Source organism: Streptomyces sp. NPDC029526 (assembly GCF_040637405.1).
Lineage (GTDB): Bacteria > Actinomycetota > Actinomycetes > Streptomycetales > Streptomycetaceae > Streptomyces.
Genome location: NZ_JBEZWE010000005.1, coordinates 115344 through 171837, shown reverse-complemented (window position 1 = coordinate 171837; position 56494 = coordinate 115344). Strand labels below are relative to the sequence as shown.

Below are 56494 nucleotides of genomic sequence, written 5' to 3'. Positions count from 1 at the left end.
GCAGCCCGCCCATGGCGTCACCGACGCGTACGACGCGGGGATGAAGGTGCGCCGGGACGTGCTGGGGGACGCGCACGTCGACCGCGTGCTGGCGCAGGCCGACGACTTCTCGGCCGACTTCCAGGAGTTCGTGACCCGCTACGCCTGGGGCGGTGTCTGGGACCGGCCCGGCCTGGACCGGCGCACCCGCAGCTGTGTCACGCTGACCGCCCTGGTCGCCGGCGGCCACCTGGAGGAGCTGGCCTCCCACACCCGGGCGGCCCTGCGCAACGGCCTGACTCCGGAGGAGATCAAGGAAGTCCTGCTCCAGGCGGCCGTGTACTGCGGCGTCCCGGCCGCGGGCAGCGCCTTCCGCGTGGCCCAGCAGGTCATCCGGGAGGAGACCACACCTCAGGAGTGAGCGAGGAGACCACACCGCAGGAATGAGCAGGGGGAGCAAGGAGCGAGCGGGAGGCACGGATCCGGGCCCGGCGGCCGGCGGTGCCCCGCACGGCGGCCCGGGGAGGAGCAGCCGCGTGGACGCGTCGCCCCGCCCGGTCGCAGGGAGCCCTCGCCCGCCCGGCGGCAGCACCCCCTACCCTCGGCCGGCACCGACCGGCACCGACCGCTCGCCCTGGCCCGTCCGCCCCTCGCCCCGGCCTGTCCTCCCGGCCGGGCTCGCCGCCGCGGGGGCAGGATGGAGACATGAAGCTCACCAAGATGTCGCACTCCTGCGTCCGCCTGGAACGGGACGGCCGTGCCCTGGTCATCGACCCCGGCGGGTTCACCGAGCCGGACGCCGCCGTCGGCGCGGAGGCCGTGCTGGTCACGCACGAGCACCCCGACCACTTCGACGAGGGACGGCTGCGGGCGGCCCTGGAGGCCGACCCGGCGACCGAGATCTGGACCCTGAGGGCGGTCGCCGAGCAGCTCACCGCGGCCTTCCCCGGGCGTGTGCACACCGTCGGGCACGGTGACACCTTCACGGCCGCCGGCTTCGACGTCGAGGTGCACGGCGAGCTGCACGCCGTGATCCACCCGGACATCCCGCGCATCACCAACGTCGGCTACCTCGTCGACGGCGGCGCGGTCTTCCACCCCGGCGACGCCCTGACCGTCCCCGGCCGCCCCGTGGAGACGCTGATGCTCCCGGTCATGGCCCCCTGGAACAAGATCGCCGAGGTCATCGACTACGTCCGGGAGGTGCGCCCCGAGCGCGCCTACGACATCCACGACGCCCTGCTCACCGACCTCGCCCGCCCGATCTACGACCGGCAGATCGGCGCCCTCGGAGGCACCGATCACCTGCGGCTGGAGCCCCGCGCGTCGGTCGAGCTGTGAGCGAGCGGCGGCGGATCCGGGTTGTCACAGGTGCCGGGTAGGTTGGGGGGCATGCGCATCGCGACCTGGAACGTGAACTCGATCACCGCCCGCCTGCCGAGGCTCCTGGCCTGGCTGGAGAGCAGCGGCACGGACGTGCTGTGCCTCCAGGAGGCCAAGGTCGCCGAGGAGCAGTTCCCCGTGGAGCCCCTGCGCGAGCTGGGGTACGAGGCGGCGGTGCACGCCACCGGCCGGTGGAACGGCGTGGCGGTGCTCTCCCGCGTCGGCCTCGAGGACGTCGTCAAGGGCCTCCCCGGCGACCCGGGGTACGAGGGCTCGGTGGAACCGCGGGCGATCTCCGCCACCTGCGGGCCGGTCCGCGTCTGGTCCGTGTACGTGCCCAACGGCCGCGAGGTGGAGCACCCGCACTACGCCTACAAGCTCCAGTGGCTGGAGGCGCTGCGGGCCGCCGTCGCGGGGGACGCGGCGGGCAGCCGCCCGTTCGCCGTGATGGGCGACTACAACGTGGCGCCGACCGACGACGACGTCTACGACCGGGCGGCGTTCGAGGGCTCCACCCACGTGACCCCCGCCGAGCGGGCCGCCCTCGCGTCCCTGCGCGGCGCCGGGCTGACCGACGTGGTGCCGCGCCCCCTGAAGTACGACCACCCGTTCACGTACTGGGACTACCGCCAGTTGTGCTTCCCGAAGAACCGGGGCATGCGCATCGACCTGGTCTACGGCAACGAGGCGTTCGCCAAGGCGGTCACCGACTCCTACGTGGACCGCGAGGAGCGCAAGGGCAAGGGCGCCTCCGACCACGCACCGGTCGTCGTCGACCTGGACGTCGCCGTGGACACCGCCCCGGACGCCTGAGCCGCGTCCCGCCCCCTGCCTCGGCTCCCGCCGCCCCGGCCCGCACACCCGCCGGGGCGGTCCCGTGGCCGCGCCTCGCCGGGCCCCGCCCGTCACGCCGGGAGGTCGCCCACCCCTCCCGAACCCGCGCGCCCTGTGGTGCACCACGCGGTGCGAGTGCCAGGCTGGAGGGATGAACATCCCCTTCCTGGGCAGCCGGCGCCGGAAGCCGGGGTTCCCCGACGCCGAGGGCCTCGCGGAACCCCTGGCCGAGTGCGAGCTGCTGCGCTCCCAGGCGTCCCGGTCCGGCGTCCGACTGGACGACTCCCCGGCCTCGTTGGAGGCGCTGGACCAACTGGTGCCGGGCTGGCGGGACGACGAGGACACCCTGAACTGGCTGGGCAACGACGCCGGTCTCTACCTCGGCACGGTGATCGTGCGGACCGTGGAGGGTGCCCGCTGGGAGATCCGCGGCGACGGGCAGCCCGTCGTACGGCTCGCCTCCGGCCGCGAGTTCGACGTCGTGGAGTCCGGGCACGCGTGGGCATCCAGCGGCGCCCCCGAACTGTCCCAGCTCTATGCCGAGGTCGCCGAGGCGTGACACCCTGACCGTCCAGTACCGCCCGGCCCGTTCGTCCGTGCCCCGCCCGTCCCGTCCGCCGCGCCCCGCCCGGACGCGGGCCGTCGGACGGAGGGCCGCCCGTCGCGGGACCGCCGGCGGCGAGGAGAGTGACGCGACCGCGCGGACGGCCGCCCGGCCCGCAGTGGAGGGCGGTGAAGCAAAGGGCGGTGAAGTAAAGGGCGATGAAGTAAAAGGCTGTGGAGCAAAGGGCGGTAAATACGGCTATTGGCAGGAAAGTGCGTGTCGCGCCCTCCGTGCGATCTTGCCTGGATACGTTGCGGCAGCACCACACGGCTGAGAACGAGTAGGGGCGGTATGGCCGTCGATCCGCTGATCGAACTGCAGAACGTCAACAAGTACTTCGGTGACCTGCATGTCCTGCAGGACATCGATCTCACCGTGGACCGGGGGGAGGTGGTCGTCGTCATCGGCCCCTCGGGCTCGGGGAAGTCGACCCTGTGCCGGGCGATCAACCGGCTGGAGACCATCCAGTCCGGCACCATCCGGCTCGACGGCCGGCCGCTGCCGGACGAGGGGAAGGAGCTGGCGCGGCTGCGGGCCGATGTCGGGATGGTCTTCCAGTCGTTCAACCTCTTCGCGCACCGCACGGTCCTGCAGAACGTCTCGCTGGGCCAGATCAAGGTCCGCGGCCGCAAGAAGGAGGAGGCGGACCGCCGTTCCCGTGAGCTGCTCGACCGGGTGGGCGTCGCCGACCAGGCCGACAAGTACCCGGCACAGCTCTCCGGCGGGCAGCAGCAGCGGGTGGCGATCGCGCGGGCGCTGGCGATGGAGCCGAAGGCGATGCTGTTCGACGAGCCGACCTCCGCCCTGGACCCGGAGATGATCACGGAGGTGCTGGAGGCCATGAAGGCCCTGGCCGCGGACGGCATGACGATGATCGTCGTCACCCACGAGATGGGCTTCGCCCGCTCGGCCGCCCACCGCGTCGTGTTCATGGCCGACGGCCGGATCGTCGAGGACCGCACGCCCGACGACTTCTTCGCCCGCCCGAGCAGCGACCGGGCTAAGGACTTCCTCTCCAAGATCCTCAAGCACTGAGCGGGGTGGCGCCGAGCCGTCCGCCCGGCCGGACCTCGACTACGATGGCTCCTCCGCCCCGGTGGAGGAGGGGACTTCGCACCGGGAGCGGGGACGTCGCCGCAGGGAGGGGCCCACCGCCCCCCGCCCGTGGGTGACGGCCACATCGGCCAGTCCCGTCCGGCCGCAGCCGGAGATCACTGCTCGCCCAGCGGCACCGACACGTACGACGGGTCGTGGGCCGGCGAGGAGAAGGTCAGCTGCGCGCCGGACGGGTTGTGCTCGATGTAGAGCGGATCGACCGTGTCGACGACCAGGGCGAGCCGGTGCCCGGCCGGTACGTCGTAGGCCGTCGCGAACAACTCCAGGTCGACACCGAACGCCTGACCGGGGGTGCGGCCGTGGAAGGTGTACGGCGCGCTGCTGACCAGCCGGCCGACCCCGAGCGGCCCGACGTCGTACAGGTAGGCGATGAAGGTGCCGCTGCCGGCCGTCGGGGTGAGGGTGGTGTGCAGCGTCGGCGTGCCGCGCACCTTCCGTGCCGTCGGATACCGCTCCGACTGCCACACGGCCGCCCAGCGGCGGGGCAGCAGCGGCACCCACGCCATCGGGGGCAGCCGGGCCACCTGGTCCAGGATGCTCGACAGGAAGACGATGCCGCCGTCCGCACCGGAGTTGACGTTCGTGCGGAGGGTGGTGGAGTCCGCCAGGTCGAACTTCCGGGTGGTGGCGGCCACCGACTTCCAGTCCGGGTAGGTCTCGTAGCCGCCGGAGGTACGGGACTTCAGCAGGACCGGCTGTTCCCGGCCCACCCCGTTGGGGACGCCGCGCAGGTGGTGGTCGAACCAGCGCCGGGTGTCGCGCCACACGTCGTTGGGCAGCCCGAGCAGGCCGGTCACCTCCGGGGTGGCGTGGTCGCCGGGGCGCAGCTGGAGGCGCTTGGGGCCGGACAGCTTCTCGTACAGGTCGGCGTACTGGTTGGGCGGGAACACGGTGTCGCCCCAGGCGCCCGCGAGCATGACGGCCACGCCGCTGTCGTTGAGCCGGTCGACGTACGTCGCGGGGGAGCGGACCTTCCCCCAGGCGATCATCTCCTGCTCCCGGGAGAGGTCGGAGGCGTAGAGGGCGTCGAAGACGCGGCGGACCTCGGGGCTCGGGCGGCCGGTCAGACGTCCTACGCCGTCCAGCACGGCGGCGGCCTGCACGTGCTGGGTCCGCTCGGAGTAGACCGACTCGATCAGGTCGGCCCAGCCGCTGAGTGCCGCCACGGCACGGACCCGCCGGTCGTGGGCGGCGGCCAGCAGGCTGATCCCGGCGCCGTAGGAGACGCCCGCCATGCCGACGCGGTCCCCGTCCGCCGGCGTGTGCGCGAGGGCCCAGTCGATCACCCGGGAGGCGTCGGCGGTGTCGGCCGGCCCGGCGACCTCGATCTGCCCGCCGGACTGCCAGAAGCCGCGCACGTTGTACGACACCACCACGTACCCGGAGTCGGCGAGCCTCCGCGCCTGGGCCAGGTACTCGGCCTGGGGGAAACCCCAGCTGGTGGGCAGCACGACGAGCGGGTACCGGCGGCCGGCCTCCGCGCGGGCCGGGGTGACGACGTTGGCCTTGAGGAGGGTGCCGCCGTCCCCGGTGATGTCGACGAAGCGGACCGGACCGGGCGCCGCGTGGGCCGCGGGTGCGGTGGTGAGGGCGCTCCCGGCGATCAGGGTCGCCGAGGCGGCGCCCAGGGCGGTGGTGCGCAGGGCCCTGCGAGGTCGTCGCACGGTCACTCCTCACTCGTGTCAGTGGAAAGTGACCAGACGGTAACCTCGGGCGCCGACCCGAGGTAACCCGTCGGTAAGTTACGTGCCAGTAAAGAATGTTGAGCGGCGGAGGGCTCAGGGCGCCCGGTGCGCCCCGCCGCGTTCGGCGGGCACCGGCAGCGGCGACTGCGCCGCCCGCGTCACGTCCCCGACGAGTTCGACCACGTCCGGCCCGTACGCCTGGGAGTTGACCACCTTCAGCAGCAGCACGAAGGAGCCGGTGCCGTGCTTGCGGGCCAGCCGCTCGTGGTGCCGGGCGAGATAGCGGGTGGCCGCCTGGTTGGTGATCGCCCGCTGGCCGCAGAACAGGAACACCGGCCGGGCCTCCCGCCGGTCCCCGGCCGTCAGCCGGGCCAGCAGCACGTACTCCGTGACCCCCGGCTCCATCCGGTAGCGCTCACCCCCGATCTGGAACGCGCCCCGGTCCGGGCCCGGTTCGGGATCCACGTTCACCCGCACCCCGGGCAGCATGGCCGCCATGTGGGCCACCATCCGGCGGTTCGTCCCCGGGCCGCCGACGCAGAACTCCGTGCGCTCGCCGAAACCCTGGTGCGCGGTGTCCTGGGTGACCACCTGCACGTTCGCCCCGCACTCCTTGACCAGCGCGGAGAGTTCGAGCAGGGAGAACACGTCGAAGCGGTGCACCGCCGGTTCCGCCGTCGCCGGGTCGCGGTTGACGACGAGCAGGGACTCGGCGTTCTCCGGCAGCCCGAAGAAGACCTGCTTGCGCCGGAGCCTGCGCCGGTACAGATACGTCCTGGCCGTCCAGCCCAGCGCGGCGCCGGCCACGGCGGCGATCACCACACCCAGCACCACGTTGCGTATGTCGTCCGTCATGGGCGCGCATGCTAGCGGTCCCCGGCGCACCGGTGTCCGTCACCCCGGGGCGGCCCGGTCCTGGCCTCACCGGTCCGGAGCCCGCCGCCGACGCCGGGGAGACCCGTCGGACGCCGGGGAGACCCGTCGGACATCCCTCGGCCTCCCGTCGGCCGTCCGGGGATCGCCCGGCGAGGCGTTCCTGACGGGAGCATGGCGAAGACGTAGGCTGCGCCAACGGTCCCTCACCGGAGGTGCGCATGCGTCGTCCCGTCGCACGGAAGCTGGCGGTCCTCGCGGTCTCGGCCGCCGTGGTCTCGGTGGGAGCGGGCACACCGCCCGCCGGCCCCCACCGCCCCGGCCCGCCGCCCGCCAAGGCCCCGGTGGCCGTCGGGCACGGCGGCGCCGTCTCCAGCGTCGACGCCGACGCCTCCGCCGCCGGGATCGAGGTCCTGCGCGAGGGCGGCAACGCCGTCGACGCGGCCGTCGCCACGGCAGCCGCCCTCGGCGTCACCGAGCCCTACTCGGCCGGCGTCGGCGGCGGGGGCTACTTCGTGTACTACGACGCCCGCACCCGCTCCGTGCACACCCTCGACGGCCGGGAGACCGCGCCGCTCACCGCGGGACGGGACCTGTTCCTGGAGGACGGCGAGCCGATCCCGTTCGCCGAGGCCGTCAGCAGCGGCCTCGCCGTCGGCACCCCGGGCACCCCCGCCACCTGGCAGCGGGCGCTCGACGCGTGGGGCCGCAAGGGGCTCGGGACAGTGCTGAAGCCCGCCGAGCGGCTGGCCCGCGACGGCTTCACCGTCGACGCCACCTTCCGCTCCCAGACCGCCGCCAACGAGACCCGCTTCCGCCACTTCCCGGACACCGCCGAGCTGTTCCTGCCCGGAGGCGAACTCCCCGTCGTGGGTTCCACGTTCACCAATCCCGACCTCGCCCGCACCTACGCCGAACTGCGGCGCGAGGGCGTCGACGCCCTCTACCGCGGCGCCATCGGCCGGGACGTCGTCGCCACCGTCACCAAGCCGCCCGTGGACCCCGCCTCCGGCTGGAACGCACGCCCCGGCGACCTGAACGCCCGGGACCTCGCCGCCTACCGCGTCCTGCACCGGCCGCCGACCCAGACCTCCTACCGCGGCCTCTCCGTGCAGTCCATGGCCCCGTCGTCCTCCGGCGGCACCACCGTCGGCGAGGCCCTGAACATCCTGGAGCGGACCGACCTGTCCCGGGCCGACGAGACCCGCTACCTGCACCGCCTGATCGAGGCGAGCCGGATCGCCTTCGCCGACCGGGGACGCTGGGTCGGCGACCCGGCCTTCGAGGACGTACCGACCCGGGAACTGCTCTCCCAGCGGTTCGCCGACAGCCGGGCCTGCCTCCTCCGCGACGACGCGGTCCTCACCAGCCCGCTCGCCCCCGGCGACCCGCGCGACCCCGAGCCCTGTGCCGCGCGCGGCACGCCCGCCCCCACGACGTACGAGGGCGAGAGCACCACCCACCTCACCACCGCCGACCGCTGGGGCAACGTCGTCGCCTACACCCTCACCATCGAGCAGACCGGCGGCAGCGGCATCACCGTGCCCGGACGCGGCTTCCTGCTCAACAACGAGCTGACCGACTTCTCCTTCGCCCCCGCGAACCCGGCCGTCCACGACCCCAACCTGCCCGGTCCCGGAAAGCGGCCCCGGTCCTCGATGGCCCCGACGATCGTGCTCGACCGCCACGACCGGCCCGTGGTGGCGCTGGGCTCACCCGGCGGCTCCACCATCATCACGACGGTGCTGCAGACCCTCACCGGCTTCCTCGACCGCGGCCTGCCGTTGGCCGACGCCATCGCCGCGCCCCGCGCCAGCCAGCGCAACACCGCGCGGACCGACCTCGAACCCGGCCTGTACGACGACCCCGTCCGGCAGCGGCTGGAGAGGATCGGGCACCCCTTCACCCGGAACCCCGAGATCGGCGCCGTCACGGCCGTCCAACGCCTGCCCGGAGGGGCGTGGCTCGCCGCCGCCGAACCCGAGCGGCGGGGCGGGGGCTCCGCGCGGGTGGTCCGCCCCGCCCGCTGAAACCCGGGCCCAGGACGGGCAAGGCAGGGGGCACGGCGGACCCGGCCGGCGCCGCCCGCCGCGAACGGACGGCGCCGGGCTCCCCGTCCGCCACCCCGGCGCCGGGTCCCCGGCGGCCCCGCTCAGAGTTCCGGGGGCGGCGTCTGCGCCACGCGGAACGCGAGGCGCCCGTCCTCCGTCGCGACGGTGACCCGGCCGCCCTCCCGGAGCGTGCCGTCCAGCAGCAGCCGGGACAGCTCGTTGTCGACCTCCCGCTGGATGGTGCGGCGCAGCGGCCGGGCCCCGTACTCCGGCTGGTAGCCGCGCCGGGCCAGCCAGTCCACGGCGTCCTCGGTGAACTCCACGCCGATGCCCTGCCCCTTGAGGCCGCGCCGCGTCCCCTCCAGCAGCAGGTCGGTGATCCGGCGCAGCTCCTCGGGGGTCAGCTGGCGGAAGACCACCACCTCGTCGATGCGGTTGAGGAACTCGGGGCGGAAGTGGTCCCGCAGCGGTCGCAGGATCTGTTCGCGCCGCGCCTCCTCGTCCGCCTCCGTGCCGCCGGTCGCGAACCCCAGGGTGGCGCCCCGACGGGTGATCACGTCCGAGCCGAGGTTGCTGGTCATCACGATGACGGTGTTGGTGAAGTCGACCGTCCTGCCCTGCGCGTCGGTCAGCCGGCCGTCGTCGAGCACCTGCAGCAGGATGTTGAAGACATCGGGGTGGGCCTTCTCCACCTCGTCGAGCAGCAGCAGCGAGTACGGGTGCCGCCGCACCACCTCGGTCAGCTGGCCGGCCTCCTCGTGGCCGACGTACCCGGGCGGGGCGCCGACCAGGCGGCTGACCGTGTGCCGCTCCTGGTACTCGCTCATGTCGAGCCGGACCATCCGGTCGTCGCTGCCGAACAGGGCCTCGGCGAGCGCGCGGGCCAGTTCCGTCTTGCCGACACCGGTCGGTCCGAGGAAGAGGAAGCTGCCGATCGGCCGGTCCGGGCTGGCGAGCCCGGCCCGGGAGCGCAGCACCGCGTCCGAGACGACCCGTACGGCCTCGTCCTGGCCGACGACCCGCTGGTGCAGGTTCTGCTCCAGGCCCAGCAGCCGGGACTTCTCCTCCTCGGTGAGCCGGCTGACCGGGATACCGGTCTGCCGGGACACCACCTCGGCGATCGCCTCGGTGTCCACCGCCAGGTCCTGTCCCTCGTCCACCTCGCTGCCGCCCCCGGCCTCCTCGATGCGGCGCCTCAGCTGCGCGATCCGGTCCCGCAGCTCGGTGGCCCGCTCGTACTGCTCGTCCGCGACCGCCTGGTCCTTGTCGTAGGTCAGCTGCTCGGCCTCGCGCTCCAGGGCCCGTACGTCGGTGCCCTTGGTCCGGGCCCGCAGCCGCACCCGGGCGCCGGCCTGGTCGATGAGGTCGATGGCCTTGTCGGGAAGGCGGCGGTCGCTGATGTAGCGGTCGGACAGTTCCACGGCCGACACCAGCGCCTCGTCGGTGTACCGCACCTGGTGGTGGGCCTCGTACCGGTCGCGCAGGCCGCGCAGGATCTCGATGGCGTCCGCGGGGGTGGGCTCCGGCACCAGGATCGGCTGGAAGCGCCGGGCGAGCGCGGCGTCCTTCTCGATCCTGCGGTACTCCTCCAGGGTGGTCGCGCCCACCACGTGCAGCTCGCCCCGGGCCAGGGCCGGCTTGAGGATGTTCCCGGCGTCCATCGACCCGCCCTCACCGCCGCCCCCGGCGCCGACGACGGTGTGCAGCTCGTCGATGAAGACGATCAGCCGGTCGGAGTGGCCGCGGATCTCGTCGACGATGGCCGTCATCCGTTCCTCGAAGTCGCCCCGGTAGCGGGTGCCGGCCACCACGGCCGTCAGGTCCAGGGCGACCACCCGCCGTCCGAGGAGCACGTCGGGCACGTCACCGTCGGCGATGCGCAGGGCGAGCCCCTCGACCACGGCCGTCTTGCCGACGCCCGCGTCCCCGATCAGCACGGGGTTGTTCTTGCCGCGCCGGGAGAGCACCTCGACGGTCTGCTCGATCTCCTCCTCCCGGCCGATCACCGGGTCGACGCGGCCCTCGCGGGCCAGCTCCGTCAGGTCGCGCCCGTACTTGTCCAGGGTCGGTGTGCCGGTGGCGGGACGCGGCCGCTCGGCGCGCGGCGCCGGGCCCTCCGGCGTCTCGGAGGGCGCCGGGGGCGGCGCGAAGTGGGCCGCGCTGAGGATGTGGCCCGCGGCCGAGTCGGGGTTCGCGGCCAGTGCGCTGAGCACGTGCTCCGGGCCGATGTAGCCCGCGCCGCCGGCCCGTGCCATCTCGTGCGCGTCCAGCAGCGCGCGCTTGACGGCCGGGGTCAGGGACAGGGAGGTCGGCGGGGGAGCGGAGTCGGGCGCGTGCTGGGCGGGGCCCGACCGCTCGTCGATCTGCGAGGCCAGCGCGTCGGGATCCGCGCCCGCCCTGCTCAGCAGGCCGCGGGTCGGCTCACTGGCGAGGGCGGCCCGCAGCAGGTGCTGCGTGTCCAGGTCCCGGCTGCCGTGCTCGGCGGCGTACTGGGCCGCGTCCCGCACGAGTTCCCGGGCCGGCCGGCTCAGCAGCCGCCCGATGTCTATCTGCCGGGGGCGCGGCCCGCCGAAGAAGCGTGCGAGGAATTCTCCGAAGGGGTCCGAGCCGTAGCCCTGCGGACCTGTGAACCCGCTGGTCATGGCGATCCGTTCCGGCGCCTCGCGGGGTCCCCCTCAGGCGGAGCCGGGACCGGAGGACCCCGGGGCGCGCTCACTGCTCGACGTACCGGTCCGGACGCGGGTGCCCGGCCGGGTTCCCGGTTACACACGTGCGGGTCGTGCGGGTCGTGCGGGTCGTGCGGGTCGTGCGTGTCACGCGTGTCCCTGGGGCACCCCGAGGGTGCCCACCCCGTCACCTTCGCACGATCGCCCGGGGGCGGCACCCCGGGCCGGACGGGGCGGTGCCCCAGGGGCGCGGGACGGTCCGGAAGGGTGCGGCGGAGGCCGCGAGCGGGCGTGCGGCGGAGGTCGTGGGCGGGCGTGCGGCGGAGGCCGCGGGCGGGCGCGCGGCGGAGGCCACGGGCGGGCGCGCGGCGGTCCGTCAGCGGGCGGTGAGGATCCGGGGGCCGTCCTCCGTGACGGCCACCGTGTGCTCCGCGTGCGCCGCGCGCGAGCCGTCGTCGGTGCGCAGCGTCCAGCCGTCGGGGTCGGCGTGGTACCCGTCGCTGCCGCCGCCGATGACCATCGGTTCGATGGCGAGGACCAGGCCGGCCCGCAGCCGCAGCCCCCGGCCCGGCGGCCCCTCGTTCGGCACCGACGGGTCCTCGTGCATGCGGCGGCCGATGCCGTGCCCGCCGAAGTCCTGCGGGATGCCGAGGCCCGCCTCCCGGCACACGGTGCCGATGGCGTGCGCGATGTCGCCGATGCGGTTGCCGACCACGGCGGCCCCGATGCCGGCCGCGAGCGCCCGCTCGGCGGTCTCGATCAGTCGCAGGTCCGCCGGGCGCGGGGTGCCCACCACGAAGCTGAGCGCCGAGTCGCCCGCCCAGCCGCCGAGCTGCGCGCCGAAGTCCACGGACACCAGGTCGCCGTCGCGCAGCCGGTGGCCGGTCGGGATCCCGTGCACGATCGCGTCGTTCACCGAGGTGCACAGGACGGCGGGGAACGGGGTCGGCGCGAACGACGGCCGGTAGCCGAGGAACGGGGAGGAGGCACCCGCCGCCCGCAGCGCGTCGTGCGCGACCTCGTTCAGCTCCAGCAGGGAGACACCGACGTCCGCGGTCTCGCGCACGGCGGTCAGCGCACCCGCGACGACCTGGCCGGTCCGATACATGGCATCGATCGATGCCGGGGTCTTGAGCTCGATCATTCCAATTACTATACCGGTATTAGAATGGGCGCCATGGTGCGCACTCCTCTGACTCCGGAAGAACGCAGGCGCGGCGAGCGGCTCGGCGGGCTGCTCCGCGAGGCGCGGGGCGACCGCAGCATGGCCGCGGTGGCGGCCGGCGCCGGCATCTCGCCGGAGACCCTCCGCAAGATCGAGACCGGACGGGCGCCCACCCCGGCGTTCTTCACGGTGGCCGCGCTGGCCGGGGAGCTGGGGCTGTCGCTGGACGACCTGCTGAGGCGGTGCCCGCCGGAAGTGCCGCTGGCCGCCTGACCCGCGGGCGCCGCCGAGCCGCCGCGCCGCCGCGCGGCCGCCTGTGTGTCTCCTCCCGTGTCGCGCCCGCCGGTCCGGAGCCTCGGGTTCCGCGCGGCCGGTGCTGTGCCGCCGGTCCTCGCGTCCGGCCGTGGGTGCTGTGTGCCCGCGAGCCGGGCCGCCCACAGCGGTGCCCCCGGCCCGCGCCGACCGGCCCGACTGCTGTTGCGGGTCGCCGCCCCAAGGTGTCCCGGACGCGAGCACGGGGGCGCCCTGCGCGAAGGGGACGCAGGTGTTCCGCACGGAACGGCACGTGAACGTCCCGCAGGGAACGGCACGTGAACGTCCCGCACGCAGGCTACGCGGACGTCCCGCACGCCCTCCGCGCCACCGGGGCCGCCGCCGGACCGGTGCTCCTGCGTTCCCGCGTTCCTCGCCGCCCGGCCGGTCCCGGCGTCCCCGTGCCCCCGCCCCGTCCCCACCCGCCCTCCGGCCCCCTTCTCCGGCTCACCCACCGGAGTGCGAAACGCCGGGGACACCCCGGTCCGTATGACGATGGTCTTGGCAAGGGCGTCCGAGAGGCTTACGTTCGTCCCTCTACGACCGTTTCTACGGGCGTAGAGGCGCTGACCCCGCGTCGAAGGAGCAGCTCATGGCCAACGTCGTACGCGCCGCCCTGGTCCAGGCGACCTGGACCGGCGACACCGAGTCCATGCTGGCGAAACACGAGGAGCACGCCCGGGAGGCGGCCCGGCGGGGCGCGCGGATCATCGGGTTCCAGGAGGTCTTCAACGCCCCCTACTTCTGCCAGGTCCAGGATCCGGAGCACTACCGCTGGGCGGAGCCGGTGCCCGACGGGCCGACCACCCGCCGCATGCGGGAGCTGGCCCGGGAGACCGGCATGGTGATCGTGGTGCCGGTGTTCGAGGTGGAGCAGTCGGGCTTCTACTACAACACCGCCGCCGTGATCGACGCCGACGGCACCGTCCTCGGCAAGTACCGCAAGCACCACATCCCGCAGGTCAAGGGCTTCTGGGAGAAGTTCTACTTCAAGCCCGGCAACCTCGGCTGGCCCGTCTTCGACACCGCCGTCGGCAAGGTCGGCGTCTACATCTGCTACGACCGGCACTTCCCCGAGGGCTGGCGTCAACTCGGACTCGGCGGAGCACAGTTGGTCTACAACCCCTCGGCCACGCACCGCGGGCTGTCGTCCCACCTGTGGCAGCTGGAGCAGCCGGCCGCCGCCGTCGCCAACGAGTACTTCGTCGCCGCCATCAACCGCGTCGGCCAGGAGGAGTACGGGGACAACGACTTCTACGGCACCTCCTACTTCGTCGACCCGCGCGGCCAGTTCGTCGGGGACGTCGCCAGCGACCGCGAGGAGGAACTCGTCGTCCGGGACCTGGACTTCGACCTCATCGAGGAGGTGCGGCAGCAGTGGGCCTTCTACCGCGACCGCCGCCCCGACGCCTATGAGGGGCTGGTGCTGCCGTGAACGACGACCTGCTGGGCCGCCACCGGGCGGTGCTCCCCGACTGGCTGGCCCTCTACTACGACGAGCCGCTGGAGATCACCCACGGCGAGGGACGCCACGTCTGGGACGCCCGCGGCAACCGCTACCTGGACTTCTTCGGCGGCATCCTCACCACCATGACCGCCCACGCCCTGCCCGAGGTGACCAAGGCGGTCGCCGACCAGGCCGGGCGGATCGTGCACTCCTCCACCCTCTACCTCAACCGGCCGATGGTGGAACTCGCCGAGCGCATCGCCAAGTTGAGCGGCATCCCGAACGCCCGGGTGTTCTTCACGACCTCCGGCACCGAGGCCAACGACGCCGCCCTGCTGCTGGCCACCACCTACCGGCGCAGCAACACGGTTCTCGCGATGCGCAACAGCTACCACGGCCGTTCCTTCAGCGCCGTCGGCATCACCGGCAACCGCGGCTGGTCCCCGACGTCGATGTCCCCGCTGCAGACCCTCTACGTCCACGGCGGCGTCCGCGGCCGGGGGCCGTTCGCGGCGCTCGACGACTACGACTTCGTCGCCGCCTGCGTCGACGACCTGAAGGACCTCCTCGGCCACACCCGCCCGCCCGCCGCACTGATCGCCGAACCGATCCAGGGCGTCGGTGGTTTCACCTCACCCCCCGACGGGCTGTACGCGGCGTTCCGCGAGGTGCTGGACCGGCACGGCATCCTGTGGATCTCCGACGAGGTGCAGACCGGCTGGGGCCGCACCGGGGAGCACTTCTGGGGCTGGCAGGCCCACGGCCGCAACGGACCGCCCGACATGCTGACCTTCGCCAAGGGCATCGGCAACGGCATGTCCATCGGCGGTGTCGTCGCCCGCGCCGAGATCATGAACTGCCTGGACGCCAACAGCATCTCGACGTTCGGCGGAACCCAGATCACCATGGCCGCCGGCCTCGCCAACCTGACCTACCACCTCGAACACGACCTCCAGGGCAACGCCCGTCGGGTCGGCGGACTGCTCATCGAACGGCTGCGGGCCGCCGCGGCCCACGTGCCGCACGTCCGGGAGGTGCGCGGACGCGGCCTGATGATCGGCATCGAGCTGACCCGGCCCGGCACCGACCACGCCGACCCGGAAGCCGCGTCCGCCGTGCTGGAGGCGGCCCGGGCGGGCGGACTGCTCATCGGCAAGGGGGGCGGTCACGACACGAGCTGCCTGCGCGTCGCCCCGCCGCTGTCCCTGAACGTGGCGGAGGCCGAGGAGGGCGCCGCGATCCTGGAGGACGCCCTGCGGAGCCTGCTGTGACCCCGCACGGCTCCGCGGCCCCGCCTCCCGCCCCGACGGCGCGGAGCCCGCTGTGACCCCGCACGGCTCCGCGTCCCCGCCCCCCGCCCCGACGGCGGCGCGACGCGACCACCGCGCCGACGCCCACCTTCCGCTCACCGTGCCCTGACCGTCCTCCCAGCCTCCTCGACCCGGCGGACGGGACCACCCGCCCGCGGGCCCGGGGGACCGCGCCGGGCCGCCCCCGGCGCACCGCACCGTCCGACCACGACCCAGCGGAGCGTGCACCCATGAGCCGTACCGTCATCCGGGATGGACTCGTCATCACCGCCTCCGACGAGATCCACGCCGACGTCCTGATCGAGGACGGCCGCATCGCCGCCCTCGCCGCCTCGGGCACCCCGGCCGCCGAGGCGTTCACCGCCGACCGGACCCTGGACGCCACCGGGAAGTACGTCCTCCCGGGCGGGGTCGACGCCCACACCCACATGGAACTGCCGTTCGGCGGCACCTTCGCCTCCGACACCTTCGAGACCGGTACCCGCGCCGCCGCTTGGGGCGGCACCACCACCGTCGTCGACTTCGCCGTGCAGAGCGTCGGCCGCCCCCTGCGCGAGGGACTCGATGCCTGGCACGCCAAGGCCGAGGGCACCTGCGCCGTCGACTACGGCTTCCACATGATCGTCTCCGACGTGACCGACGAGACGCTCAAGGAGATGGATCTGCTGGTGGGGGAGGGCGTCACCAGCTTCAAGCAGTTCATGGCCTACCCGGGCGTCTTCTACAGCGACGACGGCCAGATCCTGCGCGCCATGCAGCGCTCCGCCGACAACGGCGGCCTGATCATGATGCACGCCGAGAACGGCATCGCCATCGACGTCCTGGTCGAGCAGGCCCTGGCCCGCGGCGAGACCGACCCGCGCTACCACGGCGAGGTCCGCAAGGCGCTGCTGGAGGCCGAGGCCACCCACCGCGCCATCCGGCTCGCGCAGGTCGCCGGCGCCCCGCTGTACGTGGTGCACGTCTCCGCGGCCGAGGCGGTGGCCGAACTCGTCCGGGCCCGCGACGACGGCCTGAACGTCTTCGGCGAGACCTGCCCGCAGTACCTGTTCCTGTCCACCGACAACCTGGCCGAACCGGACTTCGAGGGCGCCAAGTACGTGTGCAGCACACCGCTGCGCCCCAGGGAGCACCAGGCGGCCCTGTGGCGGGGCCTGCGCACCAACGACCTCCAGGTGGTCTCCACCGACCACTGCCCCTTCTGCTTCACGGGCCAGAAGGAACTCGGCCGCGGCGACTTCTCCAAGATCCCCAACGGCCTGCCGGGCGTGGAGAACCGCATGGACCTGCTGCACCAGGCCGTCGTCGACGGGCACATCTCCCGCCGCCGCTGGATCGAGATCGCCTGCGCCACCCCGGCCCGGATGTTCGGCCTCTACCCGAAGAAGGGCACGATCGCCCCCGGCGCCGACGCCGACGTCGTCCTGTACGACCCGCGGGCCGAGCAGGTGCTCTCCGCCGAGACGCACCACATGAACGTCGACTACTCGGCGTACGAGGGCAAGCGGATCACCGGCCGCGTGGAGACCGTCCTCTCCCGCGGAGTGCCCGTCATCACCGAGCGGGAGTACACCGGGCGTGCCGGGCACGGCGCCTACCTCCCGCGTTCCACCTGCCAGTACCTCACCTAGGAGTGGTGCGCATGGACTTCGGACTCGTCCTGCAGACCGACCCGCCGGCCTCGCGGGTCGTCGAGCTGATGCAGCGCGCCGAGCGCAACGGGTTCAGCCACGGCTGGACCTTCGACTCCGCCGTGCTGTGGCAGGAACCCTTCGTGATCCACAGCCAGATCCTCGCGCACACCACGACCCTGACGGTCGGCCCGATGGTCACCAACCCCGGCACCCGCACCTGGGAGGTGACCGCCTCCACCTTCGCGACCCTCAACGACATGTTCGGCAACCGCACCGTCTGCGGCATCGGCCGCGGCGACTCCGCGATGCGGGTCGCCGGCCGCGCCCCCAACACCCTGGCCCGCATCAGCGACGCCATGAAGGTGATCCGCGCCCTCGCGAGCGGCGGGGAGGCCGACCTCGGCGGCGGCACCGTCGTCCGCTTCCCCTGGATCGGCCCCGACGCCCGCCTCCCGGTCTGGATGGCCGCCTACGGCCCGAAGGCGCTGAAGATGACCGGCGAGGAGGCCGACGGGTTCATCCTCCAGCTCGCCGACCTGTACCTCACCGAGTACATGGTGAAGGCCGTCAAGGACGCGGCCGTCGCCGCCGGACGCGACCCCGCCGAGGTCACCGTCTGCGTGGCCGCCCCCGCCTACGTCACCGCCGACGACTCGCCCGGGGCGCTCGCCCACGCCCGCGAGCAGTGCCGCTGGTTCGGCGGCATGGTCGGCAACCACGTCGCCGACCTGGTCTCCAGGTACGGCGCCGACGGCAGCGTCGTCCCGCACGAACTCACCGACTACATCACGTCCCGTCAGGGCTACGACTACTCCCACCACGGGCGCAGCGGGAACCCGGACACCCGGTTCGTGCCCGACGAGATCGTCGACCGGTTCTGCCTCATCGGCCCGCCCGAGAAGCACATCGAGAAGCTGAAGGCCCTCCGCGCGCTCGGTGTCGACCAGTTCGCCGTCTACGACATGCACGACGCGCAGGAGGCCGTCATCGACGCCTACGGCGAACGGATCATCCCGGCGCTGAAGGCTGAAGGCTGAAGGCTGAAGGCTGAAGGCTGAAGGCTGAAGGGCTGGAGAGCTGAGGCGCTGACGAGGGTGACGGGCTGACGAGGGTGACGAGGGTGACGGGCTGACGAGGGTGACGGGCTGACGGGCTGACGGGGGCAACGGGCCGACCGGGCGCCGCACGGACGGTCGGGTGCCCGGCCGGCCCGGGCCGGCGGAATCAGTCTCCGGTGCCCTTCTGCAGGGCGGCCATCGCCTCCTTGGCGGCCTTGATGGCGCCCTTGTTGATCTCGTCCGTGCTCGGCGCCTTCTTCGACTCGAAGTCACTGCCGTTGTACGTCACGATCACCAGGGCGTTGGAGGCGCGGGCCAGCACCACGCCCTCCCGCGTCTCCTGCTTGTTTTCGGTGGTCAGGTTCACCACGGAGTAAGCTTCCTCACCGAGCCCGGGGACGGCGCCGCCGCCGCTCTTGTCGTCCACCCGGCCCGCGTAACTGCGCTCGGCCGCCTCGTCGGACGCCAGCACCTCGTAGGACACGTCGAGCCAGCGGTACTCGTAGCCCTTGAGCGCGTTCCACGAACAGGTGCGGCGCAGCTCGGAGTCGGTGGAGGCGATCTCCTTGCCGGCCGTCTTGGCGCCCGGGACGAGGGACTTGATGCTCTTGGACGCCAGGGCGTCACAGGGCGCGGGCGCGCTCTCGTACGTCTTCGACTCCTGGGTCGTCGACGGGCCCGGTTCGGACCGGCTCTGGGTCCGGGTCTCTTCGACCGGCTTGTTCTCGGCAGCCTGCGGTGCCGCCAGGGGTCCGGACGACAACGCCCAGCCGGCCGCGGCGAGGACGACCACCGGGGACAGACGTGCGGTGAGGGCGAGCGGCAGAGGCAAGGAACGCACGGCGCACTTCTCGTGGGGGACGGTGCGGAAGGGGCCCGCACTGCGGACGGGACGGCCAGTCTCACACGAGTCCCGGTGGGGCGGAAGGGCGAACTCGTTCCGTAGGGGAGCGGTGACAGCAACGGACCGAACCGTGCCCCGTTGCATCCCCTTTGACCCGTGAACGGCCGGTTCCCGCCTCCGCCACTCGCCCGCGGGCCGGTCAGGGCACCCGGGCGGTCCACTCCGGCGAGGAGAACTTCGTCCGCGCCAGCTCCGCGGCCCGGGACAGCTCCTCGTCGGTCACCTTGCCCGCTCCGAGACCGTACCGCTCCCGGAAGGAGTCGATCATCCGCTCGATGACGGCCTCGCGGGGCAGTCCGGTCTGCCGGCGCAGCGGGTCCACCCGCTTCTTCGCACTGCCGGTGCCCTTGTCGGACAGCTTCTCCTTCCCGATGCGCAGCACATCGGTCATCTTGTCCGCGTCGATGTCGTAGGCCATCGTCACGTGGTGCAGCACCGCGCCCGGACCGCCGCCGGGCCCCACCAGCCGTTTCTGCGCGGCACCGGCGATCTTGCCCTGGTCGGTCGCGATGTCGTTCAGCGGCTGGTACCACGCCCGGATCCCCATGTCACCGAGAGCTCCCACCACCCAGTCGTCCAGGTAGGCGTAGCTGTCCTGGAAGGACAGCCCCTGCACCAGCGACTCGGGCACCGAGAGGGAGTACGTGATCGTGTTGCCGGGTTCGACGAACATCGCGCCGCCGCCGGAGATCCGGCGGACCACCTCGATGCCGTGGCGGCGCGCACCCTCGGCGTCCACCTCGTTGCGCAGGGACTGGAAGCTGCCGATGATCACCGCCGGGCGGCCCCACTCCCACACCCGCAGCGTCGGCGGACGGTTCCCCGCGGCGACCTCGGCGGTCAGCACCTCGTCCAGGGCCATGTGCAGCGCGGGGTCCTGCGGGGCCTCGTGGATCAGCTGCCAGTCGTAGTCGGTCCAGTCGGTGGCGTGCGCGAGCGCCCGGCGCACGGCGATGCCGATGCCCTCCGAGGTCAGCCCGTACATCACGGTCCCCGCGGGCAGCGCCGCGTCGATCCGTGCCGCCAGCCCGGCGGCGTCCGTCCCGGCCGGGGCGCCCTCCAGCGCGCTGTTCACGGCGTCCAGGGCCTCGTCCGGCTCCAGGAAGAAGTCGCCCGCCACGCGCACCCGGCGCAGCACCCCGTCCGCCACGTCGACGTCCACCACGACCAGCTTGCCGCCGGGGACCTTGTATTCACCGTGCACGTTCGACGTCCTTCCCTCCGGCCGCTCGCTGCCCCTCTGGCCCGGCCGTCCAGGTCAACGCCGGACGGGGACGGGCTGTTCCCGGCGGTCCCACCGGCGTCCGGGGCCGACGTCGTCGTGACGCCGGCCCCTTCTGCGCCCGTGTGCCGGTGGGGCGGCCACGGTCAGGCGTGGAGCAGCAGGTCCAGCTCCGCCGGGTGGCCCCTCACGTCCTCGCGCCGCGGTGGCGCGTCGGGCAGCTCGAAGGACCATCGATGGGCGGGAGCGCAGCCGAACGCACTGTCGAACAGCGTCGGAAGGGAGAGTTCGGCACTGTGCGCCGAATCCCACACCAGCGCGAGCCCGCACAAGTCGGCGGCGGGGTCCGTGATCCACCGGCCGGTCCGCAGGCCGGGGAAGGGGAACGCCGGGTCGAACGGGCCCTGTTCCGCCGACCGGTCCCGGTCGTTCCGGGAGCGGTGCGGTCGTAGGGCGTCGGCCGGGGCGGTGCGCCGCTTGTCCCACCAGGCGATGACGACGTGCATGGGGCCTCCAGTGCAACCAGCGTGTAGGGGGTCGGGGTGTCGCCGTTGACACCGTGGGCGTGCAGGCGGTCCGGTGTGGTCAGAGCTGTGATCCGCCGGTGGCGTCGATGACCTGTCCGGTCACCCAGCGGGCGTCGTCGGAGGCGAGGAACGCGACCACGTCGGCCACGTCCTCGGGACGCCCGACCCTGCCGAGCGCCGACAGGTCCGCCGCGGACCTCTGGGCCGCCTCGTTGCCGCGCAGCCAGGTGGCGTTCATGTCGGTGTCGATGATGCCGGGCGCGACCGCGTTGACCGTGATGCCCCGTGGGCCGAGCGTCTTGGCCAGGGTGAGGGTGAAGGCGTCCACGGCCCCCTTCGTCATGGCGTACGCGATGATGTCGGTGAGCGCGATCCGGGTCGCCCCGGAGGAGACGTTGATGATCCGCGCGCCGTCGTGCAGGCGCTTGAGCCCCTGCTGGGTGAGGAAGAAGGGCGCGCGCATGTTGACGGCGACGGCCGCGTCGAACGCCTCGGCGGTGGTCTCCTCGATCTCCCCGCGCGGGGTGATGCCGGCGTTGTTGACCAGGATGTCGAGGCCGGCACCGTCCGCGTGCTCCAAAACCTGCCGGTCGTAGCCTTCCCAGAGGGTCGCCACGCCCTCGGGGCCGCTCAGGTCGGCCCGCACGGCGAACGCCCTCCCGCCCCCGGCGCGGACGCTGCCGACGACCTCGTCGGCGGCAGCGGCGTCGCGGCCGTAGTGCACCGCCACCAGCGCGCCCTCCGCGCCGAGGCGCTCGGCGACCGCGCGCCCGATTCCCCGGCTGCCGCCCGTGACCAGTGCCGTCCGGCCCGTCAGAGCACCCATGACCTCTCCTCTTCGTGTCGCGTCAGCAATGTGTAGCGATCGCTACGCAATGAGGTTACATCAATTTCCTAGCGATCGCTGTAAAATTCAGGGATGACCACGACCAAACGCGGCAGACCGCGGAGTTTCGACCGGGAGGCGGCCCTCCGTCAGGCCACGCTCCTGTTCTGGCAGCACGGTTACGAAGGCACGTCCGTCGCGGACCTGACCGCGGCCATGGGCATCTCGCCGCCGAGCCTCTACGCGGCCTTCGGCGACAAGCGCACCCTGTTCAACGAGGTCGTCGAGCGCTACGGCGGCAGCTTCGGCGCCTTCATGGACCAGGCGCTGGACCAGGAGAGCGACCCGCGTACCGGGTTCGCCAGAATGCTGGACGAAGCGGCGGTGTCCTACACCGCGCCGGACCATCCCGCGGGCTGCCTGATCATCACCGCGGCGGCCAACTACTCGCCCCAGACGGCCGACGTCGAACAGGACCTGCGCGCCCGCAGAGTGGCCAACGTCCGCTCCTTCGAGGAGCGGCTGGCACGCGCGAAGGACGGCGGGGCGCTCGCCGAGGAGGCCGACGTGCGCGCGCTGGCGGTCTACTTCGCGGCAGTGATCCAGGGGATGTCGCAGCAGGCCCGCGACGGGGCGACCACGGAGGAGCTCCGGCGCACGGCCGCGTACGCCATGTCGGCCTGGCCCGAGCCGGAGGCCTGAGGGACGTCCCGCACCCGCGGGAAGGCCCCGGGTGCGGGGCGTCCCCCACGCACGGTGGCCGGAGGTACGCGGGGGAGGGCGGTCGCGGCCTCAGGGCGCCGGGGGCTCGTCCTCCGCCCGGCACAGGCGCGCCGCCACATGCGCGTATCTCTCGTTGTAGCGCAGTGCCCGGAACTCGGCCGACAGCTCGCGGTCGAGCGTGCGACGTGCGTGGGTCCAGAGGTGGGCGCCGGCGGCGGTGGCCGTGAACCGGCCGGCCCGGCGGTCGCAGGGCCAGGCCACCCGGACCGCCCGGCCCTGCTCCTCCAGCCGGGCGAGCACCCGGCTCGCGGACGAGACGCTCACTCCGAGCCGTCCGGCGACCCCGCTCACCGACAACGGCGCGGGTGAGCTCCTCGCGAGCTGCCCGAGCGCCATCAACGCCCCCAGGCCGATGTTGTGACGGTGTGTCAGCACCCGGTCCAGTTTTCCCTCCAGCAGGGAGTACATGGGCACCATCCGCTCCCACAACCGCGAGGTGAAATCGGCGTCCGCGTCGGGAGCGCCCTCGTCGTGCGTCTCGGTCACGTGGACTGTCCTCGGTTCGTCGGGTCCGAGCCCCGGTGGGGCTCTGCTGCACCGGGCATGGCGTCAGGGCAGCAGGACGAGCTTGCCCCGCACGCCCCCGGCCGCCAGCAGCCGGTGGGCCTCGGCCGCGTCCGCGAAGCCGAGCCGGCGTGCCGTGCGCAGCCGCAGCTCCCCGGCGTCCACGAGGGCGCAGAGCGTGGCGAGGTCGGCGCCGCTCTGTTCGACGTAGGAGACCGCCACCTCGATGCCGCGTTCCGGCGTGGGCACCCGGGTGGGGACGATCGAGACGGCGCGCCCGCCGTCCCGCACGGCGGTGATGGCACGGGGCAGTCCGGCCGTCTCCAGCAGGCCGTCGACTCCGGCGTCGGGGAGGCACCGCTCGTCCACCACCCGTTCGGCACCCAGAGCGCGCGCCTGCTCCGCCTCCCGGGCGGACCGGATGTGGGCCACCACCGTCAGGCCACGCCGTCGGGCGAGCTGGACGGCGAGACCGCCGACCGCCCCGAGAGCGCCGGTGATCAGCACCGAGGACCTCTCGGGCAGGGCCAGGAGGCCGAGGGCCTGCCAGGCCGTCAGACCGGCCAGGGGCAGTCCGGCCGCGTCGGACAGCGGGACCGAGGACGGAGCGTGGGCGATCGCGTCCGCCGGCAGGGCCACGCTCTCGGCGTGGGTTCCCCGTCCGGTCGCCAGCTGGGCGGACATGGCCACGACGTGGTCGCCCACGGCGAAACCGGTGACCGCCTCGCCCACGGCGGTGACGGTGCCGGCCAGGTCCCAGCCGAGGATCATGGGCGGGCCGCTCGGGGTGCGCTCGGTGTGGAGGCCGGCCCGGGTCTGGAGATCGACGGGGTTGACCGCGACGGCGGCGCTCCGGACGAGGACGCCGTCCGGCCCCGGGCCGTCGGGCTCCGGGACCTCGCGGACCGTCAGGACCTCCGGCCCGCCGTACGTGGTCAGGACCACGGCGCGCATATGTCTGCTCGCTTTCGTAGGGGGTGCGGCGCGCCGCCGTCACGGCGCGCCGCCGGTCGTCAGGGGCGGGTGAGTTCGGGCACCCGAGGCGGCAGCCGGCCGGACACGGAGGCGGAGAGCCCCCGGACCGAGACCAGACGCGCCGTGGGGGAGTCCGCCGTGATCCGGGCCCGGCACTCCTGCGGCACCAGGGCCAGCTGTCCCGCGCGCACGGTGTGCTCGCCGGAGGGCGTTGTCAGGCGCAGCACGCCCTCCAGCACGAGCAGCGCCTCCTCCACTCCGTGCCCGGGGTGCGTGGTGAGGACCGAGCCGCGGGGGAGCAGCCAGTGCTCCGCGGCCTCGCACTCGCTGTGCAGCATGCCCCTGCGCACCAGGCAGGTCCAGGCCGCCTCGGCCTCGCCTCCCGCCTCGGTGCCCACCGCGGTGCGCACCGCCTCGGACGTCGTCGTGAGGATCACGCGACCTCCTCGGCGCGTTCGGGGACGGCCAGCGTCACGATCAGCAGACGCAGCGGAGCCGCTGCCTCGACGGTGGTCGAGGTGGCCGCGCCCAGGGTCAGGCAGGTGTCGGCCACCAGCTCGGCCGCGTCCGCTCCCGAGGCGGCCCGGCCCTCGCCGCTGTGCACGAACACGGCGAGTTCCGCGTCGGGCGAGCCCAGCACCGTGCGTTGGCCGGCGTCGAGTTCGACGACCTCCACCCGGCGCAGCGGCCCGCTGAAGACACCGTCGGTGGAGACGGTCCGCTCCTTGAACAGGTCGTGGATGACGACATCGCCCATGGGGGTAACTCCTGGATGGGTGTGGCCGGTCGAGGACAGCACGGCGCGGGTGCCGGGCGAGAGGGTTTCGATGACCCACCAGTCGAGGTCGGCCTCGCCGGTGTTGCGCAGCCCGTGCACGTTCCCGGGGGCGGTCAGCGCGAGGGACCCCGGCCCCACCCGGTGGGCGGCGCCGTTGAAGAGGAACTCGCCCTGTCCGCGCAGCACGAGGTAGATCTCCTCGGTACGGGTGTGACGGTGTTCCCCGCTGAGGCCGCCCGGCGGGACGGACGCCCACTCCACCGCCTCGGAGGGGGAGTCGAGTTGGCGGCGGCCGGCGAAGCACTTCCAGCGGGTGCGCCCGGCGGCGCCGTGCACGCCGTGGACCGTGGCGGCACCGGTCACGGTACCGATCGAGCGGAACGCCCGGGGCGCTGCGCCGGCCGGGGCGGCGACCATCGTCCCGGGTCGCGCGGGGGATGCCGAGGTCATCGCGCGACCCCGGCGGCGAGCCCGGCGAGCGCCTCGGCCGCCGCCTCGAGTTCGGCCTCGGTGACGTCGTTGACGAACACGGCGCTGCCGATCCCCACCGGCAGTGGCAGCCGCTGCTTGCCGTCGCGGTGGCGCACGGTGTCGCGCAGGGCGTCCATCAGCACGTCGGCCGTGCACAGGGGATGCCAGGCCGGCAGCCCCAGCCGTTCCATCACGGCGAGCACGCGTTCCCGCTGGTAGGCGCTGACCAGCCCGCGCTGCTCGGCCATCACGGTGGTGAGCGCCATGTCGACGGCCACGGCCTCCCCGTGCAGCAGGGCGGGGAGGGCGTGCATCTCGATGGTCGGGCTGAACGTGTGGCCGTAGTCGACGACGCGTTCCAGCACCTTCTCCCAGAGGTTCGGCTGGAGTTCCTCCAGCATCCCGTGGATGGCCCGCTCGGTCACCTCCGTCGCGGGATCGAGGTGCAGGCCCCGGGCGGCGAGGCGCTGCTCCACCGGGGCGTCCGCAGGGGTGGGGCCCACGCCTGCGGGGCTCTGCAGCTTGGTGCGCAGGAGGTCGGCCCCGTGCTGTTCCAGCAGGTCGAACAGTCGCGCGTCCTTGATCAGGGCGATCTTCAGGATCTCGGACAGTCCGTTGCTGATGTGCCGGGTGTCGAGGGTGGCCAGGAACGAGCGGTCCAGCAGGGTGCGGTCCGCGGGGAAGTAGGTGCCCAGCCGGTTCTTGTGTCCGTTGTGGTTGACCCCGGTCTTCGCGCCGACGCCGGCGTCCACGAGGCCGATCAGGGTGGTGGGGATGCGGATGAACGGTGTGGAGCGGCGGTAGAGACTGGCGGCGAAACCGACGATGTCCATGAGGACGCCCCCGCCGATGGCGATGACGGGCTCACGGCGGCGGTCGACGCCGAAGTCGTCGAGCGCCTCGGCGACCCGCAGCACGGCGTCCATCGACTTGTGCGTCTCGCCGTCGTCCAGCACGAGCAGGCGGTGGTCGACGCCGTGGTGATCGAAGTAGGCGTGGATCCGCTCCCCGTACAGGGACGCGACGACCCGGTCGGTGACGACGAAGCGGCGGCGGGGCCCGGTGCCCGAAGTCCCCTCCAGAATCGCGGAGTTCGCCGGGTCCAGCAGGTTGTCGCAGGCCTGGATCTCGTACTGCACCGGATTGCTGGTCTGCACCGACCAGTGGGTGACCGGGCTGCCCACGGCGAAGAGGCCGTCGTTGGTCGCTGTGGTCTGGGTTCGTTGCTGCATCAGACTTCTGCCTCCGGCGAAGAGTCTCGATCCGGGTGCTCGGAGCATCCGGTCGGGGCAGTTCTCTCACGTGTCGGCATCGCGGCCCTCCGGGCCGTCCGCACGCACTTCGGTCACCGTGTCGTGACCCGCCCCCGTTGTCGGCAGCGACCCTGACACAGGAGTCATTGCGCACGCAAGGACATCTCTCCGTGGTGGGGGTGGGTGATGGCTGGATCCGGACGCCTTCCGCGCGCCAAGGCGTACTGGCCTGCTGGTTCACAGCAGGGGCGGCCTTCAGGGATGCCCGGAAGAGATGGTTTCGATGCATGCCTGCGCAAGGACGTCCGGCCTGTTTTCCGCTCTGTCAGGCCCGCGCGGAGGGGCGGGGACGGGGACGCCCCCGCCGAGGGGCGGGGGCGTGAGTGGGGCGGCCGGGTCAGCGGTCGAGGGTGGGGGCGTACCGCAACCGGGCGACGACGGAACTGGTCCGGCTGTCCATGGAGGCGACCTCCAGTGCCATGCCCACCTCCCGCCGGAAGAGGCCCCCTATGTCCGCGACCAGGTCGCGGCCCGCGTCGGTGACGCGGACCACCACGCCCCGGCGGTCCGTCGCGTGTGCCGCCTTCTCGACCAGGCTGCGGCCCTCCAGCCGCTGGACCGCACGGGTGGCGGACGACTGGTTGAGGCCGAGGAGCTGGGCGAGTTCGCTCATGCGGATGCCGGCCGGGTCACCGTTGCTCAGTGCCCGCAGGGCCAGGAAGTCGGTGAGGCCCAGTTCGAAGTCCTCGGACAGCCGTCTGTCCAGCGCGGTCCCGACCTCCGCGACGAGAACCGATAGTTGGCTCCACAGCTCGACACTGTCTTCCTTGCGCGTTCGCATGATGCCGCCTTCTTCAGGATGCCCCGGGATCCGCCGGCCGTCGGGGGAACCTTCCGGGCGCGGTGGGGGGAAACGGGCTCGGCGCGCGACAGCCGGCACCGCCGGTCCATGCCCAGAATACGAGACCGTTGAGGCCGGGGAAACCCCCGGTCAGCACGGGGTTTACATGCCCGGACAAGCAGATCCGCAGGTCCTTGAATTCGGTGACGATTCAAGCAACGTCTACAAGTGGTCCAAACGCCAGCTCAGGACTGTTGTGCGGGGCTACCTCCGGAGCGTCCGTCGGGGCGCGGTCCTTGCGTGCGCAATGACATTGTCGTACTGTCCCCTCGGTCGGTCCCGCTCGTCGGCATGTTCCGGCGTCGGGGCATCGATGTGCCGTGGTGTCCATCACCCGCCGCACGACAACAGGGGGAGACATGCTCAACACCGCCGCGTCGCCGGGGCATTTAGGCCTGCCCACCGCGCGGGCCGTCGACCACTACGCCTTCACGGTGCCGCGACTGGAGGAGGCCATCGCCTTCTTCACCGGCGTCCTCGGAGGGCGACTCTGCTACCGGGAAGGGCCGGTGGAGGACACCACCGGCGACTGGATGCGCCGGAAGCTCGGGGTTCACCCGAGGGCCCGGGCCCACGTCGCCCTCGTTCGGCTCGACACCTACACCAATCTCGAACTCTTCGAATACGACGCGCCGGACCAGCGCACTTCGCCGCCCGGCCCGAACGACGTCGGCGGACACCATCTCGCCCTGACGGTGACCGACCTGGAGACGGCCGAGCGGCAGCTGCGCCGGGCCGGCGCCGTCCGGCTGGGCCCCTCGGGGCCCGCCGACGGGAGCCGCCGCTGGTTCGCGACCCCCGTGGGTCTGCTGCTCTCCCTGGGCACCCCCGGCCGGCGGGACAGCCGCCTCTTCGCCCCCGGTCCCGCGGCGGGTGACGGTGCCGCCCGGCACGGCCTGGGGCCGTTCCGCGTCGAGCACGCCGGTTACACCGTCGCCGACCTCGACGCCGCCACGGCGTTCTTCACCACGGTGCTGGGCGCCGAACTCGTGGCCGGCCACGAGGGCACCCCGGAGCCGGACGACGGGCACCGGCCGCCCGGTGCCGAGCGGTGCCGCCAGGTCATGCTGCGCCTGGGGCCGACGGCCAACTGCCGGCTGACACAGTGCGCCGAGGGCGCGCTGCGGACCCGCCCCCCGCGCAACAGCGACGTCGGCGGTCACCACCTGGCCCTCTATGTCGACGACGTGGACGCCGCCGCGGCCCGCCTTCGCGAGCAGGAGGGCGTGACGCTGATGGGCGAACCCGAGACGATCCGCACGGGGCCCATCGCCGGCGACCGCTGGCTGTACTTCACCACACCGGCCGGCATCCAGATGGAGATCATCAACATGCCGGACGGCGCACTGCCGTACGAGAACCGGACCGAGGCCCGTCGTGCCACTCCCGGCGCCCTGCGCTGGCAGGACCGCCCCTGAGCGGTGCCGGCGCCGGTCCCTCCTGCCTGAACGTTTCCTCGCCGTATCCCGAGCCCTGTCACCCGGGCCGCTCCCGCCTGCGCCGGCGCCCCCGCGACCGGGGAGGGGCGGCGTCCCGGCGTGACGGCCCACACCCCTGAGGCAGCCTCCATGCATACGCTCCTTCCCCCGGCGGCCCGACCCCCCGGACGACCGGCCCGATCCTCCGCACCGCCGTACGGGACGACGCCCGGCACCGGGCTCTGGCTCGACTGCCGGCACCTCGCCCCGGATGCGGTGGCCGAGGCGCACGCGGCGGCACCGCACGCCGTCGACGACGTTCTGCCGCCGGCGACCGGGCGGGCGACCGCCGAGTACCGGTCGCGGGGCGGTGTCGTGATCACGGGCCCCGTGCACGGGCCCGCCGCGGCCCGACGACTCCTGCGGAGACTGCTGACCGCGCGGGCGATCGCGGGCCAGGCCCCCCGGTACCTCGTGGAATATCCCGCCCCCGCGGTCGACGCCCTGGTCAACGCCGGTCTCGACCGGATCGGCGGGTGGGAGGCCAAGGCCATGCGCGACCGGGCCGGTGTCGCCGGAGCCCACCTGCTGCACGACGCGCTGCGTCGCGAACTGGACTCGCCACAGTGGCTGCGGGCCCTCGACCGCGGACGGCCCGCTCCCGGCCTGCTGGTGTCCACCCGGCCGATGGCCGGCCCGGACCGGGGCGCAGGGTACGCGCGGCAGTGCCTGCTCCCCGGGACGGCCGTCGCCCTGACCCCCGGAGCGCTGCGGAGCTTCACGGCCGACGATGACGCCGTACTGCGGCCCTCCGTCGACCTGGAGGAGGCCCGTCGCGTCGTGCGGGTCCTCGACTGGTTCGGCATCCGTCTCGACGCACTGCACGCTCCGGAGGCCCCGGCGGCCTCGTCCCGCTGTTCCTGCTCGTCCCGCTGACCTTCCGGGCGCGCCCCGGACGGGTTCCGAGGACGCACACCCGGACGGCGTGCACCGCACCTTCCGCGTCCTCCTTCATTCCCTTTCATCCCGTTTCCCGAGGAATGCACTCATGCCTTCATCAGCTCCCCACCCCTCAGCCCCCGCCTCCCCGTCTCCCGCGACCGCCCCGGACCGGCGAGCCGGAACCGCCGACGGGGTACGCGTGCAGCGCAGAACCTTCCTGTCCGGCACGGCCGCCGTGGGCGGTGCCCTCGCGGTCACCGCGGCCGGTCTGAGCCCCGCCCTCGCGGCCGAACCGGTCCGGCGCCCCGGCACCCGAGGCGCCGGACCCGTCACCGTCCGCCCGGACGACCGGCGCTACGCCGATCTCCGCCGCGGCACCAACCAGCGATGGGTCGGCAGCCCGGAGAGGATCGTCCTCGCCGAGACCACCGCCGATGTCGTCGCGGCCGTGCAACGGGCCGTCGACTCCGGCAGACGCCTGGCCGTCCGCAGCGGCGGCCACTGCTACGAGGACTTCACCACCAGCCGGGACATCGAGGTCGTCCTCGATCTGTCCCGCATGGACGGCATCTCCTACGACCGCGACCGCCGGGCCTTCTCCGTCCAGCCCGGCGCGCCCCTCGGCCGGGTCTACGACCGCCTCTACAAGGGCTGGGGTGTGTACCTCCCGGCCGGCAACTGCCCCACGGTCGCGGCGGGAGGCCACATCCAGGGCGGCGGCTACGGGTCCATGAGCCGGCGCGACGGCCTCGCCGTCGACCACCTGTACGGCATCGAGATCGTGGTCGTGGGGGCGGACGGCACCGCCCGCACGGTCGTGGCCACGCGCGAGCCCGACGACCCCCACCGGGAGCTGTGGTGGGCGCACACCGGAGGGGGCGGGGGGAACTTCGGTGTCGTCACCCGGTACTGGCTGCGTTCGCCCGGAGCGACGGGGAACGATCCGGCCGCACAACTGCCCACCCCGCCGCGCGAGGTGTGGCTGAGCGAGGTCGCCTGGCCGTGGGACCGGCTGTCCGAGGCACGCTTCGCGCGACTGATGCGCAACCACGGTGACTGGCACACCCGCAACAGCGGGCCCGACTCCCCTTACACCGCGCTGTTCAGCCAGCTCAAACCGTTCCACAGGTCGGCCGGAGCGGTCGTCCTCGACTCGCTGGTGGACGCCGGCGCCCCCGACGCCGAGGGGATGCTGCGACGCTACGTGTCCGCGGTCGGGGAGGGACTCGGGATCCGGCCCCAGGTCCGCCAGCACCGGCGGATGCCGTGGCTGCACGCCACGCACTGGTCCGGGTTCACCGGCCCCGACCCCACGATCCGCTTCAAGGGCAAGTCCGTGTACGCGCGGCGCACCTACACGGACGCGCACATCGCGGCCGCCTACCGCCACCTGACGCGTGACGACTTCGACAACCCCGGCGCGCTCCTGATGATCGCGTCGTACGGGGGAGCGGTGAACCGCGTCGCTCCCGACGCCACCGCGGTACCGCAGCGTGACTCCGTGCTCAAGTACCAGGTCGTCTCGCTGTGGGACGACGCGGCCGACGACGCGGCCAACATCGCCTGGGTGCGGGAGTGCTACCGCGACATGTTCGCCGCCACCGGTGGCGTACCGGTGCCGAACCGGACCACCGACGGCTGCTTCGTCAACTACGCCGACGCCGACCTGGGCGACCCGCGCTGGAACAGCTCGGGAGTGCCCTGGCACGACCTCTACTACAAGGACGGCTACCGGCGGCTGCAGCAGGTCAAGGCTGCCTGGGACCCCACCGGGTTCTTCCGGCACGCCCAGTCCGTCCGCCCCGTGTGACCCCTCCGGCCCGGCACCGCCGGCCGGCCCTCCCCACCGGGCGACACCGCCCCACCGACCCCCTGCCGAGGTGATCTTCGTGTCCACTGCTCCGGCCGCGCCGGAACGCTCCTCCCGGCTGCCCTCACTGACCGGACTGCGCTTCTTCGCAGCCTTCCTCGTCTTCCTGTTCCACCTTTCGCTGCTCGACGCCTACTCCACCGACGGGGAGGGCAACGGGCCGTTCGCGTCCGCCCTCCGCAACGGCGGATGGGCCGGTGTCACCTTCTTCTTCATCCTGAGCGGATTCGTCCTGACCTGGTCCGTCCGCGACGGCGACACCACCCGCGCCTTCTGGGGACGCCGCCTGGCCAAGATCCTCCCCAACCACGTCGTGACCTTCTTCCTCGCCCTGGCCTCCTACGCTTACGTGTCGGCCACCTGGGGTCAGGGCATCCCCAACTTCCTGCTGCTGCAGGCGTGGATACCCCGCGACGACGTCTTCTTCAGCATCAACAACCCCAGTTGGTCGCTCTCCTGCGAACTGGTCTTCTACCTGCTGTTCCCGGTCCTGCACCGGTGGGTGTCCCGGATCCGCGCCGACCGGCTGTGGTGGTGGGCGGCGGGAACGGCGGCGGTCATCGTCCTGCTCCCCCTCGCCGCCCAACTTCTGCCCACAGGTGAGAGGTTCGGCCCGAACCACGCCAACTCCCCGCTGTACGGGCACTCGATCACCCAGATGTGGTTCGTCTACATCTTCCCGCCCATCCGGGTGCTCGACTTCCTGCTCGGCATCCTGATGGCCCGTATCGTGCTGTCCGGCCGGTGGATCGGCCTCGGCGCCCGGCCCGCACTGGCCCTCACGGCCGCCGCGTACGCGGTGAGCCTCGGCGTCCCCTTCCTCTTCTCCCTCAACGCCGTCGTCGTCGTCCCGTTCGCCCTGTTCATCGCGGCCGTGGCGGCCCGCGACGCCCGGGGCCGGCCCACCGCGGTGAGCGGGCGGGTGTGCGTGTGGCTCGGTGAGGTGTCCTTCGCCTTCTACCTCGTCCACCAGATCCTGCTGTCCGTCACGCAGGAACGGTTCGGGTTCCGGGAGGCGGACTCACTCGGCGAGGCCGTCGGCGTGGCGCTGCTGGCCGCCGCCGTGAGCCTCCTGCTGGCCTGGCTGCTCTACATCGGCGTCGAGCGGCCCGTCATGCGGGCGTGGGGGCGCCGGAGTCGGACGGCACGTGGGACCGAGCCGCCGGAGCCCGCCCGCCCCACGCCGGACGACACCGACCGTCCCGTCACCGTGGGCACGACCTGACGCAGCCGCCGCCCCGGCGCGGCGCCCCCGACGGGGCCCCGGTGTCCGCGGGCACGGGTCCGGCGCTCCACCCCACGCGCCGGACCCGTGCCCCGCGGGCCTCCGGGACGACCCCTCGCCGGGCGGGACCGCCGGAGGCGACGAGGAAGGAGACCTCCATGCCCCTGCCCGTCTTCGCGATGATGGCCTGTACCTTCTGCATCGGCACCGCCGAGAGCGTCATCGCCGGCATCCTGCCGTCCATCGCGCGGGACGTCGGCGTCTCCCTCTCCTCGGTCGGCCTGCTGATCAGCGCATACGCCCTCGCGGTCGTCCTGGCCGGCCCGCTGGTCACCGCGGCCACGGCAGGGCTCAGCCGTGCCGTCCTCATGCCCGCCCTGATGCTCGTGTTCGTCCTGGGCAACGCGCAGGCGGCACTGGCCCCCGGTTTCGGCTGGCTGATGGCGGGCCGAGTGGTGAGCGCCGTCGTCCACTCCACCCTCATCGCGGTCTTCGTGGCCACGGCGCGCGACATGGCGCCCCCGGAACGCAGAGCGGCCTGGGGGGCCAAGGTCACCCTGGGCATCGGACTGTCGAGCGTGGCCGGTGTTCCCGTCGGAACCCTGGTGGGGGAGGCCTTCGGATGGCGCGCCACCTTCTGGTCGCTCGCCGGGCTGAGCCTGGCCGCCACCGTTCTGCTCACCCGTTGCACCGTGCCCGAGGCCGTGCCGCGCAGGCCGGAGGCGTCCGGCGCGGACCGACGGCGCACACCGGCCCTGCCGGGTCCCGTCCTTCTCGTCGCGCTGGTGATCACCCTGGGCACGGCAGGGGTGTTCGCCCTCTACACCTACGCCTCGCCCTACCTCACGCAGGCCGTGGGCATCGACCCGCGGGCCGTCACCGTCCTGCTGCTGCTCTACGGGGCCGGCGGCGTCGTCGGCAACTCGCTCGGCGGCAGGGCGGCGGACCGCTTCCCCCACGCGTCGGTGCCCGTGACCCTGGGCACGGCCACGGCGGGACTCCTCCTGCTCGCAGTGCCACCCGGCAACGGGTGGGTCGTCGCCGCGCTGTTCTGCCTGCTGGGAGCGGCGTACTTCGCCGGCATCCCGGCACTCAACACGCGCATCGTGGCCGCCGCGGGGTCCTCGTCCCCCACCATGGCGCTGACCGTCAACAACTCGGCCTTCTGCGTCGGCATCGCCCTGGGGAGCTGGCTCGCCGGCCTCCTGCTCTCCCGTGGCCACGGCCTGCCGTCCGTCGCCGCCGCGGGCGCGGCGCTGTCCGCGGCAGCCTGGGTGCTCTCCCTCGCGCGTCCCGGTGGCCGGGGCGGGCGGAGGACGACCGAAGCGGCGGCCGTCGGCACGTCCGCGAGCCTCCCGGAGACCTCCCCCGCGGGCGGACACCGCCCCCGCCCCACCGGCCGGCGGGAGCACGAGGAGCACCTGTGCACGCCCCCGCCGTCTTGACCCCCGCAGCCTGACCCCCGCCGTCCGACTCGGCCGGCCGGTCCGTGCGGTCGCCCGTCGCCGCCGGGTCGCTGTGCCGCCGTGCCGCCGTCGCTGTGCCGTCGGCGCGGCCCTCCGGCATCGGCCGGCCCGGGTGCGAACGAACCCCGGTCCGCCTGCCCCGCAGGGCGGGCGGACCGGGGCCGGGCGGTCGTTCAGGAACTCACGGCTTGCGGGCCAGGCCGCCGTGCTCGGCGATCAGCCCCGGGGCGGGGCCGTCCGGGTCCGGGCGCCACTCGGTCACCGGGACCACACCGGGCTCCACCAGTTCCAGACCGTCGAAGAACGCCGTGATCTCGTCCACGGTCCGCAGCACGTAGGGGGCGGCGCCGCTCTCGTTGTACGCGTCCTGGGCCTGCTCGAACTCCGGGTCGATGCCCCGCGACCCGTCGTTGATCGACAGGTAGCTGCCCGAGGGGAGCCCGGCCATCAGCCGGGTGACGATCCCGCGCGCCTGGTCGTAGTCCGGGATGTGGCCCAGGATGTTGCTCAGGATCAGCGCCGTGGGACGGCTGAGGTCCAGCGTCTTCGCCGCCGCCTCGAGCACCCGCTCCGGGTCGTGCACGTCCGAGTCGACGTACGCCGTCGCCCCCTCGGGCGTCGAGTACAGCAGCGCGCGGGCGTGCGCCAGCACCATCGGGTCGTTGTCGACGTAGACGATCCGGGTCTCCGGGGCCAGGCGCTGCGCGACCTCGTGCGTGTTGTCGGCCGTCGGCAGACCCGTGCCGACGTCGAGGAACTGCCGGATGCCCGCCTCCTCGACCAGGTACGTGATGTTGCGGCGCAGGAACGCGCGGCTGCTGCGGGCGATGGTGACGATGCCGGGGAACACGGCGGTGTAGGCGTCACCGGCCTGCTCGTCCACCGGGTAGTTGTCCTTGCCGCCCAGCCAGTAGTTCCAGATGCGTGCCGAGTGCGGCACCGAGGTGTCGATGTTCTGCTGCGAAGGTCCGGGCGGGGTAGCGGGGTCGCTCATGGGTACGGTCCATCTCTCAGCCGAGGCGCGGGTGATCGAGCACAACCTATGCCCCAACGGGGAGGGTGTGCACTTCAGTTCGCACACTCCGCGGGTCGCGTCCGGCCCCCTTGCCCCGGCCGGCCCACGGGTGACCGCCCCGACTGCACGACGACAGCTCGCCCGGCTCGTTCCACCCGTGCCGCAAGCGCCCCGGCGGCGTCACGGTCGAGCCCTGCATGCGGCCCGGCGGCGTCACCGTCGAGCCCCGCACCGACCCGGTCGTCGTCCGTGAGCTGCGGCGCCGCGGCCACCATGTGACCGTCTCGGACGCCTGGTGGGAGGGCCGGCTGTGCGCGGTCGCCCGCGACCCGGCCACCGGGGTGCTCTCCGCCGCCGCGCAGCCGCGCGGCACGCAGGGTCACGCCGTGGGCCGCTGAGCCCATACCTGCGCGGTCCGGCAGCCCATTTTTCTCCGGGCCGTCGCCGCTAGCACACCGGTCCGCTGGGGTTTGTCAAGCGGGCATGGTCTCATGGAGTAATGATCGAGGACAACGAAACCATCGAGGAGTTTCTCGCCCGGCACGCCGACGACGTCGAGGAATCCGTCCGGAAGGCCGCCGCGCAGGAAATCATGCCGCGCTGGCGCCGGCTCACCGAACACGAGGTGGACCGCAAGAGCGGCCCCCACGACCTCGTCACCGACGCCGACCGCCAGGCCGAGCTGTACCTGACGGACGCCCTGCGCGCCCTGCTGCCCGGCTCCGCCGTCGTCGGCGAGGAGGCGGTGCACGACAACCCCGGCATCTACGGCGCACTGCGCGAGGACGCGCCGGTCTGGATCGTCGACCCCGTCGACGGCACCCGCCAGTTCGTGCACGGCGACACCGGGTTCTGCACCCTGGTCGCCCTCGCCCACCGCGGCGTCGTGCACGCCTCCTGGACCTACGCCCCCGCCCGCGACCAGATCGCCACCGCCGTCCGCGGCCAGGGCGCCTTCCTGGACGGCGAGCGCCTCCACGCCGGCTCCCCGGAGCCCGGCCGTGACCTGCGGGTGGCCACCTCCCACCCGGACTTCACCACCGACGAGCAGAAGCGCGCCCTGCTCGGCCTGAACACCGAGGGCGTCGCACCCCGCTCCTGCGGTTCCGCCGGACTGGAGTACCTGGACATCGCGCGCGGCGCCTGCGACGCCACCGCGTTCTGCTGGGAGGCCGCCTGGGACCACGCCGCGGGCCTGCTCCTGGTCGAGGAGGCGGGCGGCGCCCACCTGACCCGCGCCGGCGTGCCCTTCCGCATCACCGGTGACAACGTGCTCCCCTTCACCACGGCCCGCGACGAGGCCACCGCCCGCCGGATCGTGGACCTGCTGTCGGCCGGCGCCTGACCCGCACGGACGCCCCGCCCCGCCCCAACTGCCCACCGCCCGCGGCGGGTGGGGCGGGGCGGCCCCGCCTATGCTGATCCCCCTGGCCGTCGGCTGACGAAGGAGTCCGAAGGTGCCGTCGATGCTCGATGCGGTCGTCGTGGGTGCGGGACCGAACGGCCTGACCGCCGCCGTGGAGCTGGCCCGGCGCGGCTTCTCCGTCGCCCTGTTCGAGGCGAAGGAGACCGTGGGCGGCGGCGCCCGCACCGAGGAACTGACCCTCCCCGGCTTCCGCCACGACCCCTGCTCCGCCGCGCACCCCCTCGGCATCAACTCGCCCGCCTTCCGGGCCCTGCCGCTCGAGCGCTACGGGCTCGAGTGGCTGCACGCCGACCTGCCCATGGCCCACCCCTTCCCGGACGGCACGGCGGCCGTGCTGTCCCGGTCGGTTGCCGAGACCGCCGCCTCCTTCGGCCCCCGCGACGCGGGCACCTACCGCCGCCTGGTGTCCCCCTTCCTGCCCCGGTGGGACACCCTCGTCCGCGACTTCATGTCCCTGCCGGCCACCGCACTGCCCCGCGACCCCGTCACCCTCGCCCGCTTCGGCCTGGCCGGCCTCCCCCCGTACAGCTGGCTGATGCGCCGCTTCCGCGACGAGCCGGCCCGCACCCTGCTCGCCGGTCTCGTCGCCCACGTGATGGCCCCGCTGGGCGGCTTCGCCACCAGCGCCGTCGGTCTCGTCTTCGCCCTCGCCGCACACGCCCGCGGCTGGCCCGTCGCCCGCGGCGGCTCCCAGTCCCTCTCCGACGCCCTCGCGGCGTACCTCAAGGACCTCGGCGGTCTGATCCACACCGACTACGAGGTCAAACGCCTCGACGACCTGCCACCGGCCCGCGCCTACGTCTTCGACACCTCGCCCACCGCGCTGGCCCGCATCGCCGGCCTCGGCACCGCCTACGCCGGCTACCGCTACGGACCCGGCGTCTTCAAGATCGACTACGCGCTGGACGGTCCCGTCCCGTGGACCGCCCCGCAGGCCCGCGCCGCCGGGACCGTGCAGATCGGCGCCGACAGCACCGAGATCGGCACCGCCCTGCGCTCCGCCGCCCGCCAGGACCGCGCTCCCGACGCGCCGTTCCTCATCACCGTCCAGCCCGGCGTCGCCGACCCCACCCGCGCCCCCGAGGGCAAGCACGTCTTCTGGGCCTACGGCCACGTCCCCAACGGCTGGACCGGCGACCTCACCGACGCCATCGAGCGCCAGCTGGAGCGCTACGCCCCCGGGTTCCGCGACCTCGTCCTCGCCCGCGCCACCGCCGGACCCCCCGAACTCGCCGCCCGCAACGCCAACTACGTCGGCGGCGACATCGGCACCGGCGCGGCCTCCGGACTCCGGCTGCTGCTGCGCCCCAAGCCCACCCTCTTCCCGTACGCGACCCGGCACCCCGCCGTGTTCCTGTGCTCGTCGGCCACCCCGCCCGGCCCGGGAGTGCACGGCATGTCGGGCCACAACGCGGCGAAGGCGGTATGGAGGAGGCTGCGCCAGACATGAGCACCACCCTCACCCTCGTCCAGGGCGACATCACCCGCCTGCGGGTCGACGCCCTCGTCAACGCCGCCAACTCCTCACTGCTCGGCGGCGGGGGAGTGGACGGCGCGATCCACCGCAGGGGCGGCCCCGAGATCCTCGCCGCATGCCGTGCCCTGCGCGCCTCCCGGTACGGCGAGGGCCTGCCCACCGGCCACGCGGTCGCCACCACCGCGGGCCGCCTGGACGCCCGTTGGGTGATCCACACCGTCGGCCCGGTGTTCAGCGCGGACGAGGACCGCTCGCACCTGCTGGCCTCCTGCCACCGGGAGGCGCTCCGCGTCGCCGACGAACTCGGCGCCCGCTCGGTGGCGTTCCCCGCGATCTCCACCGGCGTCTACGGCTGGCCGCTCGACGACGCCGCCCGCATCGCGGTGGACACCGTACGGGCCACGAGCACCGAGGTGGAGGAGATCATCTTCGTCCTCTTCGACGAGCGCGCCCACGAGGCGTTCGCGGCACGGGTGGGCTGAGCCCCGCCCGCCCGGAATGAACCGTCCGGCGGGCGGGTTGAAGCCGGACAACGACGAACTCCGAGGAGCGCGCATGTCCGACGAACCCGCCGTCCGCGAACTCCGGTTGGTGGTCACCGCGGCCGACTACGACGCGGCCCTGCACTTCTACCGCGACGTCCTCGGCCTCACCGAGCGCGAAGCGTTCAGCTCGCCCGACGGCCGGGTCACCATCCTCGACGCGGGCCGGGCCACCCTGGAGCTGGCCGACCCCCGGCAGGCCGACTTCATCGACGAGGTCGAGGTCGGCCGACGGGTGGCCGGGCACCTGCGGGTCGCCTTCCAGGTGGACGACTCCACCGCCACCACGGCCCGGCTGGCCGCCGCCGGCGCCGAGGTCGTCGCCGAGCCGACCCGCACCCCCTGGAACTCCCTCAACTCCCGCCTGGAGGCCCCGGGCGGCCTCCAGCTGACCCTCTTCACGGAGCTGGACGGGACCGGGGAGGGGGACGTCGACGGGACGGCGGAACGGGACGTGGACGAGAGCGAGAAGCGTGACGTCGACGGGAGGGAAGAACGGGAAGGGGACGCCTAGGCTCGGCACGGGCACCGGACGGGGACCGTCCCCCGCGACGCCTCGGCGTCAACACGCCTCCGTGTTCCGCCCGGCCCCGCAGGTCCCCAGGCTGCACCACCGGCGCCGCCCGTCCGCGTCGAGGAACAGCCAGCCGCAGTCCGGGCTCGGGCAGGTGCGGACGGTGAACCGGCGGGGATCGGCGAGCAGGTCGCCCGCGGTGAGGGCGACGGCGCGCAGGGGCAGTCGCAGACCGGACGACGGGGACGGCTGCCGGCGCCCCAGACCGTCCTCGCCCCGGACGAACACGGACGACCGGGTGGCCCGCTGCACCTCCTCGGCGACCGCACGGAAGGCGCCGCCGTCCCGCGCGTCCCGCAGGCAGGCGCGGAGAGCGTCGCGGAAGCGCCGGGCCTCGTCGAGCGCGGCGGCGGCCTCCTCCGGCCGCCGGTCCGCCTGCTCGCGCACCACGGCCACCTGCCGGGCGTCGATCAGGCCCAGGTGCCCGGCCCACACGGCGAGTGTGGCGTAGTCGAGCAGCCACTCCGACCCGGGCAGCGGGTCCCCGCCCCAGCCGGCGTAGGTGTTGCAGAACTCCAGCGCCGGGTGTCCGCCCGTGCTCCACGGCAGCCACCGGTCGTCGACGCGCACCGCGTAGACGGGCCCCGGCGGCCGGTCCAGCCGGGGGTCGCCGCGCAGCATGCGCTCGTGCAGGGTGCGCAGGCCGGGGTTGGGGTCGACACCGAGTTCCGCCGCCAGCAGGCGCCGGGTGCGGTCGTACAGCTGGAGCGCCTCGGCCTGGCGGCCCGCGCGGTACAGCGCGGTCATGCCGGCGGTCACCAGGGATTCGCGGGTGGGGTGCTCCGCGATCACGGGGAGGAGGTCCACGACGACACGGTCGTGCAGCCCCATCCCGAGGTGGTCCCGTGCCCGCTGCTCCTCGGCGGACAACCGCAGTTCGGTGAGCCGCACCCCGAGGCCGTCGCGCAGCCGGTCGTCCGCGACATCGGCGAGCAGCGGGCCCTTCCACAGGGCCAGGGCCTCGTCGTAGTGACGGAGCCGCTCCACCGGATCGGTGGCCCCGGCCGCCTTTCCCACGAGCACGGTGAAGTCCTGCGCGTCGGTCGAGCAGGACCCCGGCTCCACGACGTACCCGTCGTGCCGGGTGCCGACCGTGACCCCGTACGGGGCGAGGGCGGCCCGCAGCCTGCCCACGTAGGTGTGGACGGTGGCACGGGCCGATGCCGGCGGTGCGGCGTCCCAGAGCAGGGCGATCAGGCGTTCGGTCGTGACGACGCGCCCCGCGTGCAGCAACAGCACTGCCAGCAGGCACCGTTCCTGCCGGCGGTTGCCCAGCGCCACCGGCTGTCCGTCGTGGCGGGCGGCGAACGGGCCGAGCAGCTGGAACTCCATGGTGGGCCCGGAGCCTAGCAGCGCGGTGCGCCGCCGGGCAGGATGGTCAGCTCCTGGTCAGGGCCCGGGGGAAGACTGCGACGCGCCACCCCCTCAGAGCCCCGACACAAGGGAGAACCCCGTGCGACGAGCCGCTCTCGCCCCACTGGCGCTGACCGCCGTACTCCTCGGCGCGGCACCGGCGAACGCCGGGACGGACCCGGGCTGGGAACCGGCCCCGTCCGCCCCCTGGGACGTCGCCGCCGGTGCGCGCTGCGACTTCCCCGTCCACGGCGAGCCGGTGGTCGACGAAGTGGTGCAGCGGGTGCTGAGCACCCACCCCGACGGCTCCCCGAAGCGGGTCGCGTACCGGGGAGATCTGGTCGTCCGGGTCACCAACACCGACACCGGCGCCCACCACGACGCCGACGTGAGCGGCTCCGCCCTGGTCGAGTACCGGCGCGACGGCTCGCAGTTCTGGGCCGTGCGGGGTCCGGTCCTGGTCGGTGTGGGCGAGGGCAGCCTGCCGCGCGGGCTGTACGTCGTCGACGGGGTCTACACCTTGGAGATCAGCGCCACCGGCCGCAAGGACGTCCGTCTCCTCCACGGGACCACCGACGACCTCTGCGCGCGCATCGACTGACGGCGGCCGGGCCCACCCGCCCGTGCCCCCCGGGGCCGGGCGGGACGCTCGGGCGGTGACGCGGGCCCGTGGATGCCGACGTGCGGGTGCCGGCGCGTGGGTGCCGGCGGCCGGACGCGGACGAGTGGTGGCCAGCATGTGGTGGGGGCGTCTGGCGGGGACCAGTGGGCACCGACACCGGTGAGACGGTCCGGCAGGCGATCCGCCCCGGCGCAGGACCGCCGACGTCCATGTCGGATTTCCGCCGGAACCGGGCCGCCCCATGCCGGATCCTTGAGGCATGCGGAAGGCCATGCACACCGACACCGAGCGCTGCGTGCGCGCCGTGCGGTCCAAGGACGCGCGGTTCGACGGCTGGTTCTACACCGCCGTCGTGACCACCGGCATCTACTGCCGGCCCAGCTGCCCGGTGGTGCCGCCGAAGGCCGGGAACATGGTCTTCCACCCCAGCGCGGCGGCCTGCCAGCAGGCAGGCTTCCGCGCCTGCAAGCGCTGCCGCCCCGACACCAGCCCCGGCTCCCCGGAGTGGAACCACCGGGCCGACGCGGTCGCCCGCGCGATGCGGCTGATCGCCGACGGGGTGGTGGACCGCGAAGGCGTGCCCGGGCTCGCCGCCCGGCTGGGCTACAGCACCCGGCAGGTCGAGCGCCAGCTGCTCGCCGAACTCGGCGCGGGCCCCCTGGCGCTCGCCCGGGCCCAGCGCGCCCAGACGGCCCGCCTGCTCATCGAGACCACGGCGCTGCCGATGGCGGAGATCGCCTTCGCCGCCGGGTTCTCGTCCGTGCGCACCTTCAACGACACGGTGCGCGAGGTCTTCGCGCTCCCGCCGAGCGGTCTGCGCGCCCGGGCGCCCCGAGAGGACGCCCGCCACACCGCCGGCGCGCTGTCGCTGCGGTTGCCGTTCCGGGCCCCGCTCCACCCCGACAACCTCTTCGGCCACCTCGCGGCGACCGCCGTACCGGGCGTGGAGGAATGGAGGGACGGCGCCTATCGCCGCACCCTGCGCCTGCCGTACGGGCACGGCATCGTCGCCCTCGCCCCGCGCCCCGGCCACATCGCCTGCCGTCTCACCCTCAGCGACCTGCGCGACCTGCCCGTCGCCATCAGCCGCTGCCGCCGCCTGCTCGACCTGGACGCCGACCCCGTCGCCGTGGACGGTCACCTGCGCACGGACCCCGTCCTGGCACCCCTCGTCGACATGGCCCCCGGCCGCCGGGTGCCGCGCACGGTCGACGCGGCGGAGTTCGCGATCCGCGCCGTCCTCGGCCAGCAGGTCTCCACGGCCGCCGCCCGCACCCACGCCGCCCGCCTGGTCACCGCCCACGGCGATCCGGTCCACGACCCCGAGGGCGGCCTCACCCACCTCTTCCCGACACCGGACGCCCTGGCCGCGCTCGACCCCGGCACCCTGGCCCTGCCCCGCGCCCGCCGCACCACCCTGACCACCCTGGTCGGCGCCCTCGCGGACGGGGACCTCCCCCTGGGCGTGGACAGCGACTGGTCCGAGACCCGCGCCCGGCTCCTCGCCCTGCCCGGCTTCGGCCCGTGGACCGCCGACGTCATCGCCATGCGCGCCCTCGGCGACCCCGACGCCTTCCTGCCCACCGACCTCGGCATCCGCCGCGCCGCCCGCGACCTGGGCCTGCCCTCCACACCGGCCGCCCTCACCGCCCGCGCGGCGGCCTGGCGGCCCTGGCGGGCCTACGCGGTCCAGTACCTGTGGGCGACGGACAGCCACCCGATCAACGTCCTCCCGGCATGAGCCCGCATGAGCCGGACGAGTCACATGAGCCGACGAGCCGGACGAGCCGCATGAGCCCGGCATGAGCACTGGAGAAGAGAAGCCCATGAAGCAGCACACCGTGATCGACAGCCCCTACGGCCCGCTGACCCTCGTCGCCGACCACGACGGCGTCCTGTGCGGCCTCTACATGACCGAGCAGCGCCACCGCCCGGCCGAGGAGACCTTCGGCGACCGCGACGACGCCCCCTTCGCCGAGGCGCGGGAGCAGCTGGCGGCGTACTTCGCGGGCGAGCTGAAGGAGTTCACCCTTCCGCTGCGCCCGCACGGCACCCCGTTCCAGCGCCGCGTCTGGGACGAGCTGCGGCGCATCCCCTACGGCGAGACCCGTTCCTACGGCCGGCTCGCCGAAGCCCTCGGCAGCCCCAAGGCGTCCCGCGCCGTCGGCCTCGCCAACGGCCGCAACCCCATCGGCATCGTCATCCCCTGCCACCGCGTCATCGGCGCCTCCGGCAGCCTCACCGGCTACGGCGGCGGCCTGGAGCGCAAGCAGCGCCTGCTGGACTTCGAACGGGGCGCGGGCCTGTTCTGACCGGCGGGGCCGCTGCCGCCGGTGTCAGCGGGGCTCGTCCTCGCCGCCGATCCGGCGCAGCAGCGCCGGCAGCGCCGTGCCGATGGGCTCGCGGACGACCTCGTCGGCGATCTCGTCGTACGGGGTGGGTTCCGCGTTGACGATGACCAGCCGGGCCCCGTGGTCGGCCGCGACGCCGGCGAGACCGGCGGCGGGCTGGACCTGGAGGCTCGTGCCGACGGCGAGGAACACCGAGCAGGCCTTGGCGATCGCCAGAGCGTCGGACAGTACGGCGGGGTCGAGCGGCTCGCCGAACATCACGGTCGCGGACTTGAGGATCCCGCCGCACACCTCGCACGGCGGATCGGGCTCGCCGGCCTCGACCCGCGCCAGCGCGTCGGCCATCGAGCCCCGTACGGAGCAGTCGGTGCACACCACCTCGCGGACCGTGCCGTGCAGCTCCAGGACCTTGCGGGCGGGCGTCCCGGCGAGCTGGTGCAGACCGTCCACGTTCTGCGTGATCACCCGCACCGCCGCCGTCCCGGACCGCTCCAGCTCGGCCACGGCACGGTGCGCGGCGTTCGGCTCGGCGGTCAGCGCGCCGTTCTCCCGGCGCAGCTGCCAGGACCGGCGCCGGATGTCCGGGTCGCCCATGTAGTACTCGTACGTCACGAGCTTCTCGGCCTCGGGGTCGCGGCGCCAGACACCGTTCGGCCCGCGGTAGTCCGGGATGCCGGAGTCGGTGCTGATGCCGGCACCGGTGAGGAGGGCGACGAGAGGCTTGCTCATGCGGCCGAGGGTAGGCGGCGGGGCCCCGCTCGGGCCACCGCATATCCGCAGGCCGGCCCGCTCCTCCCGCTCACCGCACGCGGTGGCCGTCCTCCAGCTCCGCGGTGCCCGAGCCCTCGTCCACGACGTCCAGCGCGGCCAGCACCCGGCGGCCCAGCGCGCCCGGCAGGTACGAGGTCAGCTCCGCGCGGGGCACCAGGCGCCAGGACAGCAGCTCCTCCTCCTGCAACCGGATCGCCCCCAGCTCCTGCTCACCGAGCACCCCGCCGTCGTACAGGTACGCCACCAGCGGCGGCCGCCCCGCACCCCGCACATAGTCCACCGCCAGCAGCCGCCCCAGCTCCCGGTCCAGCCCGATCTCCTCGGCCGTCTCCCGCCGCGCGCCCTCGCGGGGCGTCTCCCCTTCGTCGGACTCGATGGTGCCGCCGGGCAGCGCCCAGCCCTCCCGGTAGTTCGGCTCCACGAGCAGCACCCGCCCCGCCCCGTCCCGGAAGAGCGCACCGGCTCCGGCGAGCACACGGGGGAGGGAGGCGATGTAGGAGGCGAAGTCCTGGACGTCCTGCGTGGTGGTCATGCGGGGAAGGGTAACCAGCCGGCCGACCCGCATTCCGCACAACCGGAAGCCCCGGTCCCGGCGCACGGCAGCACACGCCGGTCCCATGACCGGCACATGGCGGCGCACGCGCCGGGAGCACGGGACGCGACCTGTCAGGCCCCGGCCGGCGGCACCACCCGGATCCCGAAACCGTAGGAGCCGATGGCCTCGGCGATGCCCATGAACAGCAGCGCGTAGTGCTCCTGTCCCCGCGCGGTGGAGATGCCCCCCAGGTCGAGCACGGAGTCCTTCGGCCAGCCGAGGTCGGCCAGGAGCCCCAGGACCGTGTGCTTGGCGTCCGCGTCCTCACCGGAGAGGAAGACGGTGCTCGGACCCTCCAGAGAGCCCGGCTCCACCATCAGTTCCCGGTCGACGGTGACGAGCGTCTTGACCACGCGCGTCCCGGGGAACGTCCGCTGGATCTCCTCGCCGAGGCTCTCCCGGGGATGCGACAGTCCGCCCTCCTCGTCGAAGCCGACCCCCACGTCGAGCAGCACCTTCCCCTCCAGAGCGGCCGTGCCGACCGCGGCGAGCGCGGAGACCGAGACGGTGCCCGGCGTCGCGTTCACCACCACGTCCGCGTCCGCGACAGCGGCTTCCGGGTCCGTGACCTCCACCCCCGCGGCCAGTGCGGCGGACAGCTCCGTCCGCGAGGGCGCCTCGCCCGGCCGCCGTGAGCCGAGCACGACCGCGTGTCCCGAGCGCGCCCAGGCCGTGGCCAGGGTCCGGCCCACCGTTCCCGTACCGAGAATCGTGATCTTCATGGCACCGACAGTAGGGCGCGACACATAGCCGGTGCCTCCGGCGGGAGGCAGGGTCGTTCTCCCCCGTCCGTCCTAGGACCGGCGTCGGAACGGCGCGTCAGACCTCCGTCCGCGCCAGCCGCAGCGTCCGTTCCGCCAGTTCGCTGATCCGCACCCCGTCGAACCCGAAGACGGCGCTGCGCACCGTGTCCTGGAGCGGATCCTTCCACTGGTCCGGGACGGCCGCCGCGCCGCACAGGACGCCGGCCACCGAGCCCGCCGTCGCGCCGTTGGAGTCGGTGTCGAGGCCGCCGCGGACGGTGAGGGCGAGGGTGCGGGTGAAGTCGCCGTCCCCGTACAGCAGGCCGGTGGTGAGGACGGCCGCGTTCGGCACCGTGTGGATCCAGCCCAGGCCGGCCGTCTCCCGTTCCAGCGTGGCGAGGGTGTCCTCCCAGGCCAGGCCCGTCTCGTGCAGGGAGGCCGCGCGGCGCACCGTGCGGGCCAGGCGGCTGCTCGCCGGGATCACGGTCAGCGACGCCTCCAGCGCCTCGCGCACCGTCTCCGCCGTGAACGCCGCCGCGATCAGCGCCGCCGCCCACATCGCGCCGTACACCCCGTTGCCGGTGTGCGACAGCACCGCGTCGCGGCGGGCCAGTGCGGCGGCGCGACGGGGGGCGCCGGGGGAGGTCCAGCCGTGGATGTCGGCGCGGATGAGGGCGCCGATCCACTCCTGGTACGGGTTGTCGTACGTGGCCGTCAGCGGCGGCTTCAGCCCGTTCGCCAGGTTCCGGTACGCCGCCCGCTCCGCCGTGAACGTCTGGAGGTACGGCAGCCGCAGCAGCCACAGGTCGCCGACCTGCTCCGTGGTGAAGGCGAAGCCGTGCGTCTCCAGCAGGTGCAGGCCGAGGATCGCGTAGTCGACGTCGTCGTCCCGGCAGCTGCCCTGCACCCGGCCGCGCACGCAGGCCCGCCACTCGGGCCGCAGCAGGGCGGCCTCGCTCTCGCCGGGCGGCTCGGGCAGGTAGTCGGTGAGCGGCAGCGCGCCCGCCGAGCGCAGGTACCGGTCGATGCGGTCCCGCGTCCACACCTCGCCCTGCTCGACCGGTTTGCCGAGCATATTGCCGGCGATCCGGCCCAGCCAGCCCCCGAGAACGCGATCGGCCAGCCCCGAGTCCGTGTCCACGTCCGTACCCACTGCGGTCATGGGTCCGGTCTACCCGAATCCCGCTCCGCCCGCCCCCGTCACCACGCGGGTCGCGGCCGTTCCACCGGCTGGGCAGCGCATGACGGGGGACACACCCGCCGGTTAAGGTCGCAACGGCGCGACTGGTCCCGGACGGATGTGCGGGACCCGGACAGCGAGGGGATGCAAGTGGCGGACACTGCAGTGGGCAGCACCCGGTCGGCACGGTCGATCCGACGGGTGCTCGTCGCCGCGGACAAGTTCAAGGGCTCGCTGACGGCCGTGGAGGTCGCCGACCGTGTGACGGCCGGGCTGCGCAGCATCGCGCCGGGACTGGAGGTCGAGGCCCTTCCGGTGGCCGACGGCGGCGACGGCACCGTGGCCGCGGCGGTCGCGGCCGGATTCGACCGGCGCGAGGTACGGGTCCGGGGGCCGCTCGACGAGGCGGTGACCGCGGCGTTCGCGCTGCGCGGCGACACGGCCGTGGTGGAGATGGCCGAAGCCAGCGGACTCCAGCGGCTCCCGCAGGACACCTTCGCGCCGCTCACCGCGTCGACGTACGGCTCCGGCGAACTGCTGCGGGCCGCGCTGGACGCGGGCGCCCGCACGATCGTGTTCGGGGTGGGCGGCAGCGCCACCACCGACGGCGGGGCCGGCATGCTGGCCGCGCTCGGCGCCCGCTTCCTGAAGGCCGACGGCGAGCCGGTGGCACCCGGCGGAGGCGGACTGGCCGAGCTGGCGTCGGCCGACCTGTCCGGCCTCGACCCGCGGCTGGGCGACGTCGAGCTGGTCCTCGCCAGCGACGTCGACAACCCGCTGACCGGCCCGAAGGGCGCTCCCGCGGTCTACGGACCGCAGAAGGGCGCCTCACCGGAGGACGTGGAGCGGCTGGACGCCGCCCTCGGGCACTTCGCGAAGGTCCTGGAGGGTGCGGTCGGCGCCCGCGCCACCGAGTACGCCGCCTCGCCGGGCGCGGGCGCGGCGGGCGGCATCGGCTTCGGCGCGATGCTCCTGGGTGCCCGGTTCCGGCCGGGCATCGAGGTCATGCTGGACGTCCTCGGCTTCGTGTCGGCGCTGGAGCGGGCCGATCTGGTGATCACGGGGGAGGGGTCCCTCGACCAGCAGACCCTGCACGGCAAGGCCCCGGCCGGCGTCGCCGCGGCAGCCCGCGTCGCGGACCGGGAGGTCGTCGCGGTGTGCGGCAGGCTGTCGCTGCCCCCGGAGGAGCTGGGGCGCGCGGGCATCCGCCGGGCGTACGCGCTGACGGACCTGGAGCCGGACGTCACCCGGTGCGTCGCGGAGGCGGGCCCCATCCTGGAACGCACGGCGGCCCGCATCGCCCGCGACTTCCTGACCTGAGTCCGGCCACGGGACGGGGAGGGGCGGGGGACCGGGACGGGGTGCGCCCGACCGGGCGCTGAGCCGGGCCGAGGGACGCGACGCCCGGACCGGCCGTCTCAGGGTCTTCGCCCCCGGAAGGGCGCCCACACCCGGCCTCCGCCGTCCGGGACCCAGGGCATCCAGCCCTCCAGCCCCCCGCCCGCCCGGGGCCCCAGGGCATCCCACCCTTCCGGCCCCGGCCCGCCCTCGGCCCCCGCGGCCTCGGGGGCGGCCCTGCCCACCCCCGACTCGACCGGCAGCACGCCCCGCCCCGGCCCACCCGGAACCGTCGGAGAACCGCCCCGCCCCGCCGCGCGCGGGCAAGCACAGCAAAGGCCCCCCGAACCCAAAGGGTCCGGGGGGCCCACACAGCCATACCGGCCAACCCAGGCCGGCCGCTCCGGCCGAGCGCAGCGCTACGGCATCTGTGCCGCCCGCGCCTCCCGCCGGTTGTCGCGGAAGTTGTTCACCCGGCGTGCCGTGGCGAACAGCGGGATGACCGCGCCCATCACCAGCTGCAGCGCGCACCCCGTCTGCAGCAGCAGCTGGCCGCTCGGCGCGTCGAACGCCCAGGCCGCCAGCAGGCCCATCGACAGGACGATCCACGACAGCATGGCCACGGCGAGGCGGCCCCGCGGCTTCGGGTACTCGACCCGGCTCACCATCAGCCAGGCGGTGCCCAGGATCGCCAGCAGCGTCGCCACGAACGGCAGCTCGAGCAGCACGATCGAGACGACGGTCAGCGCACCGAACGGCGAGGGCATGCCCTGGAAGGTGCCGTCCTTGACCGTGACGCAGGAGAACCTCGCGAGCCGCAGCACCACCGCCAGCAGCACCACGATCGCCCCGACCGCCGCCACTCTCTGGTGCGCGTCGTCGGCGACCATGCCGTAGACGAGGACGAAGTACGCCGGCGCCAGGCCGAAGCTGATGAGGTCGGAGAGGTTGTCCAGCTCCGCGCCCATCGGCGAGGACCGGAGCTTGCGCGCGACCAGGCCGTCGAAGAGGTCGAAGACCGCCGCGCACAGCATCAGGATGACGGCGGTGGCCGCGCTGTGGCGGGCCATGCCGGTCTCCTGGCTGCCCGTGAGGTGCGGGATCAGGATGCCGGTGGTGGTGAAGTACACCGCCATGAAGCCGCAGGTGGCGTTGCCCAGGGTGAGGGTGTCCGCTATCGACAGGCGGAGCGAGAGCGGCATCTCCTCCTCGTCCTCGTCCTGGTCGGCCTCGGGCACCCACCCGGCCTGTGTGTCGGGATCAATCACGGTCAATGCGAGTCACCCCAGCCACGGTCTTCTGACCGACCTCGACCGCGACCTCCACGCCCTCGGGCAGGTAGAGGTCGACACGCGAGCCGAAGCGGATGAGACCGATCCGGTCGCCCTGCTCGACCTTGGTGCCCTGCGGCACGTAGGGGACGATGCGGCGGGCGACGGCGCCGGCGATCTGGATCATCTCGATGTCACCGAGTTCGGTGTCGAAGTGCCAGACGACGCGCTCGTTGTTCTCGCTCTCCTTGTTGAAGGCGGGAACGAAGCCGCCGGGGACGTGCTCGACCGACGTCACGGTGCCGTCCAGCGGCGCACGGTTGACGTGGACGTTGAGCGGGCTCATGAAGATCGCGACGCGCGTGCGGCCGTCCTTCCACGGCATGATGCTCTGCACCACTCCGTCGGCGGGCGAGATGACCCGGCCGCGGGTGATCTCGCGCTCGGGGTCGCGGAAGAACCACAGCATCCCCGCGGCCAGGGCGGTGGCGGGGACGGCTACGGCCTTCGCGGCACCCGAGCGGCGGGCACGCAGCAGGCTGACGGCCGCCGTGGCCACGGTCGGCAGAAGCCACGGCGAGGCTCCGCGCGCGAGGCGTACGCCGGTGCGGCTGTCGCGGGGTGCAGAGGTTTGGCTGTGGGGCATGGATGACCTTCGTAGCGGATCGTGCCGCGCACTGACGGGGGACGGCGGCTTTCCGGCGATCGTAGCGGCTCCGGGCGACAACTGGGTAAGGCAGGCAACCGAGTCGACGGCCGAGGAGTGCTGACGGGGTGTGATCCTGTACTCCAAGAAAACACCCCGTATCCGGACAAGTCAGCCCTGGAATCGATACTCTTCGAGCAGTCGCCGACCGATGATCATTTTCTGGATCTCGGCCGTCCCCTCACCGATCAGCAGCATCGGCGCCTCACGGTAGAGGCGCTCGATCTCGTACTCCTTGGAGAAGCCGTAGCCGCCGTGGATCCGGAAGGCGTCCTCCACGACCTCCTTGCAGTACTCGGAGGCGAGGTACTTCGCCATCCCTGCTTCAAGGTCGTTTCGTTCCCCGGAGTCCTTTTTGCGCGCTGCGTTCACCATCATCGCATGCGCCGCCTCCACCTTGGTAGCCATCTCCGCCAGCTTGAACTGGATGGCCTGGTGCTGGGCGATCGGCTTGCCGAACGTGTGGCGCTGCTGGGCGTACTGGACGCCCAGCTCGAAGGCACGCTGAGCGACGCCGCAGCCACGCGCGGCGACGTTGACGCGGCCGACCTCGACGCCGTCCATCATTTGGTAAAAACCTCGGCCGGTGACCCCGCCGAGCACCCGATCGGCGGGAACCCGCAGGCCGTCCATGATGAGCTCGGTCGTGTCGACGCCCTTGTAGCCCATCTTGTCGATCTTGCCGGGGATGGTGAGGCCGGGACGTACCTCGCCGAAGCCCGGCTCCTTCTCGACCAGGAACGTGGTCATCGACCTGTGGGGCGCCGTACCCTCGGGGTGTCCTTCGTCACTCCGGACCAGAACGGCCACCAGCGACGAGGTTCCGCCGTTCGTCAGCCACATCTTCTGGCCGTTCAGGACGTACTCCTCGCCGTCCTTCACCGCCTTGGAGGTGATCGCCGACACGTCCGAGCCGAGGCCCGGCTCCGACATGGAGAAGGCGCCGCGGATGTCGCCGGCCGCCATCCGGGGCAGGAAGTGGTCCTTCTGCTCCTGCGTGCCGTGCTGCTTGAGCATGTACGCCACGATGAAGTGGGTGTTGATGATGCCGGACACCGACATCCAGCCGCGGGCGATCTCCTCCACGCACAGCGCGTAGGTGAGGAGCGACTCGCCCAGACCCCCGTACTCCTCGGGGATCATCAGACCGAACAGACCCAATTCCTTGAGCCCGTCGACGATCTGCTGCGGATACTCGTCGCGGTGCTCCAGCTCGGTGGCGACCGGGATGATCTCCTTGTCCACGAAGTCGCGGACGGTGGACAGGATCTCCTGCTGGACGTCGGTCAGACCGGCGGTCTGGGCGAGACGGGCCATGGCCTACTTCTCCTGCTCCCTGAGTTCCGGGCGGCCGGGCTGCTCGCCGCCGCGCTCCTTGATGTACGTCTCGGTCGGCACCATCACCTTGCGGCGGAACACGCAGACCAGCGTGCCGTCCTGCTTGTAGCCCTTGGTCTCGACGTACACGATCCCGCGGTCGTTCTTCGACTTCGACGGCCACTTGTCGAGCACGGTCGTCTGGCCGTAGATCGTGTCCCCGTGGAAGGTCGGCGCCACGTGCCGCAGCGACTCGATCTCCAGGTTGGCGATGGCCTTGCCGGAGATGTCCGGCACGGACATGCCGAGCAGCAGCGAGTAGATGTAGTTCCCGACGACGACGTTCTTGCCGAAGTCCGTCGTCTTCTCCGCATAGTTGGTGTCCATGTGGAGGGGGTGGTGGTTCATCGTGAGGAGGCAGAACAGGTGGTCGTCGTACTCGGTGACCGTCTTGCCGGGCCAGTGCTTGTACGTCGCCCCGACCTCGAACTCCTCGTAGGTGCGTCCGAACTGCATGGCGCTCAGCCCTCCGGGATCTCGAACGTGCTGGTGCGCTGCATGCCGGCGGCGCGCCCCTTGCCGGAGATGACCAGGGCCATCTTGCGGCTGGCCTCGTCGATCATCTCGTCGCCGAGCATCGCCGAGCCCTTCTTGCCACCCGCCTCGGAGGTGTAGTAGTCGTACGCGTCCAGGATCAGCTCGGCGTGGTCGAAGTCCTCCTGCGAGGGGGAGAACACCTCGTTGGCCGCGTCCACCTGACCCGGGTGCAGCACCCACTTGCCGTCGAAGCCGAGGGCGGCGGCCCGGTCGGCGACCGCGCGGAAGCCGTCGACGTTGCGGATCTGCAGGTAGGGGCCGTCGATCGCCTGGAGGTTGTTGGCGCGGGCGGCCATCAGGATCTTCATCAGGATGTAGTGGTAGGCGTCCGCCGGGTAGCCGGGCGGCTGCTCGCCCACGACCAGCGACTTCATGTTGATGGACGCCATGAAGTCGGCCGGGCCGAAGATGATGGTCTCGACGCGCGGGGAGGCCTGCGCGATCTCGTTGACGTTGTTCAGGCCCTGCGCGTTCTCGATCTGCGCCTCGATGCCGATCCGGCCGACCTCGAAGCCCATCGTCTTCTCGATCTGCGTCAGCAGCAGGTCCAGGGCGACGACCTGCTGCGCGTCCTGCACCTTCGGCAGCATGATGCAGTCGAGGTTCGGGCCGGCGCCCTCGACCACGGTCACCACGTCGCGGTAGGTCCACTCCGTGGTCCAGTCGTTGACCCGGACCACGCGCGTCTTGCCGGTCCAGTCGCCCTCGTTGAGGAACTTCACGATCGTGTGCCGCGCCTCGGGCTTGGCCAGCGGCGCGCACGCGTCCTCCAGGTCGAGGAAGACCTGGTCGGCGGGGAGGCCCTGGGCCTTCTCCAGGAAGCGCGGGTTGCTTCCCGGGACCGCCAGACAGGAGCGGCGGGGGCGAAGGCGGTTGACGGTCGTCATGCGGGGACCTCCAGGGGGTCGAGCTTGTTCGCGGTACGGATCTCGTCGACGATGCGGCCGATGATCCCGGTGATGTCGAAGTCCTTCGGGGTGAAGACCGCGGCCACTCCCGCGGCCCGCAGCGCCTCGGCGTCTCCGGTGGGGATGATGCCACCGGCGATCACCGGTATATCTGTGGCACCGGCCACACGGAGCCGCTCCAGCACGTCCGGCACCAGCTGGGCGTGCGAGCCGGAGAGGATGGACAGGCCGACGGCGTGCACGTCCTCCGCGAGGGCGGCGTCCACGATCTGCTCCGGGGTGAGCCGGATGCCCTGGTAGACCACCTCGAACCCGGCGTCGCGGGCCCGCACGGCGATCTGCTCGGCGCCGTTGGAGTGACCGTCCAGGCCCGGCTTGCCGACCAGGAAGCGCAGCTTGCCCACGCCCAGGTCCTTGGCCGTCAGCTCCACCTTGCGGCGGACCCGGCCGAGCGCGGTGCCCTCCTCGGCGGTCACCGCGAGCGGCGCGGACGACACGCCGGTCGGCGCGCGGAACTCGCCGAACACCTCGCGCAGGGCCCCCGCCCACTCGCCGGTGGTCACGCCGGCCCGGGCGCACTCCAGGGTGGCCTCCATGAGGTTGTCGGTGCCCTTGGCGGCCTCCTTCAGCCGCTCCAGCGCCTTGCAGGGGCGCGGGTGGTTGAACGGCGGCTGGTAGCGGGTGTCGCGCCACTCCTGGAGGGCGGCGACGACCCGGGCCTCGACCGCGGGGTCCACCGTCTGGATCGCGGTGTCCAGATCGGCGGTCAGCGGGTTGGGCTCGGTGCCCTCGAAGGCGTTCACACCGACGATCTTCTCCTCGCCGGACTCGATCCGGGCGCGGCGCGCGGCGTGCGAGGCGACGAGCTGCGACTTCAGGTAGCCGGACTCGACGGCGGCCATCGCGCCGCCCATCTCCTCGATGCGTTCCATCTCGGCGAGGGAGTCCTCGACCAGCTGCGCGACCTTGGCCTCGACGACCTTCGAGCCCTCGAAGAGGTCGTCGTACTCCAGCAGGTCGCTCTCGTAGGCGAGGACCTGCTGGATGCGCAGCGACCACTGCTGGTCCCAGGGGCGGGGCAGGCCCAGCGCCTCGTTCCAGGCGGGCAGCTGCACGGCGCGGGCGCGGGCGTCCTTGGAGAGGGTGACGGCCAGCATCTCCAGCACGATCCGCTGGACGTTGTTCTCCGGCTGCGCCTCGGTCAGTCCGAGGGAGTTGACCTGGACGCCGTAGCGGAAGCGGCGGTGCTTGGGGTTCTCGATGCCGTACCGCTCGCGGGTGACCTGGTCCCAGATGCGGCCGAAGGCGCGCATCTTGCACATCTCCTCGACGAAGCGGACGCCCGCGTTGACGAAGAAGGAGATGCGGCCGACCACGTCGCCCATGCGCTCCTGCGGCACCTGGCCGCTGTCGCGGACCGCGTCGAGCACGGCGACCGCGGTGGACATCGCGTACGCGATCTCCTGCACCGGCGTGGCCCCGGCCTCCTGCAGGTGGTAGCTGCAGATGTTGATCGGGTTCCACTTCGGGATGTGGGAGACCGTGTACGCGATCATGTCCGTCGTCAGGCGCAGGCTCGGCCCGGGCGGGAACACGTGGGTGCCGCGGGACAGGTACTCCTTGACGATGTCGTTCTGCGTCGTGCCCTGGAGCCTGGTGATGTCCGCGCCCTGCTCCTCGGCGACGACCTGGTAGAGCGCCAGCAGCCACATGGCGGTGGCGTTGATCGTCATCGAGGTGTTCATCTGCTCCAGGGGGATGTCCTGGAACAGCCGGCGCATGTCACCGAGGTGGGAGACCGGCACCCCGACCCGGCCGACCTCGCCGCGGGCGAGGACGTGGTCGGGGTCGTAGCCGGTCTGGGTCGGCAGGTCGAAGGCGACCGACAGACCCGTCTGCCCCTTGGCGAGGTTGCGCCGGTACAGCTCGTTGGACGCCTCGGCGGTGGAGTGGCCGGCGTACGTCCGCATGAGCCACGGCCGGTCCCGTTCCCTGGGCGCCTGCGGCGCCTGACGCTCTGTCATGTCCGACCTCAGATGTTCCGGAAGCGGTTGATGGCGTCGATGTGCTGCGCCCGCTTGGCGTGGTCGCGCACGCCCAGGCCCTCCTCGGGCGCCATGCACAGCACGCCGACCTTGCCCTGGTGCAGGTTGCGGTGGACGTCGTAGGCGGCCTGCCCGGTGTCCTCCAGGCTGTAGGTCTTCGAGAGGGTGGGGTGGATCTTGCCCTTGGCGATCAGGCGGTTGGCCTCCCACGCCTCGCGGTAGTTCGCGAAGTGCGAGCCGATGATGCGCTTCAGCGACATCCACAGGTAGCGGTTGTCGTACTCGTGCATGTAGCCCGAGGTGGAGGCGCAGGTGGTGATGGTGCCGCCCTTGCGGGTGACGAAGACGGAGGCGCCGAAGGTCTCGCGGCCGGGGTGCTCGAAGACGATGTCGATGTCCTCGCCGCCGGTGAGTTCGCGGATGCGCTTGCCGAAGCGCTTCCACTCCTTGGGGTCCTGGGTGTTCTCGTCCTTCCAGAACCTGTAGCCCTCGGCGTTGCGGTCGATGATCGCCTCGGCGCCCATCTTCCGGCAGATGTCCGCCTTCTGGTCGCTGGAGACGACGCAGATCGGGGTGGCGCCGCCGGCCAGCGCGAACTGCGTGGCGTACGAGCCGAGTCCGCCGCTGGCGCCCCAGATCAGGACGTTGTCGCCCTGCTTCATGCCGGCGCCGTTGCGGGACACCAGCTGCCGGTAGGCGGTGGAGTTGACCAGGCCCGGCGCGGCGGCCTCCTCCCAGGTGAGGTGGTCCGGCTTGGGCATCAGCTGGTTGGACTTGACCAGGGCGATCTCGGCGAGGCCGCCGAAGTTGGTCTCGAAGCCCCAGATGCGCTGCTCGGGGTCGAGCATGGTGTCGTTGTGGCCGTCGGACGACTCCAGCTCGACGGACAGGCAGTGGGCGACGACCTCGTCACCGGGCCGCCAGGCGTTGACGCCGGGACCGGTGCGCAGCACGACGCCGGCGAGGTCGGAACCGATGATGTGGTACGGCAGGTCGTGGCGCTTGGTCAGCTCGCTGAGCCGGCCGTAGCGCTCCAGGAAGCCGAAGGTCGGCAGCGGCTCGAAGATCGAGGTCCACACCGAGTTGTAGTTGACCGAGGAGGCCATGACGGCCACCAGGGCCTCGCCCGGGCCGAGTTCGGGCAGCGGCACGTCGTCGAGGTGGATCGACTTGCGCGGGTCCTTGTCACGGGTCTCGAGGCCCGCGAACATCTCCGTCTCGTCCTTGTGCACGGTGATCGCACGGTACGACTCGGGCAGCGGCAGGGCGGCGAAGTCCTCCGACGTGGAGTCGGGCGACTGGATCGCGGCCAGGATGTCCTTGACGGTCACGGTGTTGCCTCCGGCGGTGAGCGCCCTGAGGGAGGGGCGCTGAGGGTTACGTCGGTGTGCTGCTGGGGTTTCGAGGGTGTGCCGTCGGTTCGGCGGTGGTGCTGCGGCAGCGCTGGTGGCGCGGGAGGTGCCTGTGACGCAGGCGTCCGG

The 56494-nt window shown here is 73.1% G+C and carries 52 protein-coding genes and 1 pseudogene (1 of these 53 running past the window's edge); 26 read left to right on the top strand and 27 right to left on the bottom strand.

Features of this window, described 5'->3' with window-relative positions; translation table 11 throughout:
- From pcaC to AB0F01_RS15380, 5 genes are all read left to right on the top strand, one after another.
- Nucleotides 1-400, top strand: partial view of a 4-carboxymuconolactone decarboxylase gene (gene pcaC, locus AB0F01_RS15400; RefSeq protein ID WP_362094816.1) — the final stretch only. Its footprint begins 917 nt before the window's first position; only the last 400 of its 1317 coding nucleotides appear in the window; its start codon lies off the left edge, out of view; it ends in the stop codon at nt 398-400.
- Nucleotides 401-684: 284 nt separating this feature from the next.
- On the top strand, nt 685-1320 hold the full coding sequence (locus tag AB0F01_RS15395) for an MBL fold metallo-hydrolase (RefSeq protein ID WP_362094813.1): 636 nt from the start codon (nt 685-687) through the stop codon (nt 1318-1320).
- A gap of 51 nt (nt 1321-1371) precedes the next feature.
- Nucleotides 1372-2175, top strand: a complete 804-nt coding sequence (locus AB0F01_RS15390; protein ID WP_362094810.1) for an exodeoxyribonuclease III — start codon at nt 1372-1374, stop codon at nt 2173-2175.
- A 172-nt stretch (nt 2176-2347) separates the two neighbouring features.
- Nucleotides 2348-2755, top strand: a complete 408-nt coding sequence (locus tag AB0F01_RS15385; protein WP_362094807.1) for a DUF6278 family protein — start codon at nt 2348-2350, stop codon at nt 2753-2755.
- Between the two features lie 336 nt (nt 2756-3091).
- Entirely contained in the window at nt 3092-3835 is a 744-nt protein-coding gene (locus AB0F01_RS15380; protein ID WP_362094804.1) for an amino acid ABC transporter ATP-binding protein, read from the top strand.
- A gap of 176 nt (nt 3836-4011) precedes the next feature.
- Here AB0F01_RS15380 and AB0F01_RS15375 read toward each other — a convergent pair whose 3' ends face one another.
- Together AB0F01_RS15375 and AB0F01_RS15370 are read right to left on the bottom strand one after the other, a co-directional pair.
- A complete protein-coding gene (locus AB0F01_RS15375; protein WP_362094801.1) occupies nt 4012-5580 on the bottom strand; it encodes an alpha/beta fold hydrolase in 1569 nt (522 codons plus the stop codon).
- Between the two features lie 114 nt (nt 5581-5694).
- Nucleotides 5695-6456, bottom strand: a complete 762-nt coding sequence (locus AB0F01_RS15370) for a hypothetical protein (RefSeq protein WP_362094798.1) — start codon at nt 6454-6456, stop codon at nt 5695-5697.
- Nucleotides 6457-6695: 239 nt separating this feature from the next.
- On the opposite strand from AB0F01_RS15370, the gene ggt reads away from it, so the two are divergent.
- Complete coding sequence (gene ggt / locus AB0F01_RS15365; protein ID WP_362094795.1) at nt 6696-8504, top strand: gamma-glutamyltransferase; 1809 nt, start codon at nt 6696-6698, stop codon at nt 8502-8504.
- 122 nt (nt 8505-8626) lie between these two features.
- On the opposite strand, the gene AB0F01_RS15360 is transcribed toward ggt, so the two are convergent.
- The gene (locus AB0F01_RS15360) at nt 8627-11167 is read right to left on the bottom strand and encodes an ATP-dependent Clp protease ATP-binding subunit (RefSeq protein WP_362094792.1); all 2541 of its coding nucleotides are present in this window, start codon (nt 11165-11167) and stop codon (nt 8627-8629) included.
- Between the two features lie 400 nt (nt 11168-11567).
- The gene (gene map, locus AB0F01_RS15355; protein WP_362094789.1) at nt 11568-12335 is read right to left on the bottom strand and encodes a type I methionyl aminopeptidase; all 768 of its coding nucleotides are present in this window, start codon (nt 12333-12335) and stop codon (nt 11568-11570) included.
- Nucleotides 12336-12368: 33 nt separating this feature from the next.
- Between map and AB0F01_RS15350 the strand changes: the two genes are divergently transcribed.
- The 5 genes from AB0F01_RS15350 to AB0F01_RS15330 all read left to right on the top strand — a co-directional run bounded on the left by AB0F01_RS15350 (nt 12369) and on the right by AB0F01_RS15330 (nt 18096).
- Nucleotides 12369-12629, top strand: a complete 261-nt coding sequence (locus AB0F01_RS15350) for a helix-turn-helix transcriptional regulator (RefSeq protein WP_362094786.1) — start codon at nt 12369-12371, stop codon at nt 12627-12629.
- A gap of 631 nt (nt 12630-13260) precedes the next feature.
- Nucleotides 13261-14103 carry a nitrilase-related carbon-nitrogen hydrolase gene (locus AB0F01_RS15345; RefSeq protein WP_362094783.1) on the top strand — a complete coding sequence of 281 codons (843 nt, stop codon included), beginning with the start codon at nt 13261-13263 and terminating at the stop codon, nt 14101-14103.
- A complete protein-coding gene (locus tag AB0F01_RS15340; RefSeq protein ID WP_362094780.1) occupies nt 14100-15386 on the top strand; it encodes an aspartate aminotransferase family protein in 1287 nt (428 codons plus the stop codon). Before AB0F01_RS15345 ends, AB0F01_RS15340 begins: the two co-directional genes overlap by 4 nt.
- Nucleotides 15387-15655: 269 nt before the next feature.
- Nucleotides 15656-17056: a dihydropyrimidinase gene (gene hydA / locus AB0F01_RS15335; RefSeq protein WP_362094777.1), complete on the top strand. Its 1401-nt coding sequence runs from the start codon at nt 15656-15658 to the stop codon at nt 17054-17056.
- Between the two features lie 11 nt (nt 17057-17067).
- Nucleotides 17068-18096, top strand: a complete 1029-nt coding sequence (locus AB0F01_RS15330) for a TIGR03842 family LLM class F420-dependent oxidoreductase (RefSeq protein WP_362094774.1) — start codon at nt 17068-17070, stop codon at nt 18094-18096.
- A 187-nt stretch (nt 18097-18283) separates the two neighbouring features.
- Here AB0F01_RS15330 and AB0F01_RS15325 read toward each other — a convergent pair whose 3' ends face one another.
- The 4 genes from AB0F01_RS15325 to AB0F01_RS15310 form a co-directional block, all read right to left on the bottom strand.
- The gene (locus tag AB0F01_RS15325; RefSeq protein ID WP_362094772.1) at nt 18284-18958 is read right to left on the bottom strand and encodes a hypothetical protein; all 675 of its coding nucleotides are present in this window, start codon (nt 18956-18958) and stop codon (nt 18284-18286) included.
- A gap of 202 nt (nt 18959-19160) precedes the next feature.
- Complete coding sequence (locus tag AB0F01_RS15320) at nt 19161-20225, bottom strand: biotin/lipoate A/B protein ligase family protein (protein ID WP_362094769.1); 1065 nt, start codon at nt 20223-20225, stop codon at nt 19161-19163.
- 164 nt (nt 20226-20389) lie between these two features.
- Nucleotides 20390-20749, bottom strand: a complete 360-nt coding sequence (locus tag AB0F01_RS15315; protein ID WP_362094766.1) for a hypothetical protein — start codon at nt 20747-20749, stop codon at nt 20390-20392.
- Between the two features lie 79 nt (nt 20750-20828).
- Nucleotides 20829-21596 carry an SDR family oxidoreductase gene (locus AB0F01_RS15310; protein WP_362094764.1) on the bottom strand — a complete coding sequence of 256 codons (768 nt, stop codon included), beginning with the start codon at nt 21594-21596 and terminating at the stop codon, nt 20829-20831.
- 93 nt (nt 21597-21689) lie between these two features.
- Here AB0F01_RS15310 and AB0F01_RS15305 point away from each other — a divergent pair, with 93 nt between their 5' ends.
- Nucleotides 21690-22298: a TetR/AcrR family transcriptional regulator gene (locus AB0F01_RS15305; RefSeq protein ID WP_362094761.1), complete on the top strand. Its 609-nt coding sequence runs from the start codon at nt 21690-21692 to the stop codon at nt 22296-22298.
- Between the two features lie 90 nt (nt 22299-22388).
- Here AB0F01_RS15305 and AB0F01_RS15300 read toward each other — a convergent pair whose 3' ends face one another.
- The 6 genes from AB0F01_RS15300 to AB0F01_RS15275 form a co-directional block, all read right to left on the bottom strand.
- Nucleotides 22389-22865 carry a MarR family transcriptional regulator gene (locus tag AB0F01_RS15300; protein WP_362094758.1) on the bottom strand — a complete coding sequence of 159 codons (477 nt, stop codon included), beginning with the start codon at nt 22863-22865 and terminating at the stop codon, nt 22389-22391.
- Between the two features lie 63 nt (nt 22866-22928).
- Complete coding sequence (locus AB0F01_RS15295; protein ID WP_362094755.1) at nt 22929-23837, bottom strand: NADP-dependent oxidoreductase; 909 nt, start codon at nt 23835-23837, stop codon at nt 22929-22931.
- Nucleotides 23838-23896: 59 nt separating this feature from the next.
- Nucleotides 23897-24295, bottom strand: a complete 399-nt coding sequence (locus AB0F01_RS15290; RefSeq protein WP_362094752.1) for a hypothetical protein — start codon at nt 24293-24295, stop codon at nt 23897-23899.
- Nucleotides 24292-25086 (bottom strand): cupin domain-containing protein, encoded by a 795-nt coding sequence (locus tag AB0F01_RS15285; RefSeq protein ID WP_362094749.1) that lies wholly within the window; start codon nt 25084-25086, stop codon nt 24292-24294. The genes AB0F01_RS15290 and AB0F01_RS15285 overlap by 4 nt, the downstream gene beginning before the upstream one ends.
- Complete coding sequence (locus tag AB0F01_RS15280; RefSeq protein WP_362094746.1) at nt 25083-26339, bottom strand: sedoheptulose 7-phosphate cyclase; 1257 nt, start codon at nt 26337-26339, stop codon at nt 25083-25085. The genes AB0F01_RS15285 and AB0F01_RS15280 overlap by 4 nt, the downstream gene beginning before the upstream one ends.
- Nucleotides 26340-26757: 418 nt before the next feature.
- Nucleotides 26758-27201, bottom strand: a complete 444-nt coding sequence (locus AB0F01_RS15275) for a MarR family transcriptional regulator (RefSeq protein ID WP_362094743.1) — start codon at nt 27199-27201, stop codon at nt 26758-26760.
- A gap of 419 nt (nt 27202-27620) precedes the next feature.
- Here AB0F01_RS15275 and AB0F01_RS15270 point away from each other — a divergent pair, with 419 nt between their 5' ends.
- The 5 genes from AB0F01_RS15270 (at nt 27621) to AB0F01_RS15250 (ending at nt 34161) form a co-directional block, all read left to right on the top strand.
- Nucleotides 27621-28679, top strand: a complete 1059-nt coding sequence (locus tag AB0F01_RS15270; RefSeq protein WP_362094740.1) for a VOC family protein — start codon at nt 27621-27623, stop codon at nt 28677-28679.
- A gap of 276 nt (nt 28680-28955) precedes the next feature.
- Entirely contained in the window at nt 28956-29615 is a 660-nt protein-coding gene (locus AB0F01_RS15265; RefSeq protein ID WP_362094737.1) for a hypothetical protein, read from the top strand.
- Nucleotides 29616-29820: 205 nt separating this feature from the next.
- Nucleotides 29821-31431: an FAD-binding protein gene (locus AB0F01_RS15260; protein ID WP_362094734.1), complete on the top strand. Its 1611-nt coding sequence runs from the start codon at nt 29821-29823 to the stop codon at nt 31429-31431.
- Between the two features lie 79 nt (nt 31432-31510).
- On the top strand, nt 31511-32716 hold the full coding sequence (locus tag AB0F01_RS15255) for an acyltransferase (RefSeq protein WP_362094731.1): 1206 nt from the start codon (nt 31511-31513) through the stop codon (nt 32714-32716).
- A gap of 158 nt (nt 32717-32874) precedes the next feature.
- Nucleotides 32875-34161, top strand: a complete 1287-nt coding sequence (locus AB0F01_RS15250; RefSeq protein WP_362094729.1) for an MFS transporter — start codon at nt 32875-32877, stop codon at nt 34159-34161.
- Nucleotides 34162-34363: 202 nt separating this feature from the next.
- Here the strand turns inward: AB0F01_RS15250 and AB0F01_RS15245 are convergent, their stop codons facing one another.
- Entirely contained in the window at nt 34364-35176 is an 813-nt protein-coding gene (locus tag AB0F01_RS15245) for an SAM-dependent methyltransferase (RefSeq protein ID WP_362094726.1), read from the bottom strand.
- Between the two features lie 218 nt (nt 35177-35394).
- Here AB0F01_RS15245 and AB0F01_RS15240 point away from each other — a divergent pair.
- From AB0F01_RS15240 to AB0F01_RS15220, 5 genes and pseudogenes are all read left to right on the top strand, one after another.
- A pseudogene (locus tag AB0F01_RS15240) lies at nt 35395-35595 on the top strand (hypothetical protein); the annotation flags it as partial.
- Nucleotides 35596-35696: 101 nt separating this feature from the next.
- The gene (locus AB0F01_RS15235; protein WP_362094723.1) at nt 35697-36542 is read left to right on the top strand and encodes an inositol monophosphatase family protein; all 846 of its coding nucleotides are present in this window, start codon (nt 35697-35699) and stop codon (nt 36540-36542) included.
- Between the two features lie 121 nt (nt 36543-36663).
- Nucleotides 36664-38073, top strand: coding sequence for an NAD(P)/FAD-dependent oxidoreductase (locus AB0F01_RS15230; protein ID WP_362094720.1), 1410 nt, complete (start codon nt 36664-36666; stop codon nt 38071-38073).
- Entirely contained in the window at nt 38070-38582 is a 513-nt protein-coding gene (locus AB0F01_RS15225; protein WP_362094717.1) for an O-acetyl-ADP-ribose deacetylase, read from the top strand. Before AB0F01_RS15230 ends, AB0F01_RS15225 begins: the two co-directional genes overlap by 4 nt.
- A 73-nt stretch (nt 38583-38655) precedes the next feature.
- A complete protein-coding gene (locus tag AB0F01_RS15220) occupies nt 38656-39156 on the top strand; it encodes a VOC family protein (RefSeq protein WP_362094714.1) in 501 nt (166 codons plus the stop codon).
- Between the two features lie 48 nt (nt 39157-39204).
- On the opposite strand, the gene AB0F01_RS15215 is transcribed toward AB0F01_RS15220, so the two are convergent.
- Nucleotides 39205-40548, bottom strand: a complete 1344-nt coding sequence (locus tag AB0F01_RS15215) for a BTAD domain-containing putative transcriptional regulator (protein ID WP_362094711.1) — start codon at nt 40546-40548, stop codon at nt 39205-39207.
- Nucleotides 40549-40693: 145 nt separating this feature from the next.
- On the opposite strand from AB0F01_RS15215, the gene AB0F01_RS15210 reads away from it, so the two are divergent.
- The 3 genes from AB0F01_RS15210 to AB0F01_RS15200 all read left to right on the top strand — a co-directional run bounded on the left by AB0F01_RS15210 (nt 40694) and on the right by AB0F01_RS15200 (nt 43503).
- Nucleotides 40694-41170 (top strand): hypothetical protein, encoded by a 477-nt coding sequence (locus tag AB0F01_RS15210; RefSeq protein WP_362095248.1) that lies wholly within the window; start codon nt 40694-40696, stop codon nt 41168-41170.
- A 292-nt stretch (nt 41171-41462) separates the two neighbouring features.
- Complete coding sequence (locus AB0F01_RS15205) at nt 41463-42932, top strand: AlkA N-terminal domain-containing protein (protein WP_362095246.1); 1470 nt, start codon at nt 41463-41465, stop codon at nt 42930-42932.
- A gap of 85 nt (nt 42933-43017) precedes the next feature.
- Nucleotides 43018-43503, top strand: a complete 486-nt coding sequence (locus tag AB0F01_RS15200) for a methylated-DNA--[protein]-cysteine S-methyltransferase (protein ID WP_362095243.1) — start codon at nt 43018-43020, stop codon at nt 43501-43503.
- A 24-nt stretch (nt 43504-43527) separates the two neighbouring features.
- Here the strand turns inward: AB0F01_RS15200 and AB0F01_RS15195 are convergent, their stop codons facing one another.
- From AB0F01_RS15195 to AB0F01_RS15180, 4 genes are all read right to left on the bottom strand, one after another.
- Nucleotides 43528-44271, bottom strand: a complete 744-nt coding sequence (locus AB0F01_RS15195) for a Sir2 family NAD-dependent protein deacetylase (protein WP_362094708.1) — start codon at nt 44269-44271, stop codon at nt 43528-43530.
- 70 nt (nt 44272-44341) lie between these two features.
- Nucleotides 44342-44845, bottom strand: a complete 504-nt coding sequence (locus tag AB0F01_RS15190) for an NUDIX hydrolase (protein ID WP_362094705.1) — start codon at nt 44843-44845, stop codon at nt 44342-44344.
- 134 nt (nt 44846-44979) lie between these two features.
- Nucleotides 44980-45630: an NAD(P)-binding domain-containing protein gene (locus tag AB0F01_RS15185; protein ID WP_362094702.1), complete on the bottom strand. Its 651-nt coding sequence runs from the start codon at nt 45628-45630 to the stop codon at nt 44980-44982.
- Between the two features lie 97 nt (nt 45631-45727).
- Complete coding sequence (locus AB0F01_RS15180; RefSeq protein WP_362094699.1) at nt 45728-46813, bottom strand: ADP-ribosylglycohydrolase family protein; 1086 nt, start codon at nt 46811-46813, stop codon at nt 45728-45730.
- A 162-nt stretch (nt 46814-46975) separates the two neighbouring features.
- Here AB0F01_RS15180 and AB0F01_RS15175 point away from each other — a divergent pair, with 162 nt between their 5' ends.
- Complete coding sequence (locus tag AB0F01_RS15175) at nt 46976-48151, top strand: glycerate kinase (protein WP_362094696.1); 1176 nt, start codon at nt 46976-46978, stop codon at nt 48149-48151.
- Between the two features lie 437 nt (nt 48152-48588).
- On the opposite strand, the gene pssA is transcribed toward AB0F01_RS15175, so the two are convergent.
- The 7 genes from pssA to ccrA form a co-directional block, all read right to left on the bottom strand.
- Nucleotides 48589-49407, bottom strand: coding sequence for a CDP-diacylglycerol--serine O-phosphatidyltransferase (gene pssA / locus AB0F01_RS15170; RefSeq protein ID WP_164337458.1), 819 nt, complete (start codon nt 49405-49407; stop codon nt 48589-48591).
- Nucleotides 49408-49429: 22 nt separating this feature from the next.
- Nucleotides 49430-50086: a phosphatidylserine decarboxylase gene (locus tag AB0F01_RS15165; protein ID WP_362094693.1), complete on the bottom strand. Its 657-nt coding sequence runs from the start codon at nt 50084-50086 to the stop codon at nt 49430-49432.
- A 171-nt stretch (nt 50087-50257) separates the two neighbouring features.
- The gene (locus tag AB0F01_RS15160) at nt 50258-51463 is read right to left on the bottom strand and encodes an acyl-CoA dehydrogenase family protein (RefSeq protein WP_192231521.1); all 1206 of its coding nucleotides are present in this window, start codon (nt 51461-51463) and stop codon (nt 50258-50260) included.
- 3 nt (nt 51464-51466) lie between these two features.
- Nucleotides 51467-51979, bottom strand: a complete 513-nt coding sequence (locus tag AB0F01_RS15155; RefSeq protein ID WP_362094690.1) for a MaoC family dehydratase — start codon at nt 51977-51979, stop codon at nt 51467-51469.
- 5 nt (nt 51980-51984) lie between these two features.
- Complete coding sequence (locus tag AB0F01_RS15150; protein WP_362094687.1) at nt 51985-52947, bottom strand: CoA ester lyase; 963 nt, start codon at nt 52945-52947, stop codon at nt 51985-51987.
- Nucleotides 52944-54992 carry a protein meaA gene (locus AB0F01_RS15145; RefSeq protein ID WP_362094685.1) on the bottom strand — a complete coding sequence of 683 codons (2049 nt, stop codon included), beginning with the start codon at nt 54990-54992 and terminating at the stop codon, nt 52944-52946. Before AB0F01_RS15145 ends, AB0F01_RS15150 begins: the two co-directional genes overlap by 4 nt.
- Nucleotides 54993-55000: 8 nt before the next feature.
- Nucleotides 55001-56344, bottom strand: coding sequence for a crotonyl-CoA carboxylase/reductase (gene ccrA, locus AB0F01_RS15140; RefSeq protein WP_362094682.1), 1344 nt, complete (start codon nt 56342-56344; stop codon nt 55001-55003).
- Between the last annotated feature and the right edge of the window lie 150 nt (nt 56345-56494).

Excerpts from the sequence above, each read along its gene's own strand:
- AB0F01_RS15395 (WP_362094813.1), top strand. The coding sequence starts at position 685 with ATGAAGCTCACCAAGATGTCGCACTCCTGCGTCCGCCTGGAACGGGAC.
- AB0F01_RS15390 (WP_362094810.1), top strand. The coding sequence starts at position 1,372 with ATGCGCATCGCGACCTGGAACGTGAACTCGATCACCGCCCGCCTGCCG.
- AB0F01_RS15385 (WP_362094807.1), top strand. The coding sequence starts at position 2,348 with ATGAACATCCCCTTCCTGGGCAGCCGGCGCCGGAAGCCGGGGTTCCCC.
- AB0F01_RS15380 (WP_362094804.1), top strand. The coding sequence starts at position 3,092 with ATGGCCGTCGATCCGCTGATCGAACTGCAGAACGTCAACAAGTACTTC.
- AB0F01_RS15370 (WP_362094798.1), bottom strand. The coding sequence starts at position 6,456 with ATGACGGACGACATACGCAACGTGGTGCTGGGTGTGGTGATCGCCGCC.
- ggt (WP_362094795.1), top strand. The coding sequence starts at position 6,696 with ATGCGTCGTCCCGTCGCACGGAAGCTGGCGGTCCTCGCGGTCTCGGCC.
- AB0F01_RS15360 (WP_362094792.1), bottom strand. The coding sequence starts at position 11,167 with ATGACCAGCGGGTTCACAGGTCCGCAGGGCTACGGCTCGGACCCCTTC.
- map (WP_362094789.1), bottom strand. The coding sequence starts at position 12,335 with ATGATCGAGCTCAAGACCCCGGCATCGATCGATGCCATGTATCGGACC.
- AB0F01_RS15350 (WP_362094786.1), top strand. The coding sequence starts at position 12,369 with ATGGTGCGCACTCCTCTGACTCCGGAAGAACGCAGGCGCGGCGAGCGG.
- AB0F01_RS15345 (WP_362094783.1), top strand. The coding sequence starts at position 13,261 with ATGGCCAACGTCGTACGCGCCGCCCTGGTCCAGGCGACCTGGACCGGC.
- hydA (WP_362094777.1), top strand. The coding sequence starts at position 15,656 with ATGAGCCGTACCGTCATCCGGGATGGACTCGTCATCACCGCCTCCGAC.
- AB0F01_RS15330 (WP_362094774.1), top strand. The coding sequence starts at position 17,068 with ATGGACTTCGGACTCGTCCTGCAGACCGACCCGCCGGCCTCGCGGGTC.
- AB0F01_RS15315 (WP_362094766.1), bottom strand. The coding sequence starts at position 20,749 with ATGCACGTCGTCATCGCCTGGTGGGACAAGCGGCGCACCGCCCCGGCC.
- AB0F01_RS15310 (WP_362094764.1), bottom strand. The coding sequence starts at position 21,596 with ATGGGTGCTCTGACGGGCCGGACGGCACTGGTCACGGGCGGCAGCCGG.
- AB0F01_RS15305 (WP_362094761.1), top strand. The coding sequence starts at position 21,690 with ATGACCACGACCAAACGCGGCAGACCGCGGAGTTTCGACCGGGAGGCG.
- AB0F01_RS15295 (WP_362094755.1), bottom strand. The coding sequence starts at position 23,837 with ATGCGCGCCGTGGTCCTGACCACGTACGGCGGGCCGGAGGTCCTGACG.
- AB0F01_RS15285 (WP_362094749.1), bottom strand. The coding sequence starts at position 25,086 with ATGACCTCGGCATCCCCCGCGCGACCCGGGACGATGGTCGCCGCCCCG.
- AB0F01_RS15280 (WP_362094746.1), bottom strand. The coding sequence starts at position 26,339 with ATGCAGCAACGAACCCAGACCACAGCGACCAACGACGGCCTCTTCGCC.
- AB0F01_RS15275 (WP_362094743.1), bottom strand. The coding sequence starts at position 27,201 with ATGCGAACGCGCAAGGAAGACAGTGTCGAGCTGTGGAGCCAACTATCG.
- AB0F01_RS15270 (WP_362094740.1), top strand. The coding sequence starts at position 27,621 with ATGCTCAACACCGCCGCGTCGCCGGGGCATTTAGGCCTGCCCACCGCG.
- AB0F01_RS15250 (WP_362094729.1), top strand. The coding sequence starts at position 32,875 with ATGCCCCTGCCCGTCTTCGCGATGATGGCCTGTACCTTCTGCATCGGC.
- AB0F01_RS15245 (WP_362094726.1), bottom strand. The coding sequence starts at position 35,176 with ATGAGCGACCCCGCTACCCCGCCCGGACCTTCGCAGCAGAACATCGAC.
- AB0F01_RS15235 (WP_362094723.1), top strand. The coding sequence starts at position 35,697 with ATGATCGAGGACAACGAAACCATCGAGGAGTTTCTCGCCCGGCACGCC.
- AB0F01_RS15230 (WP_362094720.1), top strand. The coding sequence starts at position 36,664 with ATGCTCGATGCGGTCGTCGTGGGTGCGGGACCGAACGGCCTGACCGCC.
- AB0F01_RS15225 (WP_362094717.1), top strand. The coding sequence starts at position 38,070 with ATGAGCACCACCCTCACCCTCGTCCAGGGCGACATCACCCGCCTGCGG.
- AB0F01_RS15220 (WP_362094714.1), top strand. The coding sequence starts at position 38,656 with ATGTCCGACGAACCCGCCGTCCGCGAACTCCGGTTGGTGGTCACCGCG.
- AB0F01_RS15215 (WP_362094711.1), bottom strand. The coding sequence starts at position 40,548 with ATGGAGTTCCAGCTGCTCGGCCCGTTCGCCGCCCGCCACGACGGACAG.
- AB0F01_RS15205 (WP_362095246.1), top strand. The coding sequence starts at position 41,463 with ATGCACACCGACACCGAGCGCTGCGTGCGCGCCGTGCGGTCCAAGGAC.
- AB0F01_RS15200 (WP_362095243.1), top strand. The coding sequence starts at position 43,018 with ATGAAGCAGCACACCGTGATCGACAGCCCCTACGGCCCGCTGACCCTC.
- AB0F01_RS15195 (WP_362094708.1), bottom strand. The coding sequence starts at position 44,271 with ATGAGCAAGCCTCTCGTCGCCCTCCTCACCGGTGCCGGCATCAGCACC.
- AB0F01_RS15190 (WP_362094705.1), bottom strand. The coding sequence starts at position 44,845 with ATGACCACCACGCAGGACGTCCAGGACTTCGCCTCCTACATCGCCTCC.
- AB0F01_RS15185 (WP_362094702.1), bottom strand. The coding sequence starts at position 45,630 with ATGAAGATCACGATTCTCGGTACGGGAACGGTGGGCCGGACCCTGGCC.
- AB0F01_RS15180 (WP_362094699.1), bottom strand. The coding sequence starts at position 46,813 with ATGACCGCAGTGGGTACGGACGTGGACACGGACTCGGGGCTGGCCGAT.
- AB0F01_RS15175 (WP_362094696.1), top strand. The coding sequence starts at position 46,976 with ATGCAAGTGGCGGACACTGCAGTGGGCAGCACCCGGTCGGCACGGTCG.
- AB0F01_RS15165 (WP_362094693.1), bottom strand. The coding sequence starts at position 50,086 with ATGCCCCACAGCCAAACCTCTGCACCCCGCGACAGCCGCACCGGCGTA.
- AB0F01_RS15160 (WP_192231521.1), bottom strand. The coding sequence starts at position 51,463 with ATGGCCCGTCTCGCCCAGACCGCCGGTCTGACCGACGTCCAGCAGGAG.
- AB0F01_RS15155 (WP_362094690.1), bottom strand. The coding sequence starts at position 51,979 with ATGCAGTTCGGACGCACCTACGAGGAGTTCGAGGTCGGGGCGACGTAC.
- AB0F01_RS15150 (WP_362094687.1), bottom strand. The coding sequence starts at position 52,947 with ATGACGACCGTCAACCGCCTTCGCCCCCGCCGCTCCTGTCTGGCGGTC.
- AB0F01_RS15145 (WP_362094685.1), bottom strand. The coding sequence starts at position 54,992 with ATGACAGAGCGTCAGGCGCCGCAGGCGCCCAGGGAACGGGACCGGCCG.